This is a genomic window from Pseudarthrobacter sp. B4EP4b, from assembly GCF_006680095.1.
Lineage (GTDB): Bacteria > Actinomycetota > Actinomycetes > Actinomycetales > Micrococcaceae > Arthrobacter.
Window position 1 is genome coordinate 41,798 of sequence record NZ_VHIJ01000008.1, and the last position, 50,532, is coordinate 92,329.

Consider the following 50,532-nt stretch of genomic DNA (forward strand, 5'->3'; position numbering starts at 1 on the left):
CACACCCCCCCCCGCCCCGCTACTCAGTTGGGGGAGGGGGAACAATGGGTGCCATGGGAGCAATCACCGATGTGCCCGGGATCCGGGTTGGCCACGTACAGAAGACCGACGACGGCTGGCTGACCGGGGTTACGGTGGTCCTGCCGCCGCCAGGCACCATCGGATCAGTTGACGTCCAGGGCGGCGGACCGGCCACCCACGAAACGGACGCGCTCGACCCCACCACCCTGGTCAGCGCTGTTCACGCCGTGGTCCTCACCGGCGGCAGCGCGTACGGGCTGGCTTCGGCAACCGGCGCCCAGCTGTGGTGCGAGGAGAACGGCCGCGGGTTCCCCGTCCCCGGGGGAGTGGTGCCCATCGTCCCGGCGGCGGCGATCTTCGACCTGGGCCGCGGAGGCGACTTTTCAGCGCGACCGACGGCGGACATGGGCTACGCGGCAACCGCCGCCGCTGCTGCGGAGAAGGACGGGCACGACGTCGGACGCGGCAACTTGGGCGCGGGCACCGGAGCAGTCATCGCCCGGACATACAAAGGCGGAGTAGGTACGGCATCGGTCACGCTCGAAAACGGCGTTGTTGTCGGAGCAATTGCCATAGTCAACGCGCTTGGGCTCCCGCTCGACACGACGACCCAGCAGGCGGAGCCCGGCAGCGTGCGTCTAAGCGAGGAACGAGCGAGCACGCCGAGGGCTTCGGCTGATGGGGCGGAACCCAGCAACGGCGCCCCGCTGAACACCACGCTTGTCGTCGTCGCCACGAACGCAGTTCTGGATGTGGCCGAGTGCAAGCGGACTGCTTCGGCTTCGCATGCCGGGATTGCTAGGGCGCTCAATCCGAGTCACACGCTTGGTGATGGGGACACGGTCTTCTGCCTTTCCACCCAAGCTGTGGCACTTGACCGCAGCGACGAAGCTGCCCGGCAGATCAGCCTCATCACGCTGCAAAGTGCGGCAGCCGACGTCGTCCGTTTGGCCATCCTCGACGGCGTGGCCAGCGCCCGGGCCGTGAGCACTCCGGCGGGGGATTATGGTGTGTACGGCACCGGGTAGGTTACTATGGCCGATTTAACTTTTACGGCGATACAGAGTAGTGTTGTTTGTTGGTTGTCTGGACTGCCACGCCCTTTTGGGGCCTGAAGCTGACAATCGATCCAACAAAAACGTTCGTGGTCATGCCCGGTGCAATCCGGCGGGACTGCGGCAACAACAGTTAGCGGAGGGTATGGCCAAGAAGGACGGGGTCATTGAGATCGAAGGCGTTGTGACTGAGGCGCTGCCTAACGCGATGTTTCGCGTTGAGCTCACCAACAAGCACATCGTACTGGCACACATCTCTGGAAAGATGCGTCAGCACTACATCAGGATTCTCCCTGAGGACCGCGTAGTGGTGGAGCTGAGCCCGTACGACCTCACCCGTGGTCGTATCGTCTACCGCTACAAGTAAATTGCTGGGCGGCCTCAGTGTGAACTGAACGCCGTTCCAGTTGACCAACTGTTACACGCAAAGGAATGCCATGAAGGTCAAGCCGAGCGTCAAGCAGATCTGCGAAAAGTGCAAAGTGATCCGCCGTAATGGCCGGGTCATGGTGATCTGCGAGAACCCGCGCCACAAGCAGCGCCAGGGCTAATTCCCTTCATCGGGAATTCCTGGGTTGCTAACCCACGCAAGTAAATAAAGGCAGCACAAGCTGATCTGGGACGTATGGAGCCCGGACAGCTAACCCCCGGTCGGAGGCTGGGGCCGCATGGAACATGCGGGTGTACTGCCTACGACCTCCGGTTTATCAAGGAGTACTGCCACTATGGCTCGTCTCGCTGGCGTAGACATTCCCCGCGAAAAGCGGCTGGAAATTGCGCTTACTTACATCTACGGCGTGGGCAAGACCCGTGCACACGAAACCCTGGCTGCCACTGGCATCAGCGCTGACGTTCGCGTCAAGGACCTGACTGATGCCCAGCTGGTTGAGCTGCGTGACTACATTGAAGGCAACTACAAGGTTGAGGGTGACCTTCGCCGCGAAGTAGCAGCAGATATCCGCCGCAAGGTTGAAATCGGCAGCTACGAAGGCCTGCGCCACCGCAAGGGCCTGCCCGTACGCGGTCAGCGTACGAAGACGAACGCACGTACCCGCAAGGGCCCGAAGCGCACCGTCGCCGGCAAGAAGAAGGCCCGTTAAAATCCCCGCCCGGGATTTATGGACTTTCCCCCAATAACTTTCTGTAGGAGAAATAATGCCCCCGAAGACTCGTGGCGCGGTTCGCAAGCCGCGTAAGAAGGACAAGAAGAATATCGCGCTTGGCCAGGCGCACATCAAGAGCACGTTTAACAACACCATCGTTTCCATCACGGATCCGTCCGGCGCTGTTATCTCTTGGGCTTCCTCAGGTGAGGTTGGCTTCAAGGGCTCGCGTAAGTCCACCCCGTTCGCTGCCCAGATGGCTGCCGAGGCTGCTGCAAAGCGCGCCCAGGAGCACGGCATGCGCAAGGTTGACGTTTTCGTGAAGGGCCCGGGCTCGGGACGCGAAACCGCGATCCGTTCGCTGCAGGCCGCAGGCCTCGAGGTTGGCTCCATCCAGGACGTCACCCCCGCCGCCCACAACGGCTGCCGTCCGCCGAAGCGCCGCCGCGTCTAAGGCTTCCAGCGCCGTTTGAGCTTGCCCGGACCATCGATGGCCCGGGCAAGCCCAGCGCGTTAAGTCTTCAGACCGAATTTCCACCACCTGTGTTGCGTCATATAGCGGATGCTCGCCGAAAGGAAACCTAAGTGCTCATTGCACAGCGCCCCACCCTCTCCGAAGAGGTAGTCTCCGAAAACCGTTCGCGTTTCATCATTGAACCGCTGGAACCGGGCTTCGGCTACACCCTCGGAAACTCCCTCCGCCGTACCCTGCTCTCCTCCATCCCCGGTGCTGCCGTAACCAGCATCCGGATCGATGGCGTGCTGCACGAGTTCACCACGGTTCCGGGTGTCAAGGAAGATGTCACTGAGATCATCCTGAACATCAAGAGCCTGTCGGTCTCCTCCGAGCACGATGAGCCGGTTGTTGCTTACCTGCGCAAGCAGGGCCCCGGAGTCGTCACCGCCGCGGACATCGCTCCGCCGGCCGGCGTCGAATTCCACAACCCGGATCTGCACATCGCCACGCTGAACTCGAAGGGCAAGTTCGAACTCGAACTGACCATCGAGCGCGGCCGCGGCTACGTTTCGGCAGCTCAGAACAAGTCCGGCGACGCAGAGATCGGCCGTATCCCGGTCGACTCCATCTACTCGCCGGTGCTGAAGGTTACTTTCCGCGTGGAAGCAACCCGTGTTGAGCAGCGCACCGACTTCGACAAGCTGATTGTCGACGTCGAGACCAAGCAGGCCATCGCCCCGCGCGATGCTGTTGCTTCCGCAGGCACCACCCTGGTGGAGCTCTTCGGTCTGGCACGTGAGCTGAACACCGCAGCTGAAGGTATCGAGATCGGCCCGTCGCCCACCGACGCTGCCCTGGCAGCCGACATGGCACTGCCGATCGAGGATCTGGACCTCACCGTCCGTTCCTACAACTGCCTCAAGCGTGAGGGCATCCACACCGTGGGTGAACTCGTTGCCCGCTCCGAGGCTGACCTGATGGACATCCGCAACTTCGGTGCAAAGTCCATTGACGAGGTCAAGGCAAAGCTGGTTGAACTGGGCCTGTCCCTCAAGGACTCGCCTCCCGGTTTTGACCTCGCAGCACGCGCCGCAGCAATCGAAGAGGACGACGCCGCCTTCGGCGACGACGAACTCTAAACCAGACCTGGCCGGCGGGCAGGCACCATGGTGTGCAGGGCCCACGGCTTCCATTTGAGGAGAAACAATTATGCCTACCCCCACTAAGGGTCCGCGCCTCGGAGGCGGCCCGGCTCACGAGCGCCTCATGCTCGCGAACCTGGCAGCATCCCTGTTCGAGCACAAGCGGATCACCACCACGGTGACCAAGGCCAAGCGCCTGAAGCCGTACGCAGAGCGCCTGGTGACTTTCGCCAAGCGTGGCGACCTCGCTTCCCGCCGCCGGGTCCTCGGCCTGATCAGCAACAAGGGCGTCGTCCACGAGCTGTTCACCGATATTGCCCAGGCAGTGGAGAACCGCGACGGCGGCTACACCCGCATCACCAAGATCGGCAACCGCAAGGGTGACAACGCTCCCATGGCTGTCATCGAACTGGTTCTCGAGCCGGTTTCCGCCAAGCAGGCTGTTGTAGCCGAGGCTACCGCGGCTGCCAAGCGCGACGCAGAGAAGGCTGCTCCGGCCGCCGAGGAAGCTCCCGAGGCTGAGGTCGCCGAGACTCCTGCTGCTGATGAAGCTACGGAGGCTCCGGCCGCTGAAGAAGCTGCAACCGAAGAGGCTGCTACCGAAGAGGCTCCGGCCGCTGAGGAAGCTGAAGCTCCGGCAGCCGAAGAGAAGGACGCGAAGTAATTCGCTGATTTTCTTCGCATAGACTTGAGTCTATGAACGACCAAAAACCCGCGGCCCCCGTATTGGGGGGCGGCGGGTTTTTGCGTGTCCGGCTGGATTTGTCGTACGACGGCGGCCCCTTCAGCGGGTGGGCCCTGCAGCCGGGCCTGCGGACCGTCCAGGGCGCCCTTGAAGAGGCCCTGCAGCTTCTGATCCGGCGCCCCATCCGAGTGACGGTCGCCGGACGCACCGACGCCGGCGTGCACGCCCGGGGCCAGGTGGTCCACCTGGACCTCACGGAAGCCGAGTGGCAGGGACTGCCGCGAGGGCACGAACTGGATCCCGCCGTCGCCATGCTCCGAAGGATCCGCGGCGCCCTCAGCCGCATCCTCGGCGATCTGACCGGGGCAGTGGAGGTGCACCGCATCTCGCTGGCGCCGGAAGGTTTTGACGCCCGGTTCTCGGCGCTCTGGCGCCGCTACAGCTACCGCATCGCGGACGGGCCTGCGCTCTGGGATCCGCTGGGCCGGTACTCCACGCTGTGGCATAAAAACCCGTTGGACGTGTCGCTGCTGAACGAGGGCGCCTCGAAGCTGCTGGGGCTCCAGAACTTCCTGTCTTTCTGCAAGCCGCGGGAGGGCGCCACCACCATCCGTGAGTTGCAGAGTTTTGAATTCGCGCGCGGGGAAGACGGCGTCATTGTGGCCACCGTCCAGGCGGACGCCTTCTGCCACAATATGGTGCGCGCCCTGATCGGCTCCGCCCTGTATGTGGGCGAGGGCGTGGAGGAGCCGGGCTGGTTGCATGAGCGGCTGCTGGCGCAGAAACGCGATGCCAAGTCCGTGCTGGCAGCCCCGCACCCGCTGGTGCTCGAGGAAGTGGCCTACCCGTCCGACGACGAGCTCCTGGCCCGCGCCGAGCTCACCCGGGCGCTACGGGAGTACTAGAAGGACGGCGGCGGGCCCTCGGCCGGCAGGGTCAGGGTGAACGTGCTGCCTTGTCCCTCCCCGCTGACGCAGGTGATCTGCCCGCCGTGGCGTTCCACAATCATTTTGGTGATCGACAGGCCGAGCCCGGCGCCGCTGATGGCCGCGTCCCGGGCGGAATCGGTCCGGAAGAAGCGCTTGAAGACCCTCTCCCTGTCCTCGTTGCTGATGCCCATGCCGGTGTCGCTGACGCTGAGCTGCACCCACTCCCTGGTGCTGCGGGCGCTGATACGGACGTTGCCGCCGCCGGGGGAGTACTTGATGGCGTTTGATACCAGGTTGTCCAGTGCCTGGCCGATCCGGAGCGGATCCGCGTAGGCCCACAGGGGCGAGGGAACGTCCGCTGACAGATGGATGTTGGCCAGCTCGGCCTGGGCCTGGGCTGAGCCGATGGTGGTTTCCACGAGGCTCGCCAGGTCTGTCCGCTTCGGGTGGACATTGAGAGCCGCCGACGCCGACGCCGACAGGTCAGCCACCAGTGCCAGCAGCCGCTCGGCGTTCCGCTGCACCACCACGAGGCGCTGGGCCACCTGCGGCGGCAAGGCTGCGTCGTTGTCGAGCACCAGGTCAACGTTGCCGATGATGGAGTTCAGCGGCGTTTTGAACTCGTGGGTCACGTTGGAGACCAGCTCATGGTTGGCCGCCAGCGACTCCACCCAGCCGGTCACGTCGGTGTAGACGACGACGGCGCCGGTAAGCTGGCCGTCCTCATTCACCAGCGGGCGGGCGGCCGTGGACACTGCGCGCTGGTCAGCTCCGTCCCCGGCCCACACCAGGTAGTCGGCGAAGGATTCACCGGCGATGGCCCGGCTGATGGGCCGCTTTCCCGGAGGCAGCAGGGTCCGCCGGTCCGGTCCGAAGATCAGCTGGTGGCCCTGCCCGGGAACGGTGTCGTCAGCGCGGGTGGCCTGGCGGAAGTTCCGCTGCCGGCTGTTGGACACCAGGAAGTGGCCTGACCGGTCCACGGCGGCGATTCCGACGTCGGTGGCGTCCAGGACTGTCTCGAGCAGCTTTTCGCGCTCCCTGCTCGCCCGCAGAAGTTCGCGCAGTTCCCTGTCCTTCTCCGCCAGCTCACGCTGCTGCAGGCGGACGTGCGCACTCGCGAACCTGATGGCCAGGGACACCGCGAGCGTCATGAGGGGAAAGAGGAACGTACTGGTGATGTCCGAGGCGGTCAGGTTTGGGAACCGTCCGGCGAGGGTGGGGACCATGATGAACATGGGACCAAAAAAGCTCAGGACCAGGCTGCTGCGGGTGAGCATCCCCGAGGCGGAAAGCCAGATCACCGGGAATACAGCCAGGACGGCCAACCCTGGGAGCAGCGGAGCGGCGCCGTTCCGGAGCAGGCCGATGGAGACGAAGTCCAGGATGGGAATCAGCAGGTAGGGGCGGTGCGCCAGCCGCTCCCATGGGACCAGGAGGCAACCGAGGAAAAGTGCGCCGGAAAGGATGATCCCGGCCAGATACATCGGGCTGTGCAGCAGCGTGGGCCAGGCAAAGGGCGTGGCTACGGCGAGGGCGGCGACGATCAGGGTCAGGGGCAGCTGGCACAGAGCCACTTGCGAGCGGGGCCCGAGCCGCTGGAAAATCCGTGCGGATCGGCGGGGAAAGAGACGGTCAGCCATTAACTATGCCTGGGCCATGCCGGACGATAATAGGACTTTCGGGCGCAGGTGCATACAAATTCCTGTAAGGCACCTTGGCACACATCCTCTCTGACTCGTAATCCACATGTTCTGTCATAATAATTGACTTTTCAAATGCCATGTTGAAACAGGTGTCATCAGCCTCGGTTCCTTGTAGCGTATAAAGGGTTGGAGTGGGAATGGCATTGGCGCTGGGCCAATGGGGGGCCATGACCGCCTGGCGCAGGGATATCAATGGACGATCTTGGTGTGGCTGTAGTTATCGAAGACGATGCCGATGTGCGAAACCTCCTGGAAGGAGTGTTGAGCCAGGCCGGCTTCGAGGTGCATACAGCAGTTGACGGACGGGCCGGCGTGGAAGTGGTCCGTATGAAGCAGGCTAACGTGGTGACGCTGGACATCGGGCTGCCGGACATCGACGGCCTCGAGGTGTTGCGGCGCATCCGCAACTTCAGTAACGCTTACATAGTGATGCTCACTGGCCGCACTGAGGAGCCGGACCTGTTGTCCGCCCTCAATGCCGGCGCCGATGACTACATTGCCAAGCCGTTCCGGCCGCGGGAGCTGCGGGCCCGCGTATCGGCAATGATGCGCAGGCCCCGGCATGAGATCACCGGGGAAAAGCCCGCGTTGGCGGGGTGGGGAGCCGCGCCCGCAGCGGCAGCCCGTCCCGATGACGCGGCAGTGCTGCACCATAATGGCCTGGAGCTGAACCACCGCACGCGCACCGTGGAAATCAAGGGGGAACCGCTTGGCCTCACCCGCAGCGAGTTCGACCTGCTGCACGTGCTCCTGCGCGGCGGCGGGGCAGTCTGCACGCGCCAAGACCTGGTGCGGGCAGTCCGCGGCGACTTCTACGAGGAAGATACCTACATCAGCGAGGCCGACGAGCGGGCTGTTGAAGTCCACATCGGCAACTTGCGGCGAAAGCTGAAAGAAGACCCCGTTGCACCCCGCTGGCTGCAGACTGTCCGCGGCGTGGGGTACCGACTGGCCCCCAGCAGGCAGGACGCGGCGCAGGGCTGACTTGGTGCCGTTCAGCCGTTCTTGAGAATGTACGTGGATTGGAGCTCGGACACTGTTTGGACCCCGTCCTGGGCAACCCGCGCCATCAGGACCTGTCCTTGGCCGAAGTCACCCTGCCGGATGAGCGTCTCCAGCAGCTCCGCAAGTTTTGCCAGCCGCACTCCGCCCACCATGGCTGAGCTGATCTTCAGGCTGATGGCGGCGTCCAGGGCGGATTCACTGTCCTGGCTGTGGACCGCGGCGGCCAGCCGCGCGCAGCGCTGGTCCCACATGGCCGCGTAGTCGCGGGCGAACCTTTGGGCGAGCCCGGAGCCGGCCAGTTCGTCTTCGAGCTCCTCGAGTACGGCGGCGTCAACGAGGGGCAAGAGCCCGGCCGCTTCCTGTGAGAGGACGGAACCGGTAAGTGCTGTGATCCCGGGCCGCGGTGGCTCCGCAGCTGTGCTCCTGTCGCTGGAGCCGGGATCTGGACTTTGCATTCTTCAAGGCTACTTCCTGCAATTCGATGGTTGTCCTATTTCGGGTGATCCTGTGTAAACCTTGAGGGATCCTTGGGCCTGGTTCTGGGGCCCCTATTGTCCGCTGAATGTCGCGATGGTATTGATGACGGCCGGTCCGAGAATTGCGATGAACAGCACCGGGAAAATGAAGAACAACAGCGGGAACAGGATCATCACCGGAAGTTTCATGGCCTTTTCCTCGGCGCGCTGGCGGCGTTTTACCCGCATCACTTTCGCCTGCACCCGCAGCACCCTGCTGATCGCGATGCCGTAAGTGTCCGCCTGCACCACTGCCTGCACAAAGCTGCGCAGCTCCGGTATGTTGGTCCGCTCGGCCAGGGCGAGGTAGGACTCGCGGCGGCTGCGGCCCACCTGCATGTCCTGCAGCGTCCGTACCAGTTCCTCGGCCAGGGGTCCTTTGCCGTTGTCGCCGGCGCGGGCCATGGCACCCTCAAAGCCCAGCCCTGCCTCAACAGAGATCAGCATTTGGTCCAGGGTGTTGGCCAGTTCCAGCTGAATGACCTTCTGGCGCTCCAGCCCCTTGCTGTAGAGCAGCAGGTCCGGGATGAAGTAGCCCAGGAACAGCAGGAACAGCCCCGCCAGCTTCATCAGGGGCGTGCTGCCCACCGAGCTCAGATAGATACCGGCGGCAACGCCCGCCGCCCCGATGCCGAGCTTGGACCCCAGAACTTTCCCCAGTGGCATGGACACGGGCCTGCCGGCCAGGGCCAACAAGCGGTCAAGGAACGCGACATAGGCAGGAGGGGTGAGCCGGCGGCCGATGCCTTCGAGCAGGCCCGGTTTGGCGGCGGGAGCGGCCGCCAGCGGTGCGGCCCCGCGGGACAGCAGATCGCTGACCGCCATGCGGCCCTGCCTGTCCACCGTGAGGGCGGACCAGGCGAGGCCGGCCACGGGGACGCAGACCAGCAGGACGGAGAGGAGAACTATCAGGTTCATGGCGTCCTCAAAACTTCAGGTCGATGATCTTGCGCATCCAGAGTGCGCCGATGGTCATGAGGACAAACGATGCACCGATCATCACCCAGCCCAGGGGATGGGTGAACATGGAGTTCATGTAGTTCGGGCTGACGGCCAGCAGCATGGCCACGATGCCGAAGGGCATGGCAATGAGGATGTAGGCAGAGAACTTGCCCTCAGCCGCCAAAGCCTTGATGTGTCCCTTGATTTCGGCGCGCTCGCGGATGGTTTCGTTTACCTGGTCCAGGACGTCCGCCAGGTTGCCGCCCACCTCGCGGTTGATCTGGATGGCTTGGGAAATCCAGACGAAGTCCTCGTTCTTCATCCGGTCAGCGGTGTCGTTGAGGGCAGCCAGCAGGTCCCGGCCCAGGCTGGTTTCGGTAATCACCCGACGCATCTCTTCCGACGTCGGCTTCTGGGACTCGGCGCCGGCTGCATCGATGGCGCGCAAAATACTGTGGCCGGCCCGGAGGCCTCCCGAGAGGAGCTGGAGGGTGTCGCCGAGCTGGCTGTCGAACGCGGCACGGCGTTTTCCGGCGAGGAATCCCAGGACCAATTTCCCCACGAAGGGTGCCAGAAGAGCCAGCAGGATTCCCACCAGTGGTCCGACGGTGACCACACCCACCAGCATGCCAACGCATGCCCCGATTCCCACCAGCAGGAAGAACTCCGCCTGGCTCAGCCGAAGCCCGGCGTCTTCGAGTTTCGCCCGCGAGAAGAGGGTGATGTTCCTTCCGTGCAGGAGCCGTTCGAAGGACCGGACGCCGGAGAGCGCCAGGCGGGAGATCGATGACGGCGGCTCGGGCTCAAAGGGACGGCGGCGGTCGAGCGGCACGTCCGGCGTGCTCGGCAGCAGCACCGACACGCCTAGCAGGCTGACGGCCAGCAGCAGGATGACTGCTCCAACAGCGAGGATCACGGCTGTGCCTATCTTCCGGGTGTTTGGGTTGCGGGATTTTGGGGGCCGGCGAAGACGCTGGGGGAGACGTGGATGCCCAGGTCCTCGAACCGGTCGATGAACCGGGGCCGGATTCCGGTGGCAACGGGTTTGCCGAGGAAGCGGCCATGGGCGTCCACTCCGGCGGAGTAGTCGAAGACGAATGCGTCCTGGAGGGTCACGATGTCCCCTTCCATGCCCTGGACTTCGGTGACGTGCGTGATGCGGCGTGAGCCGTCGCGGAGCCTGGAGATCTGGACGATGAGGTTGACGGCCGAGGCGATCTGCTCGCGGATGGCCCGCAGCGGCAGGTCCATCCCGGCCATCAGGACCAGCGTTTCGAGCCGGGCAACGGCGTCGCGGGGCGAGTTGGAGTGCACGGTGGACAGGGAGCCGTCGTGGCCGGTGTTCATGGCCTGGAGCATGTCCAGCGATTCCCCGCCACGGACCTCACCCACCACAATCCGGTCCGGGCGCATACGCAGGGAGTTGCGCAGAAGTTCGCGGATGGTTACGGCACCCTTGCCCTCGGTGTTCGGCGGCCTGCTTTCGAGACGGACCACGTGCTGCTGCTGGATCTGGAGTTCCACGGCGTCCTCGATGGTGACGATCCGTTCATCGGACGGGAGGAAGGAGGACAACACGTTGAGCAGGGTAGTCTTGCCGGTTCCCGTACCGCCGGACACGATGATGTTGAGCTTGGCCTTGACGCAGGCGTTGAGCAGCTCGGCCATCTCCGGGGTCAGGGTTCCGAAGTCGATCAGGTTCCGGACCGTCAACGGGGTCTTGCTGAACTTTCGGATGGTCAGCGACGAGCCGCCCACTGCCAGCGGCGGGATCACGGCGTTGACACGCGAGCCGTCCTCCAATCGCGCATCCACCAGCGGGGAGGACTCGTCAATGCGGCGGCCCACCTTGGAGACGATGCGCTCAATGACCTTGCGCAGGTGCTCCTCTGAGCTGAACCGGGACTCGGTGAGCGTGAGCTTTCCTTTGCGCTCCACATAGATCTGGTCCATGCGGTTGACCATGATTTCCGTGACGGCGGGATCGTCCAGCAGGCGCTGGAGCGGTCCGAAGCCTAAAACGTCATCAGCCACATCCTGGACGAGACGGGTGCGCTCCTCCGGAGTGAGGGGTACCTGCTCGGCGTCAATGATCCGGGTCAGTTCCTCCTTGGCGGTGGCCCGCAGCTCCTTCTCGGTGACAGCCGCGTCATTGAAGCGCGTCCCCATCTTCTCGAAAAGGGCGCTGGCCGCGCGAAACTTCATGGCTGCGAAGACATCCACGCTCGGTGCCTTGGGCACTGAGGGCGTGCCGGCGTCGTACGTTGGCGTCAGGGGAGCCTGCTGGGCCGGGGTGTGCCGCACCCCGCCGTCTTGGGAGGGGGGCACGACGGCGGGACGCGGCGGCTCGAGCACGGCAACGTTGCTGCCGCTCGCCTGGGCGCGGTCCTGGACAGCGCTGATCCGTTCGGAGAGCTTCATCAGATGACCACCCTTCGGTGAAGTTTGCGCTGGGCCTGGGCACGCCAGGCTGGGTTGAACCTCTCCACGAGCTGGCGGAGACTTTTCACGGCGGGATCCTTTTTGGATTCCTGGAGGACGGGGATGCCGCGGTTGGTGGACAGTGCCACGGCGCGGGACCGGGGGACGCTGACGTCCACGGGCGCGCCGATGGTGGATTCGACGTCGCGGACGTTAAGCCCTGCCTTGGGGTCTGCCATGTTCAGGACCACATGGCGTGATTCGGGCATGATCTCGAGTTGGCGGAGCACCTCGAGGCCGGAGCGGAGGCCGCGCAGGCTGGGGATGTCCATGGCGCTGACCCAGACCACGTCGGTGCATTGCTCCATCGCGGCGAGGCCGATTTCGGGCATGCCGGGGGCGGTGTCCAGGACCACGTACTGGAATTCGTGGGAGAGCTGTTCAACCAGGCGGCTGACCTGTTCCGGGGTGATGTGGTCCGCGTCCACCGGATTGGGGGGAGCGCAGAGGGCGTAAATGCCGGCCGGGTGCACGGTGAGGAAGGCCTTGAGGACCAGGGAGTCCTGGGCTGCTGCGGGCGTGACGGCATCCGTGACGGTGTGCTGGGGGTTGAGGTAGAGGCCGGAGGCGACGTCGCCGAACTGGAGGTCCAGGTCAACGATGACCACGCTCATGGGCGCGATCTGCCCCAGGCCGATGGCGATGTTCGTGGCCAGCGTGGTTTTGCCGACGCCGCCTTTGGGGGAGAAGACGCCGATCACCAGGCCCTTGCCGTTGGTTTCCTGGTTGCTTTCGGGGCCGCGGTGCCGGGTGGCGAAGGACTGGCAGGCCCGTTCGAGCAGGACCCGGATTTCTGCGGCGTCCGCCTGCGGGCTGAGGATGTCCCGGATGCCGGCGCGCATGGCATTGAGGAGGTGCGCGGGATCCACGTCGCTGACCAGCACCAGGCTGAGGCCGGGGACCTGGACGTCGAAGACCTTGGCGAAGCGCAGAGCTTCTTCGTAGGGCACGTCCGGTCCGATGATGAGGACTTCGGGCTGTTCCTGGTTGAGGAGGGCGAAGAGTTCGTGCGGACCGGCCGGGAGGATGTCCGACGCGATGGTCTGGACGGAGCCGCGCAGGCCGTTGGCGACGGCGGCGCGCAGCTTCTGGTCGAAGTCTCCGTTGGGGGAGAGCAGGACGAAGCGGCTCACTTGTACACCACTTCCTTGCGTTCGATCTTGGGCCCGTTGTCCTGGGCGTCCAGGGGTTCCTTGGTGAGCCAGAGGCTGCCGAACTCGGACGCGAAAATGATCTTGTTGGCGTCGAGGTCATTCACGGCGACGGTGATCATAAAGGCGCCCTGGGGGAGGGCAGTATCCTGGGACTCGCCTTCGGCGGGCTTCTCCGCGCTCGCAGCACTTTGAACAACGGTCACCAGGACTTTGCGGAGCGTAAGCTGCGTGGTTTCAGCCACGGTGTTGGGTTTGTAGGCACCATCCTTGAAGCTGAGGGCGATGCCCACGTGGTCCCCTGGGCTAATTCGACCGCCTGCCACACGCTGCGGCTCGAGCTGGAAGGAAACTTCCTGGAAGCCGGCCGGAACCTTGACGGCACCTTGGTCGGTGGCATCTGTAGGAGGCACAAGCCGTTCGGCAAGGAGCTGTTCACCCGGAATAAGGTCGACGGCGGCGACTGTGCCCGCTTTGTCGTCCAGGTTCCTCAAGGCGCTTTTTGAAACGCCAGCGGCGGGAACTTTTTCGGTGGACAATGATGCTGCGAGGTCGTTGACTGGGGTCCCTGCTGGGGCGGCTTTTTTGACGACGAGCACATCCACCGTATCGAGTGTTCGCAGGGCGCGCTGATCTGCGCCTTGCGCGTAGAAGATGATGAGGACAGCCCCCACAAGCGCCAGGGCAACGGCGGCCGTACCGGCGAGCAGGCGAGACTTCACTTTCAACTCCTGGTTGAGGGTGGTTCGGGGTGATCAGAGGGTAAGGCGGGCAATCGAAGCCCCGTAATCCGGGGTGCTGCCAAGTTCAAAACCTTCGGCCAGGGAAACGAACTTCACGAAGTAACCCCTGATGGCCTTGTTGGCCACAGCCGTCCCGGTTGTCCAGCTGATGGATGCGAAGTGGTATCCGGTGACGTGGAACGCTGCGAAGCCTTTGATGTAGTACTTGCCGCTGGAGCCGGTTCCCGTAGCTATGTCGTACAAGGGCAGGAGGACGGTCTGGTCGTTCATCTGCGTGAAATCAGCTGCGGCGCACGTTGAGGGGACGCTTGCTCCTGTGTCACTGGCGAACCAGATGCCCGAGTTGGTAGATACGCCCGCTGTGGCGGTTATGGAGCATTTTGCTGAAGTGGTCTGGATCCAGCCGAATCCGCCAGGTATTCCACCACATCCGTTCACTGATTGCTCCAGCACCTGCTCGGGGCCCTTGACGCCCCCGGCAGGAATGTTCAATTTGCAGTGAGCGATGGCCAACGGCAGGATAATGGGTCCTTTGGACGGAGTTCCCCACGCGGCGGACGAACGGGCGCCGACTTCCTTGGTTGGGATGCCGATCGCCTTGGCGAAGAAGAGGGAAACTGAGTTGTCCTTGCCCCCGGCTTCCTTGGCAGTGGTGGTGACGCTGACCTTTCGTGCCGTCTTGTCCAGTTCGATGCTGAACACCTTGCTCATGCCGTCCAGGGCGTTCTGGTTGGCGAGGCTGGTCGCGAGGCTCGACGTCGTAACGCAATCCGCATCTGCAGCGTTCCGCGCGCATTTCTGCGCGACTGCGACGGCGGCCGCGTCAGCTCCATTCTGGAGTTGTGCGCGTTCTGAGTAAATGACTCCGACGTCGACGGCGACGGCCACGAAACCCAGGAGAGTTACCAGAAGGATTGCGACGAGGACTGAGACGGCGCCGTGCTCCCGCCCTGCCTTGTCTGTCTTCAGCCGCCACATAACATGACTCCCTTGCCTGTCATGGCGAAGGGACCGGCGATGCCGGTGATGGTGGTCAGCGTGTAGCTGATGGTGAAGCTGGTCTGCGGGCTGGTCCCCGCGGGAATCATTGAGGGGCACGCTGTGCCGAACTGTATGTTGGTGTCCTGCAACCCGGGATTGAGAGAGGCTGCTGCGTTTTTCGCAGCCGACCTTGCGGCTGTCTGACTACCGGAAATAGCCATGACCCGGGCGCCGTCCCTTGCTGCGTTGGTGAGGGTGACCTGGGCGTTGTAAGCTCGGCCGAATTCGATGGTGCCCAGAACAAGCATCAAGAGGAGGGGCAGCAGGATCGCGAATTCGACGGCGGCCGCGCCGCGCTCCGAATCGTGTGACACCTGCTGCACCTCCCTCTTCAATGTCTCGTTTTGCGCCTCTTGGAGGAGGCGGTGCGGTTCCGATATGGGGTCCGGAACCGGACGGGTCCGGTGCTAGCCTGCTGCAGGCTTCAGCGTGTTGTTGATGGTGTCGAAGAAGCCATCGAGAGTGCCGCCCAAGGTGCTGACTGCGACAATGATGACGACGGCGATAAGGCCCACCATGATGCCGTATTCCACGGCAGTGGCGCCCTTCTCGTCGCTCAAGCGGTTCTTGAGGTTGAAGCCGAGGGTCTGAAGCGTGGCAATGAGAGAAAGCATTTTGTACTCCTGAGCGAGACGGATTGGCTGGCCCTGCACCAGCTCTGATACGAAGTTAGCAATCAGAAAACGGGTTCTGCCGGTATCTTGGAGCATCCTGCGCAAAGGCTTTTCGGGGTGTTCTTTTCCTGCGTTTTCGCTTGGCTTTTGCTGCGCTAACACTGCGATTCGAACTACCGCGGGCACACAAACGGACCCCCTCGGTTCTGGGTGCCGAGGGGGTCCGGTCTTTGGGGCGCCGAGTAGGCGCGAGAGGCATGGGACGGCTAGGGGATGCCTAGTGCCGTGGTGATGCCGGTGGAGAGAAAACCGAAAAAGGAGTTTAGCGCGACACCGAAGACACCCACGCCGGCAACAATGACAATGGCAATGAAGCCGGCCAGAATGCTGTATTCAGTGGCGGTGGCACCGCGTTCCTGGTTGTGGAAGGCGGTAAGTACTGCAGAAGCGCCTGCCAGAAGCCGCGTCAGATATTTCACGAATCCTCCTAGGAGAATGCTGCAACGATGTTCATGACTGCCGGCCCCAGCAAGATGATGAAGAGGGTCGGGAAGATGAAGAAGATGAGCGGAAAAAGGATCTTTACCGGAATCTTCATGGCATGTTCCTCCGCTCGCTGACGGCGCTTAAGTCGCATCTCGTGGGCTTGAACCTTCAGAACTTTAGCGATCGCAATGCCGTACGCGTCTGCCTGAACAATCGCCCGGATGAAAGATCGCAGGTCCGGGACATCAACACGGTCAGACATCGACAGGTAGGCCTCCTTCCGGGAACGTCCAACTTGCATATCCTGCAAAGTCCGGGTCATTTCGTCCGCAAGCGGCCCGCTTCCATTCTGCGCCGTGCGGGCCATCGCGGCCTCGAACCCCAAACCGGCCTGTACGGAAATCAGCATTTGATCCAGGGTGTTGGGCAGTTCCTGCCTGATCTTGGCCCTTCTTTTCTCGGCATTGGTTCGAACCAGGAGATCCGGCGCGAAGTAGCCGAACGCAATTGCGGCGAGGAGAATGGCAAAGCGAGCTGGTTCCGGGGATGCGAGGAAGAAGAACAATCCGAAGGCCGCTGCTCCCAGCGCCAACATCGGTTTGACCACCAGGAGGCGCTCCAGCGGCCACTCTTTCGGCCGCCCCACCGCCGCAAGCTGCTTGTCCAGCCAAGCGACGTAACCCACTGGAGTGATTTTGCGGGCGATGGCGCTCGCATCTATAGACACGCCCTGCTGGGACGCGTTCCTGGCCCTTTGTCCCAAGTTTGCCTGGATGTTGCGAATGGCAACCCTGTCGACAGCGAACACGGACCAAACCAAATAGGAGATGGGAATAACGATTGCCAGCATCGCGCCTAGTGCTATCGGTGACATGTCATTGCTCCTAGTACTTAGGTTTGATCAGACGGCTGAGCCAGAAACCCCCGGCGGTCAGCATGACAGCGGCGGCCCCCAACATCAGATAACCGGGCACAGTGCTCGTAAAAGTCTTCGAGTACGAGGGATTGATAAAGATCAACGCGAAGAAGAGCACTACTGGAAGGCCCATGAGGACCGCGGCAGACATTTTGCCTTCAGCGCTCAAAGCTTTTACTTGCCGTCTAATTTGGTTGCGGTCTCGAATCGTCTCGCCAACGTGATCCAATACCTCCGCCAGGTCTCCGCCGACTTCACGGTGGATCTCGATCGCTTGTGAAATCCAGGAGAAGTCCTCACTGCCAGTGCGCGCAGACACGTCCAGCATGGATTCGCCAAGGTCCCGGCCGATCCTGGTCTCGTTGACGATTCGGCTCAGCTCCTCGGACATCGGTGCATCAGATTCGCGTGCTGAAGCGTCAATGGCCCTGAGGAGGCTGTGACCGGCACGCATGCTGCCGGTGAGCATCTGCAGCGTATCGGGCAACTGTTCGTCGAACTTGCTCTTTCGTCTGGATGTCAAGACGGTGAGATAGGCGAGCATGCCCCCGGGAACGACCGCAAACGCCAGGACTGCGAAGAAAAGGCCGCCCAACATGAATGCCAGCACGGCGCCGACCAGCGAGCCAGCCCCCATCATCAAGAGGAAGTCGGCCGGCTGGGCCTTCAGCCCGGCACGCTCAAGCCGTTCCCGACTGACAAGGAAGTCATTCTTCCCTTTCAACTTTTTGTTGATCGCGCCGACAGCAGTATCGGTGAGAAGGGTTAGCTTGGAGGCCGCCGCCGCGACGTCCGGGCGGCGCCTCTCCATCGGGATTACGTGCTTGGATTTGAGGACCACTGTGAATAGGAGGATGACCGCTGCGAAAAGCAACAGCACTCCCAACAGCATGGGTGCAACTGAGTCCTCTGGTACGGTCATCACCTGCTCCTGACTGCCTGGCCACCGAACACGGCCGGAGAAATCTTGATGCCGAGTTCCTCGAACCTGTCGGTGAATCGAGGCCGGACTCCTGTGGGTATTGGCTTTCCCATGAAGCGACCGTTGGCGTCGATGCCGGCTGAGTAGTCGAAGACAAAGGCATCTTGCAGTGTGACGATGTCCCCTTCCATCCCCTGTACCTCGGTCACGTGTGTTACCCGTCGGGATCCGTCGCGAAGCCGAGAAATATGCACGATCAGATTCACGGCGGAAGCAATCTGCTCCCGGATAGCCCGCAGAGGAAGATCCATACCGGCCATCAGCACGAGAGTTTCCAAACGGGCTACAGCATCTCGCGGTGAATTGGCGTGAACAGTTGAGATCGAGCCGTCGTGACCGGTGTTCATCGCTTGAAGCATGTCCAGCGACTCACCTCCACGGACTTCGCCGACGACGATCCGGTCAGGCCTCATACGCAACGAGTTGCGGACCAGGTCGCGAATTGAAACTTCGCCTTTCCCTTCAATGTTGGCCGGCCGGCTTTCAAGCCTGACCACGTGATCCTGTTGAAGCTGCAGCTCGACTGCGTCCTCGATGGTCACGATCCGGTCCGAAGCCGGTATGAACGAAGACAAAACATTAAGCATGGTTGTTTTGCCTGTGCCGGTACCGCCGGAGACGATGATGTTCATCCTGGCCAGGACACAGGCTCTGAGGAGCTCCGCCATCTCGGGGGACAAGCTTCCGAAACCAATGAGCTTCTCCACTGTGAGTGCTTCGCGCGAGAATTTTCGGATCGTCAAGGAAGCACCGTTCACAGCCAACGGCGGAATGATGGCGTTCACACGGGAACCGTCGGGGAGCCGGGCGTCTACCAGCGGCGATGATTCGTCGATCCGGCGGCCAATGCGCGTGACGATGCGCTCGATGACCCGCCGCAGGGCGTCTTCGCTGGTGAACTTGGTATCTGTAAGGAACAGCTGGCCGTGGCGCTCCACGTAAATCTGGTCCGCCCGGTTCACCATAATTTCCGTGACGCTTGGGTCGTCCAGATAGCGCTGCATCGGGCCGTGGCCGAGCACGTCGTCAATGATCTCGCGGGTCAGCCGCTGGCGTTCACCCTGCGACAGGGGGACCTGTTCTTCGTCCACCACTGCCCTGAGTTCATCCTTGACGAACTGATGAAGCTCAGCTTCCTCCAATGACGAGTCAGTGATCCGGGAGCCGAGCCGCTCATACAATGCCTGGCTCGCCCGCTCCTTAAGCCCTGCCAGTGCTTCACTCGCGCTTCCTTCTGTGAGCTGCACGTGTGTCAAAACCTGAGACTGTTCGGCCGCTTGCGCCTGCTGTAAAGCGCTCAGGGTAGCTGTCGGGGCCTGCGGGGCCGAGGAAATTGGCTCGCTCACTTCGGGCGAGTTGCTTCCATCGGACCGCAGCCTGGCAAATCGATTTGAGAGTGTCACTGCACTACCGCCCTTCGGTGGAGCTTCTTGCGGGGAGCTTCCCAGTTTGGTTTGAAGCGCTCGACCAGGTGCCGGAGTCCTTTGGCTGCAGCGTCACGGCTGCCGTCCTGCAGGAGAGGAACGCCCTTGTTTGTTGAAAACGTAACTGTCCGCGAACGGGGGAGCACGATGTCGACGGGAGCGCCAATTGTGGCCTCTACGTCCTGAACGGTGAGGCCGGTCTTGCGGTCAGCCATATTGAGGACAACATGCCTGTTATCGGGGAGGAGGTCGAGCTCCGAGAGGATCTGGAATCCCGTCCTGAGTCCACGGATGCTCGGTATGTCCATGCCGCAAACCCACACTGCGTCCGTAGCCTGCTCGAGGGTCGCCAGGACGTGCTCGCCAAGACCGGGGGCCGTGTCCACCACCACATACTGGAATTCAGCCCGCAGCTGACGCAGGAGGTGGCTTACGTGCTCTCCGGTGATCCTGTCCATTTCGATGGGGTTGCGAGGGGCACACAATACGTAGATGTTTCCAGGGTGAAGAGACAGATACGTCTTGAGGACCATGGCGTCCTGGCTCGCTGCTCCGACTACGGCATCGGTGATAGTGAAATCAGGGTCGAGCATCAGACCGCTTGCTATATCGCCGAACTGAAGGTCGAGGTCCACCACCACTACGCTCATCGGAGCTATCTGACCCAAACCGATGGCGAGGTTGCTGGCGATTGTGGTCTTGCCAACGCCACCCTTGGGTGACATGACCGCCACCACCCGGCCGCCTTCGGTAGTTGGACGCTCTGCAGTATTGGGGCTGAGCCCACGCCTGCGCCCCGCGGCTGCCAGGCTCGCCCGCTCTACCAAGGCGCGGACCTGATCCATATCTGCCGAGGGTGGGATGAGGTCCCGGATACCGGAGCGCATGGCATTCAAGGCCAGTTCGCCGTCGTCATCCGCGGCCAGCACGATGCTGATTTCCGGATACTGGAGGTCCATTACTGCGGCGAACTTGAGTGCCTCGTCCTGCGGTAGGCCAGGGCCCAGAATCAGTACCTCGGGCGGTTCACCAGCCTGTTGCCGTAGGATATCGTCGGGAGATTCGGGCAGGTATGCGGCCTGGAAGAACTGCAGCGATCCGCTAAGCGGAGCAACAGAGGCCCGGACCTTCCGCTCGTAGTCAACGGACGGGGAGATCAATATGAAGCGGCTCATTTGAATACCTTTGTCTGATTGACAACACCGTTGGTGCCCTCAGTGGCATCAGCCGGCTCCTTGGAGAGGTAGACCTTTCCGAACTCCGCTGCGTAAACCAGCTTCTCGGTGTCGACAGCGTCACGTGCCAAGGTGATCAGGTAGGCATCGCTGGAAGTTTGCGCGTCCTTGTTGGCGTTCAATGAACCAGTGGAGCTCGCTTGCGTGGCCTGCGCCTGTGTCTGGGCGGCGGCCCCCGAACTGAACTGAACCGCTGTCACCAAGACCTTGTGGAATGTCAGCTGGGTCCCGTTTTCGCCAGCGGCGCCAGCCATGGAAATGAAGATGCCCACCGTGTCACCGGCCTGGATCTTGCCACCTACCACTCGTTCAATTCCAAGGCGGAGGGTGATTTCCTGCAGTCCCGCAGGTACCGCAACCCGTGATGGCCCGAGGTACGCGTTTGCGTCGACCAAACGGCTGCTGAGCAGTTGCTCGCCGGGGACGAGTGCGACTGAGGTGACCATTGAACCTACGGCGCCCAGATCTTGGACGCCGTCAGCCGCGACGGCGGTGCGCGGCACCGGCTTTGTGGTGACGTACTGCGAGAGTTGACTGGCCGGCGTTCCCGCCGGCACTTCCTGTTTAACAACCAGGACGTCCTGAGTTTCCGTATTCGCCAGGGCGCGGCGGTCGGCGCCCTGAACGTAATTGAAAAGGAGTACGGTGCCTAGAACTGCTACAACCAGCGCGGCGATGCCTCCCAGTAGGCGTGCTTTCATTACTTTCCCCTTAGTTGGAACTACTTGATGAGTCGGATTTCCGAGGTGCCGAGGTCCTCGCCGCCCGGAATGTAGTTTCCGGAGCCAATGACCGTGTACTTGACGAATTGACCGATAACGCAGCGGTCGTTGCCGCCCGTGCAGGCCAGAGAACTTGTCATCCCGGGGTCGCTGCCGGTGTTCCGGAACTCGTAGACTCCGTTATTGCCGAATTTCCAGCCCCATATCTTGAAGGTGGCGTAACCAATGACATGGAAGGAGCCGCCCTGACCGGTACCTGAAGAAGTGTCGAAAACGGGAAACTCGACCTTGACTTCTCCCCCTGCCAGCAGAGTCGTCTTCCAGGTGCCAAGGATGGTGGCGCAGCCACTTGGAGGATTGTTACCGGGGTCGGAGCCCATGTCGTTGGTGCCCACTTGCGTATTGGCGACACAGGGCGAATCTTCATCAAGCCAGCCCCAACCACCTGGAATCTGTGTACCGGAGGGTCCCGTGCACGTTCCCCCGGGTTTGTAGGAAATTTTCTGGGCCTCTGCCGTCTGGCTCCCTGAGGCCAGGTTGTAGCAGTTGTCCGATAGAGCAAGAGGGAAACCAGAACCGCCACCAGGGGGACCCACAGCTGCCGTCGCCTGGGCTCCCACAGTTACGGGGCCGGCATTGATGGCATTTGCAAAAAGGTTGGTCAGGAAACTGGATGAACCGTTCTTGGTTGACGTTGTCACTGTCACCTGGCCGGGGACGGAAAGGTCTACGGAGGCGGTGCTCGCGGCATCATTGGAGTTCGAGTTTGCCAATCCGTCAGCTAAGGCAGGAAGGCATGTGCCGTCTTTGCAACTTTTGGCGACAGCCAAGGCACCCGCGTCGGCCCCGTTCTGCAGCTGCGAGCGTTCAGCATAAATCTGGCCAACGTCAACTGCCATGGCGCCTGCGCCTATGAGAACAAGCATCATGACGGCGACTGTTACGCCCGCCGCTCCGCGCTCGCCTTCCGCGACCCTTGCCTTCTTAACTAGCCGCCACATTGCATGGCCCCTTTGCCTGTAACTGTGAGTGTGGATCCGAAGAAGCCTGTCAACGATGAGCCGCTGTACTTGACAGTCACAACGGCGGTCGATGCCGGCGTTGCTGCTGGGCAAGTCGCCGCGGTGTAGTCGAAGGTAAGTAGCGAAGAGTTGATGGAAGGAGCCCCGGCTTTGCCGGCGGCAGTTGCCTTTGTCGCGTCCTTGGTGATGGCCATGGTGCGGGCAGCCTCGCGGGATGCCTGAGTCACCGACACCTGGACGTTGTAGGCGTTGGAGAACTCGACGATCGCGATGATCAAAGCGATCAGGATCGGAGCAACAAGGGCGAATTCGACGGCTACTGCGCCTCGCTCGTCATGCTTCCGGGTTTTATGGCTGCGTTTCAACGGGTCCCCCTGGACGGTTGCAGCGTGGACTTTAAGTGCGGTGTGCCGCGCTGATAAAGCGCGGCACACCGGTTTTCGTATACTTACCAGCCGCCAACGGTTGTGCCGAGGCTGCTGAAGAAGGTGTTCAGGTTTGTGCCGAAAAGGGTTACGCCGGCGACGATGACCAGGGCGATGAGACCCACGAGGAGTGAGTACTCAGTTGCGGTGGCTCCCTTTTCGCTGGAAAACCTTGCCCGGACAGCGATGATGAGGTCGTGAAGCGATGCGTTGAAGCGAGACATGATGCTGACCTTTCTTCAGTCGTCCTGGCTGTTCACCAGGCGCCGACCTTGCCTGCGAGGCCGTTGAAGAAGGTATTCAGGTTTCCGCCGAACAGCGTCACTCCGGCAACAATCACCAGGGCGATAAGCCCAACGAGGAGCGAGTACTCCGTAGCCGTGGCGCCCTTTTCAGACGAGAAACGATCCTTGACGCCGGCAACGAAAGCCATCATCGAGACCATAAGTGAAGTCATTGTAATTTCCTTTAATTCGGTGAAATGGATTTGATTTGATTTCAACGAATTTCCAGCTGCCCCCATAATTCTTTAGCGGCTGGACTTCGCTAAGAAGAGATTGTCATTAGGGGTGTAGAGGCAACAATGCGTAGTGGTACTCGACTTTTTCAATGCCCAGCAAAAGTACGTACTCGAAGGAGAGCGTGTGTACTCAGCAGGCGAGCTGAGTACGCGGTTGACTACTTGGAGCGAGCGTTTTGGCGGGCTGGGGATAGGCCAAGCTCGATCGTGTACGGGCTAAAGGAGGAAGAGTGTGACGGCCGCGGTGGCGCCGAGCATCGAGGGGCCGTGGGCCACCTCTGTCACTGTTTTTCGGCTCTTTCTGTTGAGGAGTGCAACAGTGACCAGGCCGTTGAGTATGAACCCGAGGAGGCCGCCAAAAAGCAGTTGCTGCCAGCCTAGGTACCCGAGGTAAAGGCCGATTGGCGCTGCGAGCTTCACGTCACCCATCCCGATGCTTTTGGGGGAAATTAGACCCAAAACGAGGTAGCTTCCGAACAAAACAACTACTCCAGCCAACGCTCGCAGCAGATTGTCAGCATGCTGATTAAGAATTGCCGGCACTAGAAGCAGGGGGAGACCGCCAGCTAAAAGCACTAAAATGAGTGGGTTTGGCAATAGGTGGAGTGAGACGTCGATGCGGGCGAGCTGCACGCCAACCACCGCAAAGAAAAGGAATGCTGGTAGGCCAAAGGTAATTCCGAAGCGCAGTGTAAAAGCTAAGCATGCGATTCCGGTGACCGCCGCGGTCGTAATCCTGACGGACAGGCGGGGGAGTCCGCCGAGTCTTGGAAGGCATTTGGCGATGAGGATCTCAGCTGCGGGGGAGAGGATCAACCCTAGAAGTGCTGCTCCAACGACGAGGAGCCACTCGGAACCGTCACTACCCGTTGCAACCACCGCGACCCCCTGCGTCTATGCCGGCGGGAGCTGAGACGCCGTCCGGCTACCCCATTTTGACCCTGAACCCCCTAACGCGCTAATCTTGGTAGTCGTTGTGCGTGTCCTATTCCGATGGTGCGTGCCCGCTTGAGAATCCGGTTGCAGGATGACTACTCAACGTGCACATTCGGAACTTCAGGATGACTGGTTACATAGAGCCCTCACCTCTGTTCCGGTAGCGCGCAGACAGTAGGTGCACGAGCTAGTGACACCTAAACAAGAACGCCAGAACAAGAACGAGGCAAACACCGTGCGTACGTACACCCCGAAGCCCGGCGATATCAACCGCCAGTGGCACGTCATTGACGCCACAGACGTTGTCCTTGGTCGTCTTGCAAGCCAGACCGCAATCCTGCTGCGCGGCAAGCACAAGGCCACCTTTGCGTCCCACATGGACATGGGCGACTTCGTCATCATCATCAACGCTGAGAAGGTAGCCCTGACCGGCGCCAAGCTGGAGCAGAAGCGCGCATACCGCCACTCCGGCTACCCGGGCGGCCTGACCTCCGTCAACTATGCGGAGCTGCTGGAATCCAACCCTGTCCGCGCTGTGGAGAAGGCCATCAAGGGCATGCTCCCCAAGAACTCCCTCGCTGCACAGCAGCTGGGCAAGCTCAAGGTCTACCGCGGTGCAGAGCACCCGCACGCCGCCCAGCAGCCCAAGACTTTCGAAATCACCCAGGTCGCCCAGTAGTCCTGGCCACCAAACAACTTATCTATACAAGGAGAATCGTGGCTCAGAACGAAGAGACCACCGAGGCCGTCGAGGCCGAGGAAACCCTGACCAGCTACACCTCTGAAAGCTCAGCTGCCGAAGCTGCGCCCAAGAAGGAGCGCCCGGCACTGACCGTTGCCGGTGCAGCAGTTGGCCGTCGCAAGGAAGCCGTTGCACGCGTTCGCGTTGTCCCCGGCTCCGGCAAGTGGACCATCAACGGCCGCGCGCTGGACAACTACTTCCCGAACAAGCTGCACCAGCAGGACGTCAACGAGCCCTTCAAGATCCTTGATCTCGAAGGCGCCTATGACGTCATCGCCCGCATCCACGGCGGCGGCATCTCCGGCCAGGCCGGCGCCCTGCGCCTCGGCATCGCCCGTTCGCTGAACGAGATCGACGTCGAGAACAACCGCGCCACCCTGAAGAAGGCCGGTTACCTGTCCCGTGACGCCCGAGTCATCGAGCGCAAGAAGGCCGGTCTTAAGAAGGCCCGCAAGGCTCAGCAGTACTCCAAGCGCTAAATCCGCTTATACAGAAGCCCGTCCCGCCAATGGCGGGGCGGGCTTCTGCCGTTTACGCCCGGCCTATACATTCGCTTGGAGGGGGAGTCCGGGAGGAGAAGTGGGATTGACTTCCAGCCAATGGCAGGTGCGTCATCGTGAGGTGGGAAGGATGGAAGTCGAAGGCCATAGGATCAGTGGGATTTATGGGTGGACTGCCGGGAAACAGTTGAACCGTTTGTCCGAGATGGATGGGCTGTCCCATTTTGGCCGAGACGCCTCGGAAGCGTAATGAAAGTCGACAAGTGGTTCAGCGACAGGATGAGCCAAATCCGATGTAAGGACTTAAAGAAGTCGTGCACCCGCGTGGCGAATCTGCGCAAGCTCGGGATCAGGCCGGATGTGGCCTACCAAGGGTGCATGAGCAGCTGAGCTTACGGGCGGATTGCGAAATCACCCATCCTTCACCGCGCGCTGCCCACCGAGCATTGGGCAGGGCACTGCCTCATCTTCGTCCCTGCTGCCTGGGATCGCTTTCAAATGACCTGCAACCGCCATAGGCGAGGCCCGCACGTACGGTGGTGTGAGGGGCGGGCCGGGAAATCCGGCCCACCAACTCGATTTTGCGCGGCCTTAGCTTTTTGTGAGCCGGTAGACTGTGGTGTTTCCCAGCTTTTCTGAAGCAAAGTTCTGCTGTACCCAGTGAGAGATAGCTGTGGACGCTCCTTCGGACGCTTGCACTTCAAGGAATGCCTCCTGCTGAACGAGGTAGCAGATCTCCCCGGCCGCGACTTTCTCTTTGAAATCTTCAAGAGTGGGGGAGGGGTCGCTCCCCGCAAATCCCCCCAGCGGCATGACTGCCCGCCCAGATTCCAGTTGGAGCCTCGCGGCCGTTTGGCTGGCGTAGCTCGCTGCGGCCCAAGTACAGTCTCTCGCGTCCGCTAACGCGTCTACCACGGCCGTGTCAGGTACACGGCCGAAAGCTATGTCATGGGCCCAAACGAGCTCGTTGTTGCGCAGTGACTCCATAAAGTGGCTGATGGTAGCCGGATTCTTCGTGAGAACGCCCGACAGAGGATTTGACCCATTGAAGCCGACAGTCACATTGTGTACTGAGGTAGCAAGCGGTCCGCACAAGAGCGAAGCGGCAAGAAACCATGCTGCGACACGCTCCATTTTTAACGTGGGCGGCTTGATGACGAGTGCTGCGATGGCCGCAATGCCTATGCCGAGTACGGCCGTGGGCAACCAGTTCGGCCACTCTGCGGTTCCCGTCAGAATAAGCCACGATGAGAGTAACGCAATCAATGCGACGGTGGCCCCACCAAGGCGGGTCAGTGGCGAATCTCTGTTAGAAACGAGCGTGTCGAGGGTGAGCCCGAGCACCAGTGCTAGTGGCGGTGCCAGCGTCGCCGTGTAGTAAGTATGGATCTGGTCGCCCATAAAGCTCAGCAACAGAAATGCTGTCATAAGCCAGATGCCTGAGAGCAATACCAGCGGGCGTATCGGCAGATGTCTGGAGAGCTTGTTCCAGCGAACTGCCAGCAGACACACGGCGAGAAGAGCGCCAACCAGAAGCCAGGAAGCTTCCTGGTTGTAGTTCGCGTTCAGCAGCCTGAATAATCCCGCATCGCTTTCGACGGGCCGAAATTGGATTGGGACCTGCACGGCTTCGGGCATCACGTCATTGGTAACAATCCGATCGACGCCGTTGTAAGCGAATGTCAGCTCAATCACGCTGTTGGAAGGAGATCCGCCTACGTAGGGTCTATCACCGGCGGGAAGCAGATCCACAACCGTCATCCAGAGTCCGCCCGTGACTATCAAGGCGCTTATGGCGACAGCTGCGGTTGCTAGCCGACGTGCCCACGGCTGCGGGCTGAACAGGACAAACGCCAGACCTAGGGCAGGTACACTGAGCATTCCCTGCAGCTGCTTGGTCATAAAAGCCAAACCCAGGAGTGCGCCAGCCATGACGAAGAAACGTCCGCGTCCAGTTTCAATGCTGCGCAGGACGAACCACACGGCGGCCACCATTAGCAGCAACATCAGCGGGTCCGGGTTGTTGTAGCGGGACATCAAGGTGACGATTGGAGTAGTGAAGAAAACGGTTGCACCGAGCAGCGCGGCCACGCTCGAAGCGCAGCGCCTCAAGATCATGTAGATCAGCAGCGTTGTTCCGATGCCCATGAGAACCTGCGGAAGTAGCATAGCAGGGGGATTGAAACCGAATAATCGGACTGACAAGCCCATGACCCAAAGGCTCAGAGGCGGCTTGTCCACAGTGATTGAATTGCCCCAATCCGAGGACCCAAAGAAGAACGCTTTCGCATCCATCGTGCCAGCCTGAACAGCAGCGCTGTAGAAGTAGTTGGCCCAGCCGTTTATGCCTAGGTTCCACGAGTACAGCAACGCGTTCGCTGCGAGGATCGACAACAATACCGGCCGCTCCCAGGCTGGGTCCTCGCGTCGGCCTCGCCACAATTGACGGAGGCGACCGGCAGTGAAAACCTTGAAACGGGTTAAAGGAGCAGCGCTTCCTGGCTCGGTGCTTGCCTGCAGCGTCGTGAGTGTCATCCGCCAGTTCTTCCTACTTTCTCCTAGACCAGCTCTCGGCTGCCGGAGGACGTTCACAGGACGCGTCCGCTCGAAGCAACTGACGGAGTAAGGGGGATACCGGCGCGATCGGTCGTGTGCTGAGCCCTGAACACCCAAAGTCGCAAAAGGACGAATCTCAACAGTGTGGCAAAAACGTTAGCCGCAGTCAGTATCAGCAATTCCAGATTCGGCGCAGCGTCTGGATTTGCGGCATGCAATAGCAGGAGGGAGGAGGACGTTATTGTCCAAGCAAGTACAAATACCAATAAGCCTTGGAACTGCTGCGTGAAGAGTTTGTCCGGCCCACTAATGCCAAACGTGAACCGGCGGTTGGCCGCTGTGTTACCTACTGCAGTCACAAGCAGAGACAGGAAGTTTGCCTCCTGCGCGCCGAAGGGACCCTGGAGAACGAGATACAGCAAAGCGAAAGCAAGAGTCGAAACCCCTCCCACCAGGCCAAAGCGCAAAACTTGGCCAAAAAAGCTTGGCCGTCCCACTGGCACAATCGGCCGGCGTCCCAGTTCGGCGTAAATTGCCTGAACTGGTATCACGCCCTTAACCAGGGACCCCATAACACGGACCATGCCTCGAAGATCGTCGAGGGCGGTCTGCTTTATGTCCACCCGGCTATCAGGGTCATCTACCCAATCGACAGGGATTTCATGAATGCGAAGACCTGAGCGTTCAGCAATAATCAGCAGTTCTGTGTCAAAGAACCAGCCGTTGTCCTCAACATGAGGGAGCAGGCGTTTAGCAACGTCGGCCCGAATCGCCTTGAAGCCGCATTGGGCATCGGAAAAACGGACTTGCATCGTGCGGCGGAGCAGGAAGTTATACGACCTAGAAATGAATTCACGTTTCGGGCCTCGACTAACCCGGGAGCTCTGCCCCAGTCGAGTGCCAATGGAAATATCGGAGTGCCCGGACAGAAGCGGAGCTACCAGAGGCGGCAAGGCTGCAAGGTCAGTGGACAGATCCACGTCCAAATATGCAAGAACCTTGGCGTCGGATGCGCCCCACGCGTCTCTCAGCGCGTATCCCCGTCCTTTGACCTCAAGGCGGCGGTATTCAACGTTCGGCATGTGCTCGCTGAGTCGAGCGGCAATCACCGGAGTCCGGTCGGTGCTTGCATTATCGGCGATGGTTATTTTCCACGTCGATGGCATTTCGTGCGTCAGATATTCGGCGAGCCTACTGATGCTGTTTTCGAGTACCGCTTCTTCATTGAAAACCGGTACTACAATTTCGAGCGCCAAGCCCCCATAGCTAGGTGTCATGCATGGAATGGTAGGGGTGGCGAGAGTCAGAGGGCGATGCTTTCTCACAAAGTCGAGTACTCGTCAGCCAAAAACAGGTAGTCCCGATCTCAGCGGCACTGATGACCTAGCCAAATACCTATTAATCTGGGTGGTGTACCCCAATGACCGTTGCCGTTCGCACAGCCAGAGGGCACCGCGAGGTCGCAACCATTTTTCCGCTGGCTTCTCAACGAACTCATGAAGGAGACCAGAAAGTGCGATCCCGGCATCGATGGCCAGGATCGCGGCGCGAAGGTCTCGGCGGCCGGCCCAGTCAGGAAAGGCCGGATCCAGATCACTAACTCGTGAACGAGGTATAGCGCGAACGACCATTGACTAAGCCGGACCAAACTTTGAACCGAGCGCGGTGTGACTGCCGGATGGGTCATGGCTTGCCGCCGCAGCGATGAGTGTGAGGAAGCCTGGCATCATGATCAAGCTGTTGTAGACCACTTGGATGGACCCAGCCATACTGTTCAAGATCCGTGACGCGACGAACAAGCCTGAGGAAACAGCGTCCTCGAGACGGGGAAGGACGTTTCTGGCAACGTCAGCGCGAATTGCATTTTGAACCCGCACTCCGCGTGGGAGAAACGCACATGCATCGTGCGCTTTAGAGAAAGCTATACGATCGCGAAATGAGCTCGCGCTTTGGACCCCGGCTGACACCTGAACTTTGACCGCGTCTCGTGCCGATGGAGATATCGGAGTGACCGGATAACAGAGGAGCCACCAGCGGCAGCAGGCCCCCCAGATCCGTGGACAGGTCTACATCCACATACGCCAAAACCTCGGCTTTGGAAGAGCTCCACGCATCACGAAGGGCATGACCGCGCTCCTTAACGTCCAGACGTCGATACGTATCGTTGGGGACAAGCGCAGCCAGATGTGCGGCAATAACTGGTTTGTGTTACCTGTGCTGGCGTTGTCGGCGATGGTAATCTGCCACGTGTTGGCATTTCCAGTTTCGAATAATTCGCGAGCTCCGTGATGCTCTTGCCGAGTACCGATTCCTCATTTAAGGCGGCACAAAGATTTTAAGCGACAAGCCCCCCATAGCTTGGATTCATGCTATGTATGTTTAGATGCCAGTGGAGGGCATACTAGGGATGCGCGGAAACCGCTGGGATTCTTATGAATTTCTTAGGGAATTCTTGATGAATTGGGGAAATTCTTGATGAATTGGCTTGCTGCACTGCCGGGTCTAGCAGGGGCAATCGCAGTGCTCATGATTCCCGGACTGCTCTTGGGCTGGGCGCTAGGATTTCGGCACGTATGGGTGATTTCACTTGCACCCGTCCTGACGGCGTCAGTTGTTGCAGTGTCCACGCTGGCCTGTTGGTGGTTGCAGATCGACTGGAACATCGGCACCTTCAGTGTCGCCACCGTGCTGATTGCTGGAATAGTTCTCGTGGTGGTCCGTTTAGCGGGCAGACGATGGCCGGAAAACTTTGCATGGAAACCGGGGGGTCACTCAGCGGGGAGAGCGTACTGGATCGCTCTCTTGACGGGCGGGATCTTGCTGACATTGCGTTATGCCCAGATTGTTGAGCACCCAGGCAACATCAATCAGGGCATTGATACACCGTTCCACCTGAATTTGACGCAGCAAATTATAGATTCTGGCGATGGATCGCCCTTCTCTGTGCGGGAGCTTATGGCCGGCTCGGATGAATTTTATCCACAGGTCTGGCACGCGCTCGCAGCTTTGATCGCTGAAGCGACGCGATTGCCAGTGGTTGAATCCTCGAACGCCCTCAACCTAGCGATAGTGGCGGTCGCTTGGCCGCTGGGTGTCCTTCTTTTTGTCTATGTGGTTATCGGGCCCAAAATTATTGCCCTTCTATGTGCCGCTGTTGCAAGCGCGGGCTTCTTCGCCTTTCCTTTCACCGTTATGCAGAGCCAGAAGAGCGACTTCGGACCGCTCTTTCCCTACATGCTGGCGGTGACGTTTTTGCCATCGCTCATTACGGTCCTGGCGGCCGTATTGAAGTTCGGCAAGACCACACGCATACCATGGCCTTTGGCCGCAGTTACGCTGGCCCTCGGGCTGCCGGGACTTGTCTGCACGCATATGTCCGGCCTGGTGGCTCTTGTGGGACTTTCATCGATTTTTTCGGCCATGGCTGCATGGCGCTCGTTCCGGGAGCTCACGCAACGTCGGTCCGGACTCTTCAAATATCTGCAGTGGACAGCCCTGTGGATCAGTGTGTGCGCCTGTAATTTGCTAATTTGGGCAGTCGTACGCCCTTGGACCTACTCGTGGGATCCAATTGATTCGCTTCCTGCCGCAGTCGGGAGTGTGCTCCTGACCGCACCTACGCACGGCGACGTTGCTTGGGTCCTGGCTGCGCTCGTCGTAGCGGGAACGGGCCTGCTGATTCGGAGGTCAACCGAACGGTGGTTTCTGGCGTCCTACCTCGGTGCAGTTGCGCTGTACATAGTGGCGGCGGCGGTTCCTCATTCACTTCTCAGAGTGCTTGTTATTGGCGCCTGGTATGGTGATCCACCTCGCCTTGCTGCTCTCCTGCCAATGTTCTGGGCCGTATTTGCCGGTGCAGCTGGCGCATGGATCTTCGAGAGCGTCTCCCGGTACCGAATCAAATGGATCGTTCCGGTGGGCATTGCAGCCTTGGCAGCGTCCGTCATCATTTGGCCGACGAATTCCGAAACGACGCCTGGTCGAGAACGCACGTACGCTCTCAATGAGTCTTCACCTCTGTTGACTCCGGACGAGCTCGAATTGTTGAAGCGGCTCCCTGTCGATGTACCAGAGGACGCCGTCATGGCAAATAACCCATGGGACGGAAGTTCCACGGCGTATGCCATAACCGATCGACGCGTACTTTTTGTCCACGCGGCTACGGGTTCCAACGCAGACAAGCTGCTTGTGTCAAAGGAGCTGAATCAAGCCACCCGCGGGTCCGAGGTCTGTGCGGCAGCCAAGCGGGAAAACATTCAATTCCTCCTGGATTTCGGGGGTCGCTACATAGATCCGAAACGAAAGGAAGTAAATGACTTCCCAGGTTTGGACGGCGCCGAGAGCTCATCAGCATTCCAGAAAGTTGACCAGCAGGGCTCGGCGGTTCTCTATAAATTCATCGGTTGCGATAGCTAGAAACTCTCAGCCTCGGCACCGTGAGCTGGTGAGCCTCGGCGGCTTAGCTCCTCGGACCCATCCTCTAGACTTGACCGGTGTCTAGATTATTTGGAACTGATGGTGTCCGGGGGCTGGCGAACGGTCTGTTGACTGCCGAGCTTGCCATGCAGCTGGCCCAGGCGGCCGCCGTCGTACTCGGCCACGACCGAAACTCCAACGGCTCCCGGCCGCGCGCCGTGGTGGCCCGCGACCCGCGTGCCAGCGGTGAGTTCATCGCCGCCGCCGTGGAAGCGGGGCTCTCCAGCTCCGGTGTTGACGTCTACGACGCCGGGGTCCTTCCCACGCCCGCGGCGGCCTACCTTGTGGCCGACCTGGACGCCGACTTCGGTGTGATGATCTCCGCCTCGCACAACCCTGCCCCGGACAACGGCATCAAGTTCTTCGCCCGCGGCGGCCAGAAGCTCCCCGATGACGTGGAGGACGCCATCGAGGCGCAGATGACCAAGGAGGCTGTCCGCCCGGTCGGTGCCGACGTCGGACGCATCCAGCGCTTCTCGGACGCCGAGGACCGCTACATCGTCCACCTCCTGCAGACCCTGCCCCATAACCTCGAAGGACTCACGGTCGTCCTCGACTGTGCCCATGGCGCCGCGAGCGGCTGCTCGCCCCAGGTCTTCAAGGATGCGGGCGCGAATGTCATCGTCATCGGTGCGGACCCGGACGGCCACAACATCAACGACGGCGTCGGCTCCACCCACCTGGGTCCCCTCAAGGAAGCCGTGGTGAAGTACGGCGCGAACCTGGGCATCGCCCACGACGGCGACGCCGATCGCTGCCTCGCAGTGGACCACGAGGGCAACGAAGTGGACGGGGACCAGATCATGGCCATCCTCGCCGTGGCGCTGAAGAAGTCAGGCAAACTCAAGGACGACGTCCTGGTTGCCACCGTGATGAGCAACCTCGGCCTGAAGATCGCCCTCCGCGAAGCCGGCATCAGCATTCGTGAAACGGCAGTGGGGGACCGGTACGTTCTCGAGGAAATGCGCGACGGCGGCTTCAACCTCGGCGGCGAACAGTCCGGCCACGTCATCTTCGCTGACCACGCCACCACAGGCGACGGCGTCCTCACCGGGCTGCAGCTGGCCGCCCAAATCGCCCTGACGGGGACACCGCTCAAGGAACTCGCCACCGTGATGACCAAGCTTCCCCAGGTCCTCATCAACGTCAAGGGCGTGGACCGCACCAAGGTGGGCAGCAACGACGTCCTGGCCCAGGCAGTAGCATCGGCGGAAGCCGCACTGGGCGACACCGGCCGCGTCCTGCTCCGCCCGTCCGGAACCGAGCCCGTGGTGCGGGTGATGGTGGAAGCCGCCGACGAAGAGACGGCGCAATCCATCGCCGAGCACCTCGCCCAGGTGGTCCGGTCCGAGCTGGCCCTGGAGCAACTCGTCAGCGAGTAACCAGGACAAATAAGTGGCCCGCCTCCGTACGGAAGCGGGCCACAGGTTTAGGAGCAAACGTTAGGACGCGCGCTCCCGCAGAGCGTCCCGGATCTCCGTCAGGAGCGCGATCTGCGGATCCTCTGCGGATTCTTCCTTCACGTCCTGCTTGATCCCGAGCCGGCGGTTGCGGCGCTCGATCATGTGGTTCATGGGCAGAACCACCACGAAGTAGATGGCGGCGGCGATCAGCACGAACGAAATGACCGCGGAAATGACCCTCCCATAGAGGAAGCCCTCCCACTGCATTTCCTCAATGCCCTTCGCCTGGAACAGGAGCCCGATCAGCGGGGTGAGCAGGCCTTCGACGATTGATGTGACAACGGCGCCGAACGCGGCGCCCATCACGACAGCGACGGCAAGGTCAACAACGTTGCCCTTCATAATAAAGTTCTTGAATCCAGTCAGCATAGGAACCAAGCTAGCCCAGCAACCGTAACCGCCGGTGAAGGAGGGGTGACTTTTCCGCGCGTGTTGGGAACTAAATACACGTACTGGTCGATCACGGATATCCGGGCGCAGCGTCCACGCCGAAGTACTCCTCCAGCGTGTTGATGCCGCGGTTCACCATGTCCGTGGCCGCCTCCACCCCGACGTATCTAAGGTGCCACGGTTCGTAGTAGTACCCCGTGATCGGGTGGAACATCCATGGATACCGCACCAGAAACCCGAACCGGTGTCCGTTGGCCTTGGCCCACACTGCCGCGGGCTGGTCCGCGAAGCACGGCTGGAAGCTGCACGCGCCCCCGCCGTCACCGATGTCGAACGCCCAGCCGGTCTGGTGTTCGGAGTAGCCGGGGCGGGCGCTGGCCGTGTCGGCGTCGGCCTGGCCGCGCGAGGCGACATACCCGTTGTAGGTCGCCACCTGCGTCGTATAGGAGCGGTAGCCGCTCGCGAGGACCATCGCGACGCCGTCCTGCGCGGCCGCCGCGAACATCGCCTCGGCGGCCGCCGCCGTCGTGCTGTTCAGTAGTGCCGCCTCACCGGACGCGGTAGTCGCGACGGCGGGTTGCACCAGGTCAGCCGGCACATAGTCGGGCGGAACCAGCGGCCGGTGCTTGTTGACCACCAGCCACGGACTCGCGGGGTCGGTGAGCGAGTGCTGGCGCGGCAACGCAGAGGAGGGCGATGGCGTGGGGGACGGCTCCGAAGGCGGGGGAGCGGCTGTGGTGCCCTCCGCCGTCGTCATTGCCGCTGAGACGGAAGGCGACGGTGAAGCAGTGGGGGAGGCCGACGACGGCGCCGCTGCCTCAGGTGCCGCCGGCGCGCAGGCTGCCAGGACAGTTAGCCCTGCTCCCGCCGCGAGGAAGCGGGCGAAGCTGCGCCGGCTGGTCGGAGTCCCGGCAGGTCCGGCGCTCGGAGCGCAGTCGTAGCACACCTGTGCTAGACCTTCCGGAGCAGCATGCGGCGGATCGAGTGGTCCGCATCCTTGGTGAGCACCAGCTGGGCCCGGCCACGCGTGGGGAGGACGTTCTCCTCCAGGTTGGGCTCATTGATGCGCTTCCAGATGTCCCGCGCGGTGCTCTCGGCCTCGTCATCGGACAGGCTCGCATACCGGTGGAAGTAGGACTCCGGCTGGGCGAAGGCCGTGGTGCGCAGCTTGCGGAACCTGTCCACGTACCACTCTTCAATGTAGGAGGTCTTGGCGTCCACATAGATGGAGAAGTCGAAGAAATCGCTCAGCGCCAGCCCCTGCTTGCCGTCATGCCGCGGCCGGGCCGGGGCCAGGACGTTGAGCCCCTCCACGATCAGCACGTCCGGGCGGCGGACCACCACTTCCTTGCCCGGAACAATGTCGTACGTGACGTGCGAGTACCAGGGCGCCCGGACTTCCTCGGCGCCGCTCTTGATTTCGCTCACAAAACGCAGCAGCGCGCGGCGGTCGTAGGACTCCGGGAAGCCTTTGCGTTCCAGCAGCTGCCGGCGTTTCAGCTCTGCGAGCGGGTACAGGAAACCGTCCGTGGTGATCAATTCCACGTTCGGGGTGCCGGGCCAGCGCCGCAGCATTTCGCGCAGCACACGGGCAATGGTGGACTTTCCAACGGCCACCGAGCCCGCCACGCCGATCACAAACGGCGTGCGCTGGGTCTGCTCGCCCAGGAAGGTGGTGGTGGCGGCGTGCAGTTGGCCGGCGGCCTCAACATACAGGTGCAGGAGCCTGGAGAGCGGCAGGTAAACCTCCCGGACTTCCTTCAGGTCCAAGGGGTCGCCAAGGCCGCGGAGACGGAAGATATCCTCCTCGTTAAGAGGCTGTTCCATCTCGTCTGCAAGCCGGGACCAGGTCTGCCGGTCCAGCTCGACGAACGGGGAGACACCCTCTCCGTTCGCTTCGTTGCGTTGCACAGTCACTTTAGAGATTCTGCCCCCAGCCCGGCTGAGAGCGAAATGCATGTGGGCTGGAGCACAGCCTCACGCGCAACAGAAGCGGCCGGTGCGCCGCGCCCCGGTTTAAGTCCCGGGCACCCCTGCCGATAGTCTTGAGCCTATGTGTGGAATCGTAGGATACGTGGGCCGTTCTGGTAACGGCGGAAGTCACAGTGCGCTGGATGTGGTCCTTGAAGGACTGCGCCGCCTGGAGTACCGGGGCTACGACTCCGCAGGGGTCGCTGTTGTGTCCCAGGGTTTGATCGAGTCCCGGAAAAAGTCGGGCAAGCTGAGCAACCTGATTGCCGAGCTGGAAGCCCGTCCGCTGCCGGAGACGGTGACCGGGATCGGGCACACCCGCTGGGCCACCCACGGCGGTCCCACCGACCGCAATGCGCACCCGCACTTGGCAGATGACGGCAAGCTCGCCGTGATCCACAACGGCATCATCGAAAACTTTGCCGAGCTCAAGCTTGAGCTGCTGGACAAAGGCGTTACCTTCCTGTCCGAAACGGACACCGAGGTGGCCGCTGCCCTGCTGGGCGACATCTTCCGGAACAAGCTCGGCGGCGACGCTTCCGACGGCGGCCTGACCCGGGCCATGGAGCTGGCCTGCCAGCGCCTGGAAGGTGCCTTCACCCTGCTCGCCGTCCACGCCGACCAGCCCGACGTGGTGGTGGCCGCCCGCCGCAACTCCCCCTTGGTGGTGGGCCTGGGCGAGGGCGAGAACTTCCTCGGTTCGGACGTATCCGGGTTCATCGACTACACCCGCCGCGCAGTGGAGCTGGGCCAGGACCAGATCGTCACCATCACCGCTGACACCGTGCAGATCACCGACTTCTATGGCAAGCCGGCCGAGGGCAAGGAATACCACGTGGACTGGGACCCGGCCTCTGCGGAAAAGGGCGGTTTCAGCTCGTTCATGGAGAAGGAAATCCACGACCAGCCCGACGCCGTAGCGCAGACCCTGCTGGGCCGCTCGGACATCAACGGCAAGCTGACGCTGGACGAGCTGCGTATCGATGTTGAACGGCTCAAGCAGGTCAACAAGATCATCGTGCTGGCCTGCGGCACGGCCGCCTACGCCGGCACCGTGGCCAAGTACGCCATCGAGAACTGGTGCCGCATCCCCACAGAGGTGGAGCTCGCGCACGAGTTCCGCTACCGCGACCCCATCCTGGACGAGAACACCCTGGTGGTGTCCATCAGCCAGTCCGGCGAGACCATGGACACGCTGATGGCCGTCCGCTACGCCCGCGAACAGGGCGCGAAGACCATCTCCATCTGCAACACCAACGGCTCCACCATCCCGCGTGAGTCCGACGCCGTGCTGTACACCCACGCCGGCCCGGAAATCGCTGTGGCCTCCACCAAGGCGTTCCTGGCCCAGATCACCGCCGCATACCTGCTGGGCCTGTACCTGGCGCAGCTGCGCGGGAACATCTTCTCCGGCCAGATCAAGGACGTCCTCGCGGACCTGAACAAGATCCCGGCGAAAATCCAGACCATACTGGACAACGCCGGCCCGCTGCGCGAGCTCGCCCGGAGCATGGCCAACGAGAAGTCGGTGCTGTTCCTGGGCCGCCACGTGGGCTACCCGGTGGCGCTCGAAGGCGCGCTGAAGCTCAAGGAAATCGCGTACATCCATGCCGAAGGCTTCGCCGCCGGCGAGCTCAAGCACGGCCCCATCGCCTTGATCGACGAAGGCCAGCCGGTGTTCGTGGTGGTCCCGTCCCCCCGCGGCCGCGAATCGCTGCACGCCAAGGTGATCAGCAACATCCAGGAAGTCCGTGCCCGCGGCGCCCGCACCCTAGTGATCGCCGAGGAAGGCGACGAAGCCGTGAAGGCCTACGCCGAGCACGTCTTCTACGTCCCCGAAACGCCCACCCTCCTGATGCCCCTGCTGACCACCGTCCCGCTGCAGATCTTCGCCGCGGAACTCGCCGCAGCCAAGGGCTACGACGTGGACCAGCCCCGCAACCTTGCCAAGAGCGTCACGGTCGAGTAGTTCGTCCGCGGACAGCGAAACCCCGGGTTCACCAACCCGGGGTTTCCGCTTTTAAGTCCTCTTGCGGATGCGCCGTGGTCCGGCCCGTAACATGCGTCACCGTAGAATAAGCCGCATGATTGTTGGCATTGGCGTAGACGTTGTAGACATCGAGCGGTTCGGCCGCCAGCTTGAGCGCACCCCCGGCCTCCGGGACCGTTTGTTCGTTCCCGCCGAGCGCGAGCTGAACACCAGGTCCCTGGCCGCGCGCTTCGCCGCCAAGGAAGCTGTGGCCAAGGTCCTCGGTGCGCCCGCCGGCATGAACTGGCAGGACTGCTGGATCGGCCTGGACCACAACGGCCCCACCGTCCAGGTCAAAGGCACCGTGTTGGCCGTCGCCGAGGCCAAGGGCGTCAAGCGCTGGCACCTCTCCATCAGCCACGACGGCGGCATCGCCACCGCCACGGTCCTGGCCGAAGGCTGAACCGGCGTCCCGCGCCACTGACGCCGTGATCAGCGCCTACACCGGAAAACAGGTCCGGCAGGCCGAGGAACCACTCCTCGCTGCCGGGCTCGGTGATGTCCTGATGCAGCGCGCCGCGCACGGGTTGGCGAACGCCATCATCCGGGAGCTCAAAGTCCGCAGCCTCCGGACGTACGGTGCGCACGTTGTAGTCCTCGCCGGTAAAGGAAACAACGGCGGCGACGGGCTGTATGCCGCGGCGTTCCTTGCCGCCCGGGGCATGCGTACGACGGCGATACTCACCTCTGACTCCGCCCATCCCCAGGCATCGGCTGCTTTTGAGCGGACCGGCGGGCGCGTCCGTCACCTCAGTGAGGCGGCACTCGGCGAGCTGGCGGCAGAAACGGCACGCGCCGACGTCGTCATTGATGCAGTGCTGGGAACCGGTGCCAAGGGCGGGCTGCGGGGGAGTGCCGCCAGCCTGGTCGAGGCCATCAACGAGGCCCGCTCCCAACCTGGCACCGCGGGCTTTGTGGTCGCGTGTGACCTGCCCAGCGGCGTGGACGCGGATACCGGCGGGGTCTCCGAACCAGTTCTCTCCGCTGACCTCACGGTGACCTTCGGAGCAGCCAAGGCGGGCCTGCTGGCCGACCCCGGCGCGGACTATGCCGGCACGGTGGAAGTGGTGCCCATTGGCATCGAAGAGCACCTCGGCAAGCCGGAGTTGCGCAGGCTCGAGGAGGCTGACGTCGCCCGCCTCCTGCCGCGTCCCGCGCGGCGGGCGCACAAATATTCACGTGGAGTGCTGGGAGTGGTGGCCGGCTCGGCAGACTATCCCGGCGCGGCCGTCCTCGCCTGCCGGGGCGCCCTGGCTGCCGGCGTGGGGATGGTCCGGTATTTGGGGCCGGCCGAGGTGGCTGATCTGGTGCGCCAGTCCTGCCCTGAGGTGGTCTGCAGTACCGACACTGTGGCGGACAACCGGGTCCAGGCCTGGTTGGTGGGCTCCGGGATGGGGCCGAATGACCATGACCAGCTGCAGCGCGCCAGGGACGCCGTCGGGTCCGGCCTGCCTGTGGTGGCCGACGCCGGCGCGCTGCCTGCCCTTCCCGAAGTCCCGGCGCCGCACGTGGTCCTGACCCCGCACGCCGGCGAGCTCGCCGCACTGCTGAAGAGGCTGGGCGGTGAAGAGGACCGTGCGGCTGTGGAAGCGTGCACCCTTGCCGCGGTTCGCCGGGCAGCCGCCCTGACCGGTGCCACGGTCCTGCTTAAGGGCGCCACCACACTCGTGGCCACGCCCGGTGGAGGTGTGTTCAGCCAGGCGGACGGCACACCATGGCTCGCTACTGCAGGCAGCGGTGACGTCCTGGCCGGCGTCATCGGCGCACTGCTCGCCCAGTTGGGTCCCGACGTCGGACGCTTCGGGAAGGTGGGCGTCGAACCTGAGGCGTCTTGGGCTGCCGTTGCCGCGCTGGGAGCCGCGCTACACGGCAAAGCCGGGAGGGCGGCGTCGGACGCTGTCAGCGGCGGACCGATCGCTGCTGGCGGAATCGCGGCGGCCTTGCCTCGCGTATGGGGTAAAGTAAGCACGCTTAGTAACTCTGGGGTCCGGAAACGTAATAGTCACACCTTGCCGTTACGGTAGGCATTAGTTCGCACCTGCAGTAGGGGCCCTTGGTTTTTGCTGTGGAATCACAAAGAGGAGCATTATGGAAGTCTGGCCTGGATCGGCTTATCCCCTTGGCGCCACGTACAACGGAACCGGCACCAACTTTGCCCTGTTCAGCGAACGAGCAGAAAAAGTCGAGCTCTGCCTCTTCGACGACGACGGCAAGGAAACCCGCATTCCCCTGGACGAGGTGGACGGGTACGTCTGGCACTGCTACATCCCGCAGATCCAGCCGGGCCAGAAGTACGGCTACCGGGTCCACGGGCCCTACGACCCCGCGTCCGGCAACCGTTTCAACCCCAACAAGCTCCTGTTGGACCCGTACGCCAAGGCCGTCCACGGCCAGGTGGACTGGGACCCGTCGCTGTTCACCTACAACCTGGGCGAGCCGGACTCCATCAACAACGAGGACTCCGCCAGCCACATGATGATGGGCGTGGTGATCAACCCGTTCTTCGACTGGGACGGTGACCAGAACCTCCGGATTCCCTACCACCAGTCGGTCATTTACGAAGCACACGTCAAGGGCCTCACCCAGCTGCACCCGGAAATTCCCGAAGAGCAGCGCGGCACGTACGCCGGCGTGGCCCACCCCGCGGTCATCTCACACCTCCAGAAGCTCGGCGTCACCGCCATCGAGCTCATGCCGGTGCACCAGTTCGTCAATGACGGCACGCTGCAGGACAAGGGCCTGAACAACTACTGGGGCTACAACACCATCGGCTTCTTCGCCCCGCAGAACACCTACAGCTCCACCGGCGACACCGGCCAGCAGGTCCAGGACTTCAAGGCCATGGTCCGTTCACTGCACAAAGCCGGCATCGAGGTCATCCTGGACGTGGTGTACAACCACACTGCCGAAGGCAACCACCTGGGCCCCACGCTGTCCTTTAAGGGCATCGACAACGCCGCCTACTACCGGTTGATGGAGGGCGACGAAAAGCACTACATGGACTACACCGGCACGGGCAACTCCCTGAACGTCCGCCAGCCGCACAGCCTGCAGCTGCTGATGGACTCGCTACGCTACTGGGTTACCGAAATGCACGTGGACGGCTTCCGCTTCGACCTCGCCTCCACCCTGGCCCGCGAGTTCTACGACGTGGACAAGCTCTCCACCTTCTTCGAACTCATCCAGCAGGACCCGGTTGTCTCCCAGGTCAAGCTCATTGCCGAGCCGTGGGACGTGGGTCCCGGCGGTTACCAGGTGGGCAACTTCCCGCCGCAGTGGACAGAGTGGAACGGCAAGTACCGCGACACCGTCCGCGACTTCTGGCGCGGCGAGCCCGCCACCCTGGGCGAGTTTGCCTCCCGCATCACCGGTTCCGCGGACCTCTACGAGCACTCCGGCCGCCGCCCCGTGGCGTCCATCAACTTCGTCACAGCACACGACGGCTTCACCCTTTCAGACCTGGTGTCCTACAACGAGAAGCACAACGATGCCAACGGCGAGGGCAACAACGACGGCGAATCCCACAACCGTTCCTGGAACTGCGGCGTCGAAGGCCCCACGGACGATCCCGAGGTCCTGTCCTTGCGGGCCCGCCAGCAGCGGAACTTCATCGCCTCGCTGCTGCTGTCCCAGGGCGTGCCCATGCTCCTGCATGGCGACGAGCTGGGACGTACCCAGCAGGGCAACAACAACGGCTACTGCCAGGACTCCGAGCTGACCTGGATCAACTGGGAATCCATTGACCAGCCGCTGGTCGAGTTCACCGCCGCGGTCAACGCCCTCCGCGCCAAGCACCCCACCTTCCGTCGCAGCCGCTTCTTCGACGGTCGGCCCGTCCTGCGGGGCGAGGGCGAGCGGCTGCCGGACATCGTATGGCTCGATCCCGACGGCGAAACCATGAAGCCCGAGGCTTGGGAAGCCGGTTTCGGCCGTTCGGTGGGCGTCTTCCTGAACGGAGACGGCATCCAGGGCAAGGACGCGCGCGGGCGGCGGATTACCGACGTCAACTTCCTGCTCTACTTCAACGCGCACGACGACACGGTCAAATTCACCCTGCCTTCGGACGAGTACGCGCCGGCCTGGGACATCATCATCGACACCGCCGGGCAAAATGCTGATACCGAACCTGTCAACGCCGGACAGCCGCTGCCCGTGGAGGCCAAGTCCCTGGTGGTCCTGCGCGCCCACACCATCGAGGAAGTCGAGCCTGACCACTCGGTCGCGGCGTCCCTGGCCGCCCTGACCCAGACCTCCACCAGTGAGACTGAGTCCCTCAGCACCCCCATGGTGGCAGAGCCGGGGAAGACCACGAAGGTGGGCTCGCGAAAGGCTTCGAAGAAATGAGGGTCCCTGCCTCCACTTACCGGCTGCAGATCCGCCGCAGCTTCACCCTGTTCGATGCTGCGGAGCAGGTTCCGTACCTGAAATCGCTTGGCGTGGACTGGGTGTACCTTTCGCCGATCCTCACCGCGGAGCAGGGCTCGGACCACGGCTATGACGTGACCGACCCCTCCGCTGTGGATCCGGAACGCGGCGGCCCGGAAGGACTGCTGGCCCTGTCCAAAGCTGCCCGCGAGCACGGCATGGGTGTCCTGGTGGACATCGTGCCCAACCACGTGGGCGTCGCGACTCCGGTGCAGAACCCCTGGTGGTGGTCCCTGCTCAAGGAGGGGCAAGGCTCACCCTACGCGGAGGCGTTCGACGTCGAGTGGGACCTGGCCGGGGGGAAGGTCCGGCTGCCCATGCTGGGTTCGGACGAGGACCTGGACAAGCTGGAGATTAAAGACGGCGAGCTCCGTTACTACGACCACCGCTTCCCGATCGCCGACGGCACGTATTCCGACGGCGATTCGCCGCAGCAGGTGCACAGCCGCCAGCACTACGAGCTGATCGGGTGGCGCCGGGCGGACGCCGAGCTGAACTACCGCCGCTTCTTCGCCGTCACCACGCTGGCCGGGATCCGGGTGGAAACCCCGCGCGTGTTCGAGGAAGCCCATGCCGAAGTGGGCCGCTGGTTCAAGGAGGGACTGGTGGACGGGCTGCGGGTGGACCACCCGGACGGCCTGGCAGACCCCGCCGGCTACCTGCGCTGGCTGAAGGACCTCAGCGGAGGCGCCTACATCCTCGTGGAGAAGATCCTGGAGCCGGGCGAAACCCTGCCGCAGGACTTCGCCACCGAAGGAACCACCGGGTACGACGCCCTGGCTGACGTGGACCGGGTATTTGTTGACCCCGCAGGCGAACAGACTCTCAACGAGCTTGACGCCAAGCTCCGGGAGTCTGCCGCACCCGCGGACTACGCCGAAATGATCCGGGGCACCAAGCGGATGATCGCTGACGGCATCCTCCGCTCAGAGGTGCTGCGCCTGGCCCGCCTGGTTCCCGAGTCCCACGGGCTTTCTGTAGAACAGGCCGCTGACGCCCTGGCGGAAATCATCGCCGCCTTCCCGGTGTACCGGACCTATCTGCCCACTGGGGCTGAAATCCTCAAGGAGGCCTGCGAGTCCGCCGCGGCCCGCCGGCCAGAGCTGGAGGTTGCGGTGGGCACGCTGCTGCCGCTGCTCCTGGACCCGGTAAACCCCATCGCGGTCCGGTTCCAGCAGACCTCCGGGATGGTCATGGCCAAGGGCGTGGAGGACACCGCCTTCTACCGCTACACCCGGTTGGGCACGTTGACGGAGGTGGGCGCCGAACCTACCGAATTCTCCGTGTCCTCCGAGGAGTTCCACCAGCGGATGCTGCGCCGGCAGGAACAGCTTCCGCTCTCCATGACCACGTTGTCCACGCACGATACCAAGCGCAGCGAGGACGCCCGGGCCCGGATCTCCGTGATCGCCGAACTGCCCCAGGAGTGGGCGGCCACCCTGAACACGCTCCGCGAACTGGCACCGATTCCGGACGGCCCCTACGAGAACCTGCTGTGGCAGGCAATCATCGGAGCCTGGCCGGCAAGCAGGGAACGGCTCCAGGGCTATGCCGAAAAGGCTGCCCGGGAAGCCGGCAACTCCACCATGTGGACGGACCCCAACGAGGAGTTTGAGTCCAGCGTCATGGCGGCTGTTGATGCCGTGTTCTACGAGCCTCGGGTGACCCAAGTGGTAGAGGACTTCGTTGCGCGCATTGATTCTTACGCCGCGTCCAACTCCGTTTCCGCCAAACTGGTCCAGCTGACCATGCCCGGCGTCCCGGACGTGTACCAGGGCAGCGAGTTCTGGGAACGTTCGTTGACTGACCCGGACAACCGCCGGCCCGTGGACTTCACGGTCCGGCAGCAGGAGCTGGCGAAGCTCGACGGCGGCCAGCTGCCTGAGGCGGGAACCGAAGCCAGCAAGCTTCTGGTCACCTCCCGCGCACTCCGGCTTCGCCGCGATAGGCCGGAACTGTTCCAGGGCTACACCCCGGTGAACGCGTCCGGTGCTGCTGCCGGGCACTTGCTAGCGTTCCACCGCGGCGCATCAGATGCTCCGGGAGCACTGGCGCTGGCCACCCGGTTGCCTGCAGGACTGGCGGCCGGCGGCGGCTGGCGGGACACCGCCGTCGAACTTCCGTCTGCCATGCGGGACGAGCTGACGGGGGCCGCTTACGGTCCCGGCAGCGTTTCGGTTGCGGATGTGCTGGGTACCTACCCGGTGGCTTTGCTGGCACCGGTGGATGGAGAACAGGCATGACCCTCGTCAACAGCGGTCCCGGGCGTTTCGACGTCTGGGCGCCGGACGCGCATTCGGTGATTCTGCAGGCGGACGGCCGGCAGTATCCGATGCTGAAAAAGGAGACGGCGCCCGGGCAGGAGGGGTGGTGGACCGCACCGGACGCACCCGGTGAGGGCGAGGTGGACTATGGCTATCTGCTGGACGGGGACGGCCACCCGCTGCCCGATCCACGCTCGCGCCGGCTGCCCGCCGGCGTCCACGAGCTCTCGCGCACCTTTGACCCCGCCGCGCACAACTGGCAGGACGGCGGCTGGAAGGGCAAGGACCTGCAGGGCTCGGTCATCTACGAACTGCACGTGGGCACTTTCACCCCCGAGGGCACGCTGGACGCCGCTGCCGGAAAGATTGGCTACCTGGCGGACCTGGGCGTGGACTTTGTGGAACTGCTCCCGGTCAACGGCTTCAACGGCACTCACAACTGGGGCTACGACGGCGTGCAGTGGTACGCGGTCCACGAAGGGTACGGCGGTCCGGAGGCCTACCAGCGGTTTGTGGACGCGGCCCATGCAGCCGGGCTCGGCGTCATCCAGGATGTGGTCTACAACCACCTTGGTCCCAGCGGCAACTATCTGCCCAAGTTCGGCCCGTACCTGAAGCAGGGGGACGCCAACACCTGGGGTGATTCCGTGAACCTGGACGGCCCCAGCTCGGACGTGGTGCGCGAGTACATCCTGGACAACCTCGCACTGTGGCTCCGGGACTACCACGTGGACGGACTCCGGCTGGATGCCGTACACGCCCTGCGCGATGAGCGGGCCGTGCACATCCTGGAAGAGTTCGGTGCCTTGGGCGATGCCATCTCGGCTGAAACCGGGCTGCCGAAAACCCTGATTGCGGAGTCGGACCTGAACAACCCGCGCCTGATCTACCCGCGCGACGCCAACGGCTACGGCCTGGACGGCCAGTGGAGCGACGACTTCCACCACGCCGTGCACGTCAATGTCAGCGGCGAAACCACCGGGTACTACTCCGACTTTGCGTCCCTAGCGGTTCTGGCGAAGGTCCTGAAGGACGGGTTCTTGCATGACGGCAGCTACTCCAGCTTCCGCGGCCGGCACCACGGCCGTCCCATCAATGCTGCCCTGGTTCACCCTGCGGCGCTGGTGGTGTGCAACCAGAACCACGACCAGATCGGCAACCGGGCCACCGGGGACCGGCTCTCGCAGTCACTGTCCTACGGGCAACTGGCCGTGGCCGCCGTGCTCACGCTGACGAGTCCTTTCACGCCGATGCTGTTTATGGGTGAAGAGTTCGCGGCGAGCACGCCCTGGCAGTTCTTCACCTCACACCCGGAACCTGAGCTCGGCAAGGCTACGGCGGAAGGCCGGATCAAGGAGTTCGAGCGGATGGGGTGGGATCCCGCCGTCGTTCCCGATCCCCAGGATCCGGAAACTTTCCGCCGGTCCAAGCTCAACTGGGACGAAGCATCGGGCGGGGACCACGCGCGCCTCCTGGAGCTGTACCGCTCACTCACGGCGCTGCGCCGCGAGTATTCCGAGCTTGCCGGCCTTGGCTTCGGCGAGACGGACGTCACCTTCGACGACGGCGCCGGCTGGCTGCGGTTCCGCCGGGGAAGCGTCGAGGTGGTGCTGAACTTCTCCGACGCCAAGCTGCGGTTGGACGACATTTCGGGGACAGTCCTGCTCGCTACCGACGAGGGAACCGGCCTTGACGGCGAAGCCCTCGCCCTGGCGCCATGGAGCGCTGCAATTCTGAAATCCTGATTCCTGCTGGAAAGTTACGCCGCCGGCTGGGCTCTGTCAGCCCGCGGCGTAACTTTTCCCGCCACCCTCTGTAGCGCCGGTCACAACTGGCAGGATGGAACGTATGACTTATTCCGCGGCGGAAGACCGCTACGAGACCATGCCCTACCGCCGGGTGGGCCGCAGCGGCCTGAAACTTCCGGCCATCTCGCTGGGCCTCTGGCACAACTTCGGCGACGACAAGCGCTTTGACGAACAGCGCGCCATCCTGCGGCGTGCCTTCGACCTGGGCGTCAACCACTTCGACCTCGCCAACAACTACGGCCCGCCGGACGGCTCCGCCGAAACCAACTTTGGCCGGCACCTCAAGGACGACTTCAAGCCGTACCGTGACGAGCTGGTCATCTCCACCAAGGCCGGCTACTACATGTGGCCCGGACCTTATGGCGAGTGGGGCTCCCGCAAGTACCTGATCTCCAGCCTGGACCAGTCACTGCAGCGCATGGGCCTGGACTACGTGGACATTTTCTACAGCCACCGGCCGGATCCCGAAACACCGCTCGAAGAGACCATGGGTGCCCTGGATTACGCCGTGCGTTCGGGCAAGGCCCTGTACGCGGGGATCTCGTCCTACACCCCGGAACAGACCCTGGAGGCAGCCCGGATCCTGAAGGAACTGGGGACGCCGCTGCTGATCCACCAGCCCAGTTACTCCATGCTCAACAGGTGGACCGAGAACGGCAGCCCCAACCTGTACGAGGCATTGGACCAGGTGGGGGCGGGTTCCATCGCCTTTTCGCCGCTGGCCCAAGGCATGCTCACCAACCGCTACCTCAACGGCATCCCTGCTGACTCCCGGGCGGCCAAGGCCCGGTTCCTGTCCGAGGACGCCATCACGGACGAGAAGCTGGAACGGATCCGAGGCCTGCACGCCATCGCCGAGGGCCGCGGCCAGACGCTGGCGCAGATGGCCATCGCCTGGATCCTGCGGGACCAGCCCAAGGGTTCGCCGGTTACCTCGGCACTGGTTGGCGCCTCCAGTGTTGCACAGCTGGAGGACACCCTGTCCGCCATCAACAACCTCGAATTCACCGCCGACGAGTTGACTGCCATCGACGAGTTCGCTGTGGAATCGGACATCAACCTCTGGAAACAGCCGGTCTGATTTCCGTCCTGCCATTCCAACAGGCGGGACGGGGGAACAAGCCTCCGTCCCGCTGTGTTGGGTACTATGAAAAGGCGCCGCGCGGCGCCGAGCCTGCCGGCCGTCGTCGTACTTCCCTCGAAGCCGAACCGGCCGGCTGACGTTTGTCCTAAAGGAGTTCCGTGTCTTCACATCCGATTCGTGTTGCAATCGTCGGCGTAGGAAACTGCGCCGCTTCGCTGGTCCAGGGTGTCCACTACTACAAGGATGCCGACCCCAAGGCCACGATTCCGGGCCTGATGCACGTTGAGTTCGGCCAGTACCACGTGGGTGACGTTGAGTTCGTCGCCGCGTTTGATGTCGACGGCAAGAAGGTCGGCGTTGACCTGGCCGACGCCATCCTGGCGAGCGAAAACAACACCATCAAGATCGCCGACGTGCCGCCCACCGGTGTCACTGTCCAGCGCGGCCACACCCTCGACGGCCTCGGCAAGTACTACCTCGAGACCATCGAACAGTCCACCGAAGAGCCCGTGGACGTGGTCCAGGCCCTTAAGAACGCCGCAGTTGACGTTATGGTCTGCTACCTGCCCGTTGGCTCGCAGCAAGCTGCCGAGTTCTACGCCCAGGCAGCAATCGACGCCGGCGTGGCATTCGTCAACGCCCTGCCCGTCTTCATCGCGGGCACCAAGGAATGGGCTGACAAGTTCACCGCCGCCGGCGTGCCGATCGTCGGCGACGACATTAAGAGCCAGATCGGTGCCACCATCACGCACCGCGTCATGGCCAAGCTGTTCGAAGACCGTGGTGTCACTCTGGACCGCACGTACCAGCTGAACGTTGGCGGCAACATGGACTTCAAGAACATGCTGGAGCGCGACCGCCTCGAGTCCAAGAAGATCTCCAAGACCCAGGCCGTCACCTCCAACGTCGAAGCCGAACTGGCTGCGAAAGACGTCCACATCGGCCCGTCCGACTACGTCCAGTGGCTTGATGACCGCAAGTGGGCCTTTGTCCGCCTCGAGGGCCGCAACTTCGGTGACGCCCCGGTTTCACTCGAGTACAAGCTGGAAGTCTGGGACTCGCCCAACTCCGCCGGCGTGATCATCGACGCCATCCGCGCCGCCAAGATCGGCCTGGACCGCGGCATCGGCGGCCCGCTGCTCTCCGCGTCGAGCTACTTCATGAAGTCCCCGCCGGAGCAGTTCAACGACGACCTCGCCCGCGAAAAGGTCGAAGCCTTCATCCGCGGAGACCTCGACCGCTAACCCCTTATTTCCTGCAGTTGGTACAAGGCCGCTCCCTCACCTTCGGGTGGGGGAGCGCCCATGTTTAACACGCCCCATCACCTTCCGCACCAATTTCGGGACGCCCCATCAGATCGTGCAGATTTTCCCGGAACGCCCCATCAGGTCAAGCAGGTTTTTGGTGGAACCCGTCCTTCCCACTGACTGGATTGCCCAAAAGTTGCCAGCGTCCTGCCGCTGTCCTGTTGCCCCGGTTCAGGCAAAGCCCGCTGCGTACGGATGATCTGTCCATGCGGTCCGCAGGTGCCGTCGAATCGCCTTAATAGCGAGTTCGAAATCGTCAGCGGTGTCGGCCTTACCGAATACCAGAACCGTCCAGCCAGCTGATTCGAAAGCCTTGTCACGCCGTCGGTCACTGAACTGCTGTGCATCAAGCAGGTGATGACCGCCGTCATACTGGATCGCAAGCCGACTGTGACGATAACCAAGGTCAGCAGTAGGAGACATGGCGTCATCTGGCCGAAGTGCAATCTGTAGATCTGGCTCGGGTAAGTTGGCGTCGGCCATGGCCAGCCGGAGCATTGATTCGGGAGCCGAATCAGCCCCTACCCGCATCAGCTCAAGCGCCTCCCGGGCGCGGATGATGCCCTGCAGGTTGGGGTGTCGGCCAACCAGAGCGCGAAGCCCGTCGAGTGTGTCGTAAGGGTCCGATCTACCCTCGAACTGCGGCCTTGGGATTCGAATGATCTGGTCTCCAAGACATACCAAATCGGCCAGGGACAGTCGGCGCGCTAAATCGAGCCAAGTACGCGACCGGGTACTGATCCGGATGCCACCCACTGATTCAACCTCGCCGTCCCTGGCAATAACGTTATGTGCGATCACGCCCTTTCGTCGCACTTGGGGCAAGTGCTTGGGCTTGCTCAAATGCAGTTCCGTGGAGTCCGAGAGCCAGGGCGGCAGTAGTTGGCAGTGCAGCCGCGCCGCAGTGACGTGGGAGATCCAGGCGCCTGGCGACACCTCGGACAGGACCTGTGCGGCGGCTTCGAGTTCAAAGCTCCAGCCGGACGGCCGGTACAGCTCCCGGCTTATATGGACGACATCCTGTCCGCGCAATCTGGAGGCGGGCACGCCTGACGCAAGCGCCGAGGCGTAGGTGAAGGGGGAACCCACCAAACGGGTAGGCAACTCGGAGCGATTATGCATGCTGGCATTGTGGCTCAAGAGGCCGTCCCGTTGCAGAAGTTATCCACAGGCGGGCGACGCCCACGCGGGAGATGGTGGGGCGTTGGTGTTTTGGGTGTGGGAGGTGGTGGGGCGTTGGTGTTTTGGGTGTGGGAGGTGGT

Annotated in this window: 48 protein-coding genes; 21 read left to right on the forward strand and 27 right to left on the reverse strand. The window is 62.5% G+C overall.

Annotation, left to right across the window (positions count from 1 at the left end; translation table 11 throughout):
* Window positions 1-53 precede the first annotated feature (53 nt).
* The 8 genes from FNL14_RS02990 to FNL14_RS03025 all read left to right on the forward strand — a co-directional run bounded on the left by FNL14_RS02990 (window position 54) and on the right by FNL14_RS03025 (window position 5,368).
* Window positions 54-1,049: a P1 family peptidase gene (locus FNL14_RS02990; protein ID WP_142057509.1), complete on the forward strand. Its 996-nt coding sequence runs from the start codon at window positions 54-56 to the stop codon at window positions 1,047-1,049.
* 172 nt (window positions 1,050-1,221) lie between these two features.
* The gene (infA, locus tag FNL14_RS02995) at window positions 1,222-1,443 is read left to right on the forward strand and encodes a translation initiation factor IF-1 (protein WP_009358723.1); all 222 of its coding nucleotides are present in this window, start codon (window positions 1,222-1,224) and stop codon (window positions 1,441-1,443) included.
* A 70-nt stretch (window positions 1,444-1,513) separates the two neighbouring features.
* On the forward strand, window positions 1,514-1,627 hold the full coding sequence (gene rpmJ, locus FNL14_RS03000) for a 50S ribosomal protein L36 (RefSeq protein ID WP_009358722.1): 114 nt from the start codon (window positions 1,514-1,516) through the stop codon (window positions 1,625-1,627).
* A 174-nt stretch (window positions 1,628-1,801) separates the two neighbouring features.
* Window positions 1,802-2,176 (forward strand): 30S ribosomal protein S13, encoded by a 375-nt coding sequence (gene rpsM / locus FNL14_RS03005; protein ID WP_003803743.1) that lies wholly within the window; start codon window positions 1,802-1,804, stop codon window positions 2,174-2,176.
* Window positions 2,177-2,231: 55 nt separating this feature from the next.
* Window positions 2,232-2,633, forward strand: coding sequence for a 30S ribosomal protein S11 (rpsK, locus tag FNL14_RS03010; protein WP_018760435.1), 402 nt, complete (start codon window positions 2,232-2,234; stop codon window positions 2,631-2,633).
* Window positions 2,634-2,764: 131 nt separating this feature from the next.
* Window positions 2,765-3,775, forward strand: coding sequence for a DNA-directed RNA polymerase subunit alpha (locus FNL14_RS03015; RefSeq protein ID WP_013601812.1), 1,011 nt, complete (start codon window positions 2,765-2,767; stop codon window positions 3,773-3,775).
* A gap of 70 nt (window positions 3,776-3,845) precedes the next feature.
* Entirely contained in the window at window positions 3,846-4,442 is a 597-nt protein-coding gene (gene rplQ / locus FNL14_RS03020; RefSeq protein ID WP_142057511.1) for a 50S ribosomal protein L17, read from the forward strand.
* 32 nt (window positions 4,443-4,474) lie between these two features.
* Window positions 4,475-5,368, forward strand: coding sequence for a tRNA pseudouridine(38-40) synthase TruA (locus FNL14_RS03025; protein WP_181762525.1), 894 nt, complete (start codon window positions 4,475-4,477; stop codon window positions 5,366-5,368).
* Here FNL14_RS03025 and FNL14_RS03030 read toward each other — a convergent pair.
* Complete coding sequence (locus tag FNL14_RS03030; protein WP_142057513.1) at window positions 5,365-7,032, reverse strand: cell wall metabolism sensor histidine kinase WalK; 1,668 nt, start codon at window positions 7,030-7,032, stop codon at window positions 5,365-5,367. The two genes, FNL14_RS03025 and FNL14_RS03030, sit on opposite strands and share 4 nt — an antisense overlap.
* 255 nt (window positions 7,033-7,287) lie before the next feature.
* On the opposite strand from FNL14_RS03030, the gene FNL14_RS03035 reads away from it, so the two are divergent.
* Window positions 7,288-8,079 (forward strand): response regulator transcription factor, encoded by a 792-nt coding sequence (locus FNL14_RS03035; protein WP_142057515.1) that lies wholly within the window; start codon window positions 7,288-7,290, stop codon window positions 8,077-8,079.
* A gap of 11 nt (window positions 8,080-8,090) precedes the next feature.
* Here the strand turns inward: FNL14_RS03035 and FNL14_RS03040 are convergent, their stop codons facing one another.
* The 20 genes from FNL14_RS03040 to FNL14_RS03135 form a co-directional block, all read right to left on the reverse strand.
* Window positions 8,091-8,555, reverse strand: a complete 465-nt coding sequence (locus FNL14_RS03040; RefSeq protein WP_091415090.1) for an Hpt domain-containing protein — start codon at window positions 8,553-8,555, stop codon at window positions 8,091-8,093.
* A 93-nt stretch (window positions 8,556-8,648) separates the two neighbouring features.
* Window positions 8,649-9,533 (reverse strand): type II secretion system F family protein, encoded by an 885-nt coding sequence (locus tag FNL14_RS03045; protein WP_142057517.1) that lies wholly within the window; start codon window positions 9,531-9,533, stop codon window positions 8,649-8,651.
* A gap of 7 nt (window positions 9,534-9,540) precedes the next feature.
* Window positions 9,541-10,473, reverse strand: a complete 933-nt coding sequence (locus tag FNL14_RS03050) for a type II secretion system F family protein (RefSeq protein ID WP_142057519.1) — start codon at window positions 10,471-10,473, stop codon at window positions 9,541-9,543.
* Between the two features lie 8 nt (window positions 10,474-10,481).
* Window positions 10,482-11,978, reverse strand: a complete 1,497-nt coding sequence (locus FNL14_RS03055; protein WP_142057521.1) for a CpaF family protein — start codon at window positions 11,976-11,978, stop codon at window positions 10,482-10,484.
* Window positions 11,978-13,171, reverse strand: a complete 1,194-nt coding sequence (locus FNL14_RS03060) for an AAA family ATPase (protein WP_091415099.1) — start codon at window positions 13,169-13,171, stop codon at window positions 11,978-11,980. Before FNL14_RS03060 ends, FNL14_RS03055 begins: the two co-directional genes overlap by 1 nt.
* Entirely contained in the window at window positions 13,168-13,911 is a 744-nt protein-coding gene (gene cpaB / locus FNL14_RS03065; protein WP_142057523.1) for a Flp pilus assembly protein CpaB, read from the reverse strand. Before cpaB ends, FNL14_RS03060 begins: the two co-directional genes overlap by 4 nt.
* A 33-nt stretch (window positions 13,912-13,944) precedes the next feature.
* The gene (locus FNL14_RS03070) at window positions 13,945-14,910 is read right to left on the reverse strand and encodes a pilus assembly protein TadG-related protein (RefSeq protein ID WP_142057525.1); all 966 of its coding nucleotides are present in this window, start codon (window positions 14,908-14,910) and stop codon (window positions 13,945-13,947) included.
* Window positions 14,898-15,287, reverse strand: coding sequence for a TadE family protein (locus FNL14_RS03075; RefSeq protein ID WP_142057527.1), 390 nt, complete (start codon window positions 15,285-15,287; stop codon window positions 14,898-14,900). The genes FNL14_RS03070 and FNL14_RS03075 overlap by 13 nt, the downstream gene beginning before the upstream one ends.
* A gap of 93 nt (window positions 15,288-15,380) precedes the next feature.
* Window positions 15,381-15,587: a Flp family type IVb pilin gene (locus tag FNL14_RS03080; RefSeq protein WP_142057529.1), complete on the reverse strand. Its 207-nt coding sequence runs from the start codon at window positions 15,585-15,587 to the stop codon at window positions 15,381-15,383.
* A gap of 266 nt (window positions 15,588-15,853) precedes the next feature.
* On the reverse strand, window positions 15,854-16,066 hold the full coding sequence (locus FNL14_RS03085) for a Flp family type IVb pilin (protein WP_142057531.1): 213 nt from the start codon (window positions 16,064-16,066) through the stop codon (window positions 15,854-15,856).
* A gap of 8 nt (window positions 16,067-16,074) precedes the next feature.
* Window positions 16,075-16,947 (reverse strand): type II secretion system F family protein, encoded by an 873-nt coding sequence (locus FNL14_RS03090; RefSeq protein WP_142057533.1) that lies wholly within the window; start codon window positions 16,945-16,947, stop codon window positions 16,075-16,077.
* Window positions 16,948-16,957: 10 nt separating this feature from the next.
* On the reverse strand, window positions 16,958-17,911 hold the full coding sequence (locus tag FNL14_RS03095; RefSeq protein ID WP_142057535.1) for a type II secretion system F family protein: 954 nt from the start codon (window positions 17,909-17,911) through the stop codon (window positions 16,958-16,960).
* Window positions 17,911-19,227 carry a CpaF family protein gene (locus FNL14_RS03100; protein ID WP_370455792.1) on the reverse strand — a complete coding sequence of 439 codons (1,317 nt, stop codon included), beginning with the start codon at window positions 19,225-19,227 and terminating at the stop codon, window positions 17,911-17,913. Before FNL14_RS03100 ends, FNL14_RS03095 begins: the two co-directional genes overlap by 1 nt.
* Window positions 19,228-19,370: 143 nt before the next feature.
* A complete protein-coding gene (locus FNL14_RS03105) occupies window positions 19,371-20,570 on the reverse strand; it encodes an AAA family ATPase (protein ID WP_142057537.1) in 1,200 nt (399 codons plus the stop codon).
* Window positions 20,567-21,331 carry a Flp pilus assembly protein CpaB gene (locus tag FNL14_RS03110; protein ID WP_142057539.1) on the reverse strand — a complete coding sequence of 255 codons (765 nt, stop codon included), beginning with the start codon at window positions 21,329-21,331 and terminating at the stop codon, window positions 20,567-20,569. The genes FNL14_RS03105 and FNL14_RS03110 overlap by 4 nt, the downstream gene beginning before the upstream one ends.
* A 20-nt stretch (window positions 21,332-21,351) precedes the next feature.
* On the reverse strand, window positions 21,352-22,353 hold the full coding sequence (locus FNL14_RS03115) for a TadE/TadG family type IV pilus assembly protein (RefSeq protein ID WP_142057541.1): 1,002 nt from the start codon (window positions 22,351-22,353) through the stop codon (window positions 21,352-21,354).
* Entirely contained in the window at window positions 22,341-22,739 is a 399-nt protein-coding gene (locus FNL14_RS03120) for a TadE/TadG family type IV pilus assembly protein (RefSeq protein ID WP_142057543.1), read from the reverse strand. The genes FNL14_RS03115 and FNL14_RS03120 overlap by 13 nt, the downstream gene beginning before the upstream one ends.
* An 83-nt stretch (window positions 22,740-22,822) precedes the next feature.
* Complete coding sequence (locus FNL14_RS03125; protein ID WP_142057545.1) at window positions 22,823-23,023, reverse strand: Flp family type IVb pilin; 201 nt, start codon at window positions 23,021-23,023, stop codon at window positions 22,823-22,825.
* A 32-nt stretch (window positions 23,024-23,055) separates the two neighbouring features.
* On the reverse strand, window positions 23,056-23,256 hold the full coding sequence (locus FNL14_RS03130) for a Flp family type IVb pilin (protein WP_045729605.1): 201 nt from the start codon (window positions 23,254-23,256) through the stop codon (window positions 23,056-23,058).
* A gap of 279 nt (window positions 23,257-23,535) precedes the next feature.
* The gene (locus FNL14_RS03135) at window positions 23,536-24,198 is read right to left on the reverse strand and encodes a prepilin peptidase (protein ID WP_142057547.1); all 663 of its coding nucleotides are present in this window, start codon (window positions 24,196-24,198) and stop codon (window positions 23,536-23,538) included.
* A gap of 292 nt (window positions 24,199-24,490) precedes the next feature.
* On the opposite strand from FNL14_RS03135, the gene rplM reads away from it, so the two are divergent.
* A complete protein-coding gene (rplM, locus tag FNL14_RS03140) occupies window positions 24,491-24,934 on the forward strand; it encodes a 50S ribosomal protein L13 (protein ID WP_015937805.1) in 444 nt (147 codons plus the stop codon).
* A 38-nt stretch (window positions 24,935-24,972) separates the two neighbouring features.
* Window positions 24,973-25,476, forward strand: a complete 504-nt coding sequence (rpsI, locus tag FNL14_RS03145) for a 30S ribosomal protein S9 (RefSeq protein WP_050054349.1) — start codon at window positions 24,973-24,975, stop codon at window positions 25,474-25,476.
* A 612-nt stretch (window positions 25,477-26,088) separates the two neighbouring features.
* Here rpsI and FNL14_RS03150 read toward each other — a convergent pair.
* Window positions 26,089-28,032, reverse strand: a complete 1,944-nt coding sequence (locus FNL14_RS03150; protein WP_142057549.1) for a glycosyltransferase family 39 protein — start codon at window positions 28,030-28,032, stop codon at window positions 26,089-26,091.
* Window positions 28,033-28,085: 53 nt separating this feature from the next.
* Window positions 28,086-29,330 (reverse strand): bifunctional glycosyltransferase family 2/GtrA family protein, encoded by a 1,245-nt coding sequence (locus tag FNL14_RS03155; protein WP_142057551.1) that lies wholly within the window; start codon window positions 29,328-29,330, stop codon window positions 28,086-28,088.
* A 1,249-nt stretch (window positions 29,331-30,579) separates the two neighbouring features.
* Between FNL14_RS03155 and FNL14_RS03165 the strand changes: the two genes are divergently transcribed.
* Window positions 30,580-32,469 carry a DUF6541 family protein gene (locus FNL14_RS03165; protein WP_370455793.1) on the forward strand — a complete coding sequence of 630 codons (1,890 nt, stop codon included), beginning with the start codon at window positions 30,580-30,582 and terminating at the stop codon, window positions 32,467-32,469.
* A gap of 77 nt (window positions 32,470-32,546) precedes the next feature.
* Window positions 32,547-33,911 (forward strand): phosphoglucosamine mutase, encoded by a 1,365-nt coding sequence (gene glmM / locus FNL14_RS03170; RefSeq protein ID WP_091415137.1) that lies wholly within the window; start codon window positions 32,547-32,549, stop codon window positions 33,909-33,911.
* Between the two features lie 60 nt (window positions 33,912-33,971).
* On the opposite strand, the gene mscL is transcribed toward glmM, so the two are convergent.
* The 3 genes from mscL to coaA all read right to left on the reverse strand — a co-directional run bounded on the left by mscL (window position 33,972) and on the right by coaA (window position 36,341).
* Window positions 33,972-34,361: a large conductance mechanosensitive channel protein MscL gene (gene mscL, locus FNL14_RS03175; RefSeq protein ID WP_091415140.1), complete on the reverse strand. Its 390-nt coding sequence runs from the start codon at window positions 34,359-34,361 to the stop codon at window positions 33,972-33,974.
* Window positions 34,362-34,452: 91 nt separating this feature from the next.
* Window positions 34,453-35,328, reverse strand: a complete 876-nt coding sequence (locus tag FNL14_RS03180) for a D-alanyl-D-alanine carboxypeptidase family protein (RefSeq protein WP_142057555.1) — start codon at window positions 35,326-35,328, stop codon at window positions 34,453-34,455.
* 5 nt (window positions 35,329-35,333) lie between these two features.
* A complete protein-coding gene (coaA, locus tag FNL14_RS03185) occupies window positions 35,334-36,341 on the reverse strand; it encodes a type I pantothenate kinase (RefSeq protein ID WP_181762526.1) in 1,008 nt (335 codons plus the stop codon).
* Window positions 36,342-36,435: 94 nt separating this feature from the next.
* Between coaA and glmS the strand changes: the two genes are divergently transcribed.
* The 8 genes from glmS (at window position 36,436) to FNL14_RS03225 (ending at window position 49,207) form a co-directional block, all read left to right on the forward strand.
* Window positions 36,436-38,322, forward strand: a complete 1,887-nt coding sequence (glmS, locus tag FNL14_RS03190; RefSeq protein WP_142057557.1) for a glutamine--fructose-6-phosphate transaminase (isomerizing) — start codon at window positions 36,436-36,438, stop codon at window positions 38,320-38,322.
* 115 nt (window positions 38,323-38,437) lie between these two features.
* Window positions 38,438-38,785: a holo-ACP synthase gene (locus FNL14_RS03195; RefSeq protein WP_013601780.1), complete on the forward strand. Its 348-nt coding sequence runs from the start codon at window positions 38,438-38,440 to the stop codon at window positions 38,783-38,785.
* 25 nt (window positions 38,786-38,810) lie between these two features.
* Entirely contained in the window at window positions 38,811-40,406 is a 1,596-nt protein-coding gene (locus tag FNL14_RS03200) for an NAD(P)H-hydrate epimerase (protein WP_142057559.1), read from the forward strand.
* Window positions 40,407-40,470: 64 nt separating this feature from the next.
* Entirely contained in the window at window positions 40,471-42,726 is a 2,256-nt protein-coding gene (gene glgX, locus FNL14_RS03205; protein WP_142057561.1) for a glycogen debranching protein GlgX, read from the forward strand.
* Complete coding sequence (gene treY, locus FNL14_RS03210; RefSeq protein ID WP_142057563.1) at window positions 42,723-45,050, forward strand: malto-oligosyltrehalose synthase; 2,328 nt, start codon at window positions 42,723-42,725, stop codon at window positions 45,048-45,050. The genes glgX and treY overlap by 4 nt, the downstream gene beginning before the upstream one ends.
* On the forward strand, window positions 45,047-46,816 hold the full coding sequence (gene treZ / locus FNL14_RS03215; RefSeq protein ID WP_142057565.1) for a malto-oligosyltrehalose trehalohydrolase: 1,770 nt from the start codon (window positions 45,047-45,049) through the stop codon (window positions 46,814-46,816). Before treY ends, treZ begins: the two co-directional genes overlap by 4 nt.
* 103 nt (window positions 46,817-46,919) lie before the next feature.
* Window positions 46,920-47,960 (forward strand): L-glyceraldehyde 3-phosphate reductase, encoded by a 1,041-nt coding sequence (mgrA, locus tag FNL14_RS03220; RefSeq protein WP_142057567.1) that lies wholly within the window; start codon window positions 46,920-46,922, stop codon window positions 47,958-47,960.
* Window positions 47,961-48,121: 161 nt separating this feature from the next.
* Window positions 48,122-49,207, forward strand: a complete 1,086-nt coding sequence (locus FNL14_RS03225; protein WP_142057568.1) for an inositol-3-phosphate synthase — start codon at window positions 48,122-48,124, stop codon at window positions 49,205-49,207.
* Between the two features lie 234 nt (window positions 49,208-49,441).
* Here the strand turns inward: FNL14_RS03225 and FNL14_RS03230 are convergent, their stop codons facing one another.
* Window positions 49,442-50,392, reverse strand: a complete 951-nt coding sequence (locus FNL14_RS03230; RefSeq protein ID WP_142057569.1) for a DUF559 domain-containing protein — start codon at window positions 50,390-50,392, stop codon at window positions 49,442-49,444.
* Window positions 50,393-50,532: the final 140 nt, after the last annotated feature.

Excerpts from the sequence above, each read along its gene's own strand:
- FNL14_RS02990 (WP_142057509.1), top strand. The coding sequence starts at position 54 with ATGGGAGCAATCACCGATGTGCCCGGGATCCGGGTTGGCCACGTACAG.
- infA (WP_009358723.1), top strand. The coding sequence starts at position 1,222 with ATGGCCAAGAAGGACGGGGTCATTGAGATCGAAGGCGTTGTGACTGAG.
- rpmJ (WP_009358722.1), top strand. The coding sequence starts at position 1,514 with ATGAAGGTCAAGCCGAGCGTCAAGCAGATCTGCGAAAAGTGCAAAGTG.
- rpsM (WP_003803743.1), top strand. The coding sequence starts at position 1,802 with ATGGCTCGTCTCGCTGGCGTAGACATTCCCCGCGAAAAGCGGCTGGAA.
- rpsK (WP_018760435.1), top strand. The coding sequence starts at position 2,232 with ATGCCCCCGAAGACTCGTGGCGCGGTTCGCAAGCCGCGTAAGAAGGAC.
- rplQ (WP_142057511.1), top strand. The coding sequence starts at position 3,846 with ATGCCTACCCCCACTAAGGGTCCGCGCCTCGGAGGCGGCCCGGCTCAC.
- FNL14_RS03025 (WP_181762525.1), top strand. The coding sequence starts at position 4,475 with ATGAACGACCAAAAACCCGCGGCCCCCGTATTGGGGGGCGGCGGGTTT.
- FNL14_RS03030 (WP_142057513.1), bottom strand. The coding sequence starts at position 7,032 with ATGGCTGACCGTCTCTTTCCCCGCCGATCCGCACGGATTTTCCAGCGG.
- FNL14_RS03035 (WP_142057515.1), top strand. The coding sequence starts at position 7,288 with ATGGACGATCTTGGTGTGGCTGTAGTTATCGAAGACGATGCCGATGTG.
- FNL14_RS03040 (WP_091415090.1), bottom strand. The coding sequence starts at position 8,555 with ATGCAAAGTCCAGATCCCGGCTCCAGCGACAGGAGCACAGCTGCGGAG.
- FNL14_RS03045 (WP_142057517.1), bottom strand. The coding sequence starts at position 9,533 with ATGAACCTGATAGTTCTCCTCTCCGTCCTGCTGGTCTGCGTCCCCGTG.
- FNL14_RS03055 (WP_142057521.1), bottom strand. The coding sequence starts at position 11,978 with ATGAAGCTCTCCGAACGGATCAGCGCTGTCCAGGACCGCGCCCAGGCG.
- FNL14_RS03070 (WP_142057525.1), bottom strand. The coding sequence starts at position 14,910 with ATGTGGCGGCTGAAGACAGACAAGGCAGGGCGGGAGCACGGCGCCGTC.
- FNL14_RS03080 (WP_142057529.1), bottom strand. The coding sequence starts at position 15,587 with ATGCTTTCTCTCATTGCCACGCTTCAGACCCTCGGCTTCAACCTCAAG.
- FNL14_RS03090 (WP_142057533.1), bottom strand. The coding sequence starts at position 16,947 with ATGTCACCGATAGCACTAGGCGCGATGCTGGCAATCGTTATTCCCATC.
- FNL14_RS03095 (WP_142057535.1), bottom strand. The coding sequence starts at position 17,911 with ATGACCGTACCAGAGGACTCAGTTGCACCCATGCTGTTGGGAGTGCTG.
- FNL14_RS03105 (WP_142057537.1), bottom strand. The coding sequence starts at position 20,570 with ATGAGCCGCTTCATATTGATCTCCCCGTCCGTTGACTACGAGCGGAAG.
- FNL14_RS03110 (WP_142057539.1), bottom strand. The coding sequence starts at position 21,331 with ATGAAAGCACGCCTACTGGGAGGCATCGCCGCGCTGGTTGTAGCAGTT.
- FNL14_RS03115 (WP_142057541.1), bottom strand. The coding sequence starts at position 22,353 with ATGTGGCGGCTAGTTAAGAAGGCAAGGGTCGCGGAAGGCGAGCGCGGA.
- FNL14_RS03125 (WP_142057545.1), bottom strand. The coding sequence starts at position 23,023 with ATGTCTCGCTTCAACGCATCGCTTCACGACCTCATCATCGCTGTCCGG.
- FNL14_RS03130 (WP_045729605.1), bottom strand. The coding sequence starts at position 23,256 with ATGACTTCACTTATGGTCTCGATGATGGCTTTCGTTGCCGGCGTCAAG.
- FNL14_RS03150 (WP_142057549.1), bottom strand. The coding sequence starts at position 28,032 with ATGACACTCACGACGCTGCAGGCAAGCACCGAGCCAGGAAGCGCTGCT.
- FNL14_RS03155 (WP_142057551.1), bottom strand. The coding sequence starts at position 29,330 with ATGACACCTAGCTATGGGGGCTTGGCGCTCGAAATTGTAGTACCGGTT.
- FNL14_RS03165 (WP_370455793.1), top strand. The coding sequence starts at position 30,580 with ATGATTCCCGGACTGCTCTTGGGCTGGGCGCTAGGATTTCGGCACGTA.
- mscL (WP_091415140.1), bottom strand. The coding sequence starts at position 34,361 with ATGCTGACTGGATTCAAGAACTTTATTATGAAGGGCAACGTTGTTGAC.
- coaA (WP_181762526.1), bottom strand. The coding sequence starts at position 36,341 with ATGCATTTCGCTCTCAGCCGGGCTGGGGGCAGAATCTCTAAAGTGACT.
- glmS (WP_142057557.1), top strand. The coding sequence starts at position 36,436 with ATGTGTGGAATCGTAGGATACGTGGGCCGTTCTGGTAACGGCGGAAGT.
- FNL14_RS03195 (WP_013601780.1), top strand. The coding sequence starts at position 38,438 with ATGATTGTTGGCATTGGCGTAGACGTTGTAGACATCGAGCGGTTCGGC.
- glgX (WP_142057561.1), top strand. The coding sequence starts at position 40,471 with ATGGAAGTCTGGCCTGGATCGGCTTATCCCCTTGGCGCCACGTACAAC.
- treY (WP_142057563.1), top strand. The coding sequence starts at position 42,723 with ATGAGGGTCCCTGCCTCCACTTACCGGCTGCAGATCCGCCGCAGCTTC.
- treZ (WP_142057565.1), top strand. The coding sequence starts at position 45,047 with ATGACCCTCGTCAACAGCGGTCCCGGGCGTTTCGACGTCTGGGCGCCG.
- mgrA (WP_142057567.1), top strand. The coding sequence starts at position 46,920 with ATGACTTATTCCGCGGCGGAAGACCGCTACGAGACCATGCCCTACCGC.
- FNL14_RS03230 (WP_142057569.1), bottom strand. The coding sequence starts at position 50,392 with ATGCATAATCGCTCCGAGTTGCCTACCCGTTTGGTGGGTTCCCCCTTC.